The sequence below is a fragment of the Streptomyces sp. NPDC059788 genome (assembly GCF_042732265.1).
Classification (GTDB): Bacteria; Actinomycetota; Actinomycetes; order Streptomycetales; family Streptomycetaceae; genus Streptomyces.
In genome coordinates this window covers 1-57386 of the sequence record NZ_JBHWHY010000052.1, presented here as the reverse complement: position 1 = coordinate 57386, position 57386 = coordinate 1, and the positions used below count along the sequence as shown (strand labels likewise).

Annotated in this window: 50 protein-coding genes and 2 pseudogenes (1 of these 52 running past the window's edge); 37 read left to right on the top strand and 15 right to left on the bottom strand. The window is 71.2% G+C overall.

Annotation, left to right across the window (positions count from 1 at the left end; translation table 11 throughout):
• From ACFV57_RS34620 to ACFV57_RS34600, 5 genes are all read left to right on the top strand, one after another.
• A protein-coding gene (locus tag ACFV57_RS34620; RefSeq protein WP_385240408.1) for an SDR family NAD(P)-dependent oxidoreductase crosses the window boundary here: on the top strand, window positions 1-2564 show its end. Its footprint begins 3340 nt before the window's first position; only the last 2564 of its 5904 coding nucleotides appear in the window; the start codon falls outside the window, past its left edge; the stop codon is at window positions 2562-2564.
• Window positions 2561-3037, top strand: a complete 477-nt coding sequence (locus tag ACFV57_RS34615) for an acyl-CoA thioesterase (RefSeq protein WP_385240405.1) — start codon at window positions 2561-2563, stop codon at window positions 3035-3037. The genes ACFV57_RS34620 and ACFV57_RS34615 overlap by 4 nt, the downstream gene beginning before the upstream one ends.
• Window positions 3038-3041: 4 nt before the next feature.
• Window positions 3042-3590, top strand: coding sequence for a flavin reductase family protein (locus tag ACFV57_RS34610; protein WP_385240402.1), 549 nt, complete (start codon window positions 3042-3044; stop codon window positions 3588-3590).
• A gap of 146 nt (window positions 3591-3736) precedes the next feature.
• Entirely contained in the window at window positions 3737-4105 is a 369-nt protein-coding gene (locus ACFV57_RS34605) for a YciI family protein (RefSeq protein ID WP_385240400.1), read from the top strand.
• A gap of 143 nt (window positions 4106-4248) precedes the next feature.
• On the top strand, window positions 4249-5505 hold the full coding sequence (locus tag ACFV57_RS34600; RefSeq protein ID WP_385240397.1) for an RNA polymerase sigma factor: 1257 nt from the start codon (window positions 4249-4251) through the stop codon (window positions 5503-5505).
• A gap of 17 nt (window positions 5506-5522) precedes the next feature.
• On the opposite strand, the gene ACFV57_RS34595 is transcribed toward ACFV57_RS34600, so the two are convergent.
• Together ACFV57_RS34595 and ACFV57_RS34590 are read right to left on the bottom strand one after the other, a co-directional pair.
• The gene (locus ACFV57_RS34595) at window positions 5523-5891 is read right to left on the bottom strand and encodes a YciI family protein (RefSeq protein ID WP_385240394.1); all 369 of its coding nucleotides are present in this window, start codon (window positions 5889-5891) and stop codon (window positions 5523-5525) included.
• Window positions 5892-6088: 197 nt separating this feature from the next.
• On the bottom strand, window positions 6089-6880 hold the full coding sequence (locus tag ACFV57_RS34590) for a helix-turn-helix domain-containing protein (protein WP_385240391.1): 792 nt from the start codon (window positions 6878-6880) through the stop codon (window positions 6089-6091).
• Window positions 6881-7299: 419 nt separating this feature from the next.
• Here ACFV57_RS34590 and ACFV57_RS34585 point away from each other — a divergent pair, with 419 nt between their 5' ends.
• The gene (locus ACFV57_RS34585; RefSeq protein WP_385240388.1) at window positions 7300-7803 is read left to right on the top strand and encodes an SDR family NAD(P)-dependent oxidoreductase; all 504 of its coding nucleotides are present in this window, start codon (window positions 7300-7302) and stop codon (window positions 7801-7803) included.
• A 494-nt stretch (window positions 7804-8297) separates the two neighbouring features.
• On the opposite strand, the pseudogene ACFV57_RS34580 reads toward ACFV57_RS34585, so the two are convergent.
• The 3 genes and pseudogenes from ACFV57_RS34580 to ACFV57_RS34570 form a co-directional block, all read right to left on the bottom strand.
• Window positions 8298-8486 (bottom strand): annotated as a pseudogene (locus tag ACFV57_RS34580) (CorA family divalent cation transporter); the annotation flags it as partial.
• Between the two features lie 493 nt (window positions 8487-8979).
• Complete coding sequence (locus ACFV57_RS34575) at window positions 8980-10047, bottom strand: alkene reductase (protein WP_385240385.1); 1068 nt, start codon at window positions 10045-10047, stop codon at window positions 8980-8982.
• A gap of 102 nt (window positions 10048-10149) precedes the next feature.
• Window positions 10150-11928, bottom strand: coding sequence for an MFS transporter (locus tag ACFV57_RS34570; protein WP_385240382.1), 1779 nt, complete (start codon window positions 11926-11928; stop codon window positions 10150-10152).
• 127 nt (window positions 11929-12055) lie between these two features.
• On the opposite strand from ACFV57_RS34570, the gene ACFV57_RS34565 reads away from it, so the two are divergent.
• The 4 genes from ACFV57_RS34565 to ACFV57_RS34550 all read left to right on the top strand — a co-directional run bounded on the left by ACFV57_RS34565 (window position 12056) and on the right by ACFV57_RS34550 (window position 15073).
• Window positions 12056-12637, top strand: coding sequence for a helix-turn-helix domain-containing protein (locus ACFV57_RS34565; protein ID WP_385240379.1), 582 nt, complete (start codon window positions 12056-12058; stop codon window positions 12635-12637).
• A 332-nt stretch (window positions 12638-12969) separates the two neighbouring features.
• Complete coding sequence (locus ACFV57_RS34560; RefSeq protein WP_385240376.1) at window positions 12970-13950, top strand: helix-turn-helix domain-containing protein; 981 nt, start codon at window positions 12970-12972, stop codon at window positions 13948-13950.
• 158 nt (window positions 13951-14108) lie between these two features.
• A complete protein-coding gene (locus tag ACFV57_RS34555; protein WP_385240373.1) occupies window positions 14109-14594 on the top strand; it encodes a rhodanese-like domain-containing protein in 486 nt (161 codons plus the stop codon).
• Complete coding sequence (locus ACFV57_RS34550; protein WP_385240370.1) at window positions 14588-15073, top strand: GNAT family N-acetyltransferase; 486 nt, start codon at window positions 14588-14590, stop codon at window positions 15071-15073. Before ACFV57_RS34555 ends, ACFV57_RS34550 begins: the two co-directional genes overlap by 7 nt.
• A gap of 8 nt (window positions 15074-15081) precedes the next feature.
• On the opposite strand, the gene ACFV57_RS34545 is transcribed toward ACFV57_RS34550, so the two are convergent.
• The gene (locus ACFV57_RS34545) at window positions 15082-16017 is read right to left on the bottom strand and encodes a GlxA family transcriptional regulator (RefSeq protein ID WP_385240439.1); all 936 of its coding nucleotides are present in this window, start codon (window positions 16015-16017) and stop codon (window positions 15082-15084) included.
• Window positions 16018-16102: 85 nt separating this feature from the next.
• Between ACFV57_RS34545 and ACFV57_RS34540 the strand changes: the two genes are divergently transcribed.
• On the top strand, window positions 16103-16807 hold the full coding sequence (locus ACFV57_RS34540; RefSeq protein WP_385240367.1) for an alpha/beta fold hydrolase: 705 nt from the start codon (window positions 16103-16105) through the stop codon (window positions 16805-16807).
• A gap of 516 nt (window positions 16808-17323) precedes the next feature.
• Here ACFV57_RS34540 and ACFV57_RS34535 read toward each other — a convergent pair.
• Window positions 17324-18322, bottom strand: coding sequence for an isopenicillin N synthase family dioxygenase (locus ACFV57_RS34535; protein WP_385240364.1), 999 nt, complete (start codon window positions 18320-18322; stop codon window positions 17324-17326).
• Between the two features lie 179 nt (window positions 18323-18501).
• On the bottom strand, window positions 18502-19782 hold the full coding sequence (locus ACFV57_RS34530) for an acetyl-CoA carboxylase biotin carboxylase subunit family protein (protein WP_385240361.1): 1281 nt from the start codon (window positions 19780-19782) through the stop codon (window positions 18502-18504).
• 805 nt (window positions 19783-20587) lie between these two features.
• On the opposite strand from ACFV57_RS34530, the gene ACFV57_RS34525 reads away from it, so the two are divergent.
• From ACFV57_RS34525 to ACFV57_RS34485, 9 genes are all read left to right on the top strand, one after another.
• The gene (locus ACFV57_RS34525; RefSeq protein WP_385240358.1) at window positions 20588-21916 is read left to right on the top strand and encodes a Rieske 2Fe-2S domain-containing protein; all 1329 of its coding nucleotides are present in this window, start codon (window positions 20588-20590) and stop codon (window positions 21914-21916) included.
• A 532-nt stretch (window positions 21917-22448) separates the two neighbouring features.
• Window positions 22449-23183 (top strand): XRE family transcriptional regulator, encoded by a 735-nt coding sequence (locus ACFV57_RS34520; RefSeq protein ID WP_385240355.1) that lies wholly within the window; start codon window positions 22449-22451, stop codon window positions 23181-23183.
• A gap of 71 nt (window positions 23184-23254) precedes the next feature.
• Window positions 23255-24526 carry an MFS transporter gene (locus ACFV57_RS34515; protein WP_385240352.1) on the top strand — a complete coding sequence of 424 codons (1272 nt, stop codon included), beginning with the start codon at window positions 23255-23257 and terminating at the stop codon, window positions 24524-24526.
• Between the two features lie 485 nt (window positions 24527-25011).
• Window positions 25012-26262, top strand: coding sequence for an ATP-grasp domain-containing protein (locus tag ACFV57_RS34510; protein ID WP_385240349.1), 1251 nt, complete (start codon window positions 25012-25014; stop codon window positions 26260-26262).
• A gap of 156 nt (window positions 26263-26418) precedes the next feature.
• A complete protein-coding gene (locus ACFV57_RS34505; RefSeq protein WP_030680613.1) occupies window positions 26419-27093 on the top strand; it encodes a 7-cyano-7-deazaguanine synthase in 675 nt (224 codons plus the stop codon).
• Between the two features lie 102 nt (window positions 27094-27195).
• The gene (locus ACFV57_RS34500) at window positions 27196-27561 is read left to right on the top strand and encodes a 6-pyruvoyl tetrahydropterin synthase family protein (protein WP_385240346.1); all 366 of its coding nucleotides are present in this window, start codon (window positions 27196-27198) and stop codon (window positions 27559-27561) included.
• A 10-nt stretch (window positions 27562-27571) separates the two neighbouring features.
• Window positions 27572-28306 (top strand): 7-carboxy-7-deazaguanine synthase QueE, encoded by a 735-nt coding sequence (locus ACFV57_RS34495; RefSeq protein WP_385240344.1) that lies wholly within the window; start codon window positions 27572-27574, stop codon window positions 28304-28306.
• Window positions 28306-28896: a GTP cyclohydrolase I gene (gene folE, locus ACFV57_RS34490; RefSeq protein ID WP_385240341.1), complete on the top strand. Its 591-nt coding sequence runs from the start codon at window positions 28306-28308 to the stop codon at window positions 28894-28896. The genes ACFV57_RS34495 and folE overlap by 1 nt, the downstream gene beginning before the upstream one ends.
• 453 nt (window positions 28897-29349) lie before the next feature.
• Window positions 29350-29655: a hypothetical protein gene (locus ACFV57_RS34485; RefSeq protein WP_385240338.1), complete on the top strand. Its 306-nt coding sequence runs from the start codon at window positions 29350-29352 to the stop codon at window positions 29653-29655.
• A 305-nt stretch (window positions 29656-29960) separates the two neighbouring features.
• Here the strand turns inward: ACFV57_RS34485 and ACFV57_RS34480 are convergent, their stop codons facing one another.
• Complete coding sequence (locus ACFV57_RS34480; RefSeq protein ID WP_385240335.1) at window positions 29961-31121, bottom strand: magnesium and cobalt transport protein CorA; 1161 nt, start codon at window positions 31119-31121, stop codon at window positions 29961-29963.
• A 223-nt stretch (window positions 31122-31344) separates the two neighbouring features.
• On the opposite strand from ACFV57_RS34480, the gene ACFV57_RS34475 reads away from it, so the two are divergent.
• The 5 genes from ACFV57_RS34475 (at window position 31345) to ACFV57_RS34455 (ending at window position 34729) form a co-directional block, all read left to right on the top strand.
• Window positions 31345-31734, top strand: a complete 390-nt coding sequence (locus ACFV57_RS34475) for a cell division protein SepF (RefSeq protein ID WP_385240332.1) — start codon at window positions 31345-31347, stop codon at window positions 31732-31734.
• A gap of 54 nt (window positions 31735-31788) precedes the next feature.
• Window positions 31789-33327 (top strand): biotin transporter BioY, encoded by a 1539-nt coding sequence (locus tag ACFV57_RS34470; RefSeq protein ID WP_385240330.1) that lies wholly within the window; start codon window positions 31789-31791, stop codon window positions 33325-33327.
• A complete protein-coding gene (locus tag ACFV57_RS34465; protein ID WP_385240327.1) occupies window positions 33324-33677 on the top strand; it encodes a nucleotide pyrophosphohydrolase in 354 nt (117 codons plus the stop codon). Before ACFV57_RS34470 ends, ACFV57_RS34465 begins: the two co-directional genes overlap by 4 nt.
• A 133-nt stretch (window positions 33678-33810) precedes the next feature.
• The gene (locus ACFV57_RS34460) at window positions 33811-34266 is read left to right on the top strand and encodes a DUF6099 family protein (protein ID WP_385240324.1); all 456 of its coding nucleotides are present in this window, start codon (window positions 33811-33813) and stop codon (window positions 34264-34266) included.
• A 313-nt stretch (window positions 34267-34579) separates the two neighbouring features.
• A complete protein-coding gene (locus ACFV57_RS34455) occupies window positions 34580-34729 on the top strand; it encodes a hypothetical protein (protein ID WP_385240321.1) in 150 nt (49 codons plus the stop codon).
• A gap of 353 nt (window positions 34730-35082) precedes the next feature.
• Here the strand turns inward: ACFV57_RS34455 and ACFV57_RS34450 are convergent.
• Together ACFV57_RS34450 and ACFV57_RS34445 are read right to left on the bottom strand one after the other, a co-directional pair.
• A pseudogene (locus ACFV57_RS34450) lies at window positions 35083-35891 on the bottom strand (IS5 family transposase); the annotation flags it as partial.
• A gap of 56 nt (window positions 35892-35947) precedes the next feature.
• Complete coding sequence (locus ACFV57_RS34445) at window positions 35948-36742, bottom strand: SDR family oxidoreductase (RefSeq protein WP_385240318.1); 795 nt, start codon at window positions 36740-36742, stop codon at window positions 35948-35950.
• Window positions 36743-36822: 80 nt separating this feature from the next.
• On the opposite strand from ACFV57_RS34445, the gene ACFV57_RS34440 reads away from it, so the two are divergent.
• Window positions 36823-37065, top strand: coding sequence for a hypothetical protein (locus ACFV57_RS34440; RefSeq protein WP_385240315.1), 243 nt, complete (start codon window positions 36823-36825; stop codon window positions 37063-37065).
• A gap of 245 nt (window positions 37066-37310) precedes the next feature.
• Here ACFV57_RS34440 and ACFV57_RS34435 read toward each other — a convergent pair whose 3' ends face one another.
• Both ACFV57_RS34435 and ACFV57_RS34430 read right to left on the bottom strand, forming a co-directional pair.
• Window positions 37311-37751, bottom strand: a complete 441-nt coding sequence (locus ACFV57_RS34435) for a hypothetical protein (RefSeq protein WP_385240312.1) — start codon at window positions 37749-37751, stop codon at window positions 37311-37313.
• Window positions 37752-38290: 539 nt separating this feature from the next.
• The gene (locus tag ACFV57_RS34430; protein ID WP_385240309.1) at window positions 38291-38722 is read right to left on the bottom strand and encodes a MarR family winged helix-turn-helix transcriptional regulator; all 432 of its coding nucleotides are present in this window, start codon (window positions 38720-38722) and stop codon (window positions 38291-38293) included.
• 123 nt (window positions 38723-38845) lie between these two features.
• Between ACFV57_RS34430 and ACFV57_RS34425 the strand changes: the two genes are divergently transcribed.
• Both ACFV57_RS34425 and ACFV57_RS34420 read left to right on the top strand, forming a co-directional pair.
• A complete protein-coding gene (locus ACFV57_RS34425) occupies window positions 38846-39403 on the top strand; it encodes a quercetin 2,3-dioxygenase (protein WP_385240306.1) in 558 nt (185 codons plus the stop codon).
• A gap of 130 nt (window positions 39404-39533) precedes the next feature.
• Window positions 39534-40775: a PP2C family protein-serine/threonine phosphatase gene (locus tag ACFV57_RS34420; RefSeq protein WP_385240303.1), complete on the top strand. Its 1242-nt coding sequence runs from the start codon at window positions 39534-39536 to the stop codon at window positions 40773-40775.
• Between the two features lie 146 nt (window positions 40776-40921).
• Here the strand turns inward: ACFV57_RS34420 and ACFV57_RS34415 are convergent, their stop codons facing one another.
• A complete protein-coding gene (locus ACFV57_RS34415; protein WP_385240300.1) occupies window positions 40922-41845 on the bottom strand; it encodes an LLM class F420-dependent oxidoreductase in 924 nt (307 codons plus the stop codon).
• A 142-nt stretch (window positions 41846-41987) separates the two neighbouring features.
• Between ACFV57_RS34415 and ACFV57_RS34410 the strand changes: the two genes are divergently transcribed.
• A complete protein-coding gene (locus ACFV57_RS34410; RefSeq protein WP_385240298.1) occupies window positions 41988-43472 on the top strand; it encodes a 3' terminal RNA ribose 2'-O-methyltransferase Hen1 in 1485 nt (494 codons plus the stop codon).
• Window positions 43469-46066, top strand: coding sequence for a polynucleotide kinase-phosphatase (locus ACFV57_RS34405; protein WP_385240295.1), 2598 nt, complete (start codon window positions 43469-43471; stop codon window positions 46064-46066). Before ACFV57_RS34410 ends, ACFV57_RS34405 begins: the two co-directional genes overlap by 4 nt.
• Window positions 46067-46098: 32 nt before the next feature.
• Here the strand turns inward: ACFV57_RS34405 and ACFV57_RS34400 are convergent, their stop codons facing one another.
• Window positions 46099-47088, bottom strand: a complete 990-nt coding sequence (locus tag ACFV57_RS34400; RefSeq protein WP_385240292.1) for a helix-turn-helix domain-containing protein — start codon at window positions 47086-47088, stop codon at window positions 46099-46101.
• 183 nt (window positions 47089-47271) lie between these two features.
• Between ACFV57_RS34400 and ACFV57_RS34395 the strand changes: the two genes are divergently transcribed.
• From ACFV57_RS34395 to ACFV57_RS34365, 7 genes are all read left to right on the top strand, one after another.
• Window positions 47272-48681, top strand: a complete 1410-nt coding sequence (locus tag ACFV57_RS34395; RefSeq protein ID WP_385240290.1) for an MFS transporter — start codon at window positions 47272-47274, stop codon at window positions 48679-48681.
• Between the two features lie 296 nt (window positions 48682-48977).
• The gene (locus ACFV57_RS34390) at window positions 48978-49724 is read left to right on the top strand and encodes a Crp/Fnr family transcriptional regulator (protein ID WP_385240287.1); all 747 of its coding nucleotides are present in this window, start codon (window positions 48978-48980) and stop codon (window positions 49722-49724) included.
• Window positions 49725-49790: 66 nt separating this feature from the next.
• Window positions 49791-50786 carry a hypothetical protein gene (locus ACFV57_RS34385; RefSeq protein ID WP_385240284.1) on the top strand — a complete coding sequence of 332 codons (996 nt, stop codon included), beginning with the start codon at window positions 49791-49793 and terminating at the stop codon, window positions 50784-50786.
• Window positions 50783-53083, top strand: a complete 2301-nt coding sequence (locus tag ACFV57_RS34380) for a hypothetical protein (RefSeq protein WP_385240282.1) — start codon at window positions 50783-50785, stop codon at window positions 53081-53083. The genes ACFV57_RS34385 and ACFV57_RS34380 overlap by 4 nt, the downstream gene beginning before the upstream one ends.
• Window positions 53080-54549, top strand: coding sequence for a hypothetical protein (locus ACFV57_RS34375; RefSeq protein WP_385240279.1), 1470 nt, complete (start codon window positions 53080-53082; stop codon window positions 54547-54549). The genes ACFV57_RS34380 and ACFV57_RS34375 overlap by 4 nt, the downstream gene beginning before the upstream one ends.
• Window positions 54546-55109 carry a Pycsar system effector family protein gene (locus ACFV57_RS34370; RefSeq protein ID WP_385240276.1) on the top strand — a complete coding sequence of 188 codons (564 nt, stop codon included), beginning with the start codon at window positions 54546-54548 and terminating at the stop codon, window positions 55107-55109. The genes ACFV57_RS34375 and ACFV57_RS34370 overlap by 4 nt, the downstream gene beginning before the upstream one ends.
• 5 nt (window positions 55110-55114) lie before the next feature.
• Window positions 55115-57386 (top strand): VWA domain-containing protein (locus ACFV57_RS34365; protein ID WP_385240273.1); only part of this gene is annotated, 2272 nt, incomplete at its 3' end.

Sequence of the window (57386 nt, the reverse complement as noted above, 5' to 3'; positions counted from 1 at the left end):
GCACCGCGCTCGCCTCCGCCACCCGGTTCGTCGCCGTCGGCGACCGGCGCGGTCCGGCGGCTCTCGCCAAGACCCTCCACCTGGAAGCCCCGTCCATCGCGGTCACCGCCGTCACCCTGCCGGTGGCGGCCCCCGGCGCCGCCGGCCTGATCCCCCGCCTCGTCGCCGACGTCGCAGCCACGTCGGCGTTCAGCGAGGTGCACTACGACGGGGACGGCACGCGCCGCGAGCCGGTGCTGCGCGCACTGCCGCCGGCCGCGGCACCCCCCGGGCCGCTGCCGCTGGGCACCGGCGACGTCCTCCTCGTCACCGGCGGCGGCAAGGGCATCACCGCCGAGTGCGCGCTCTTTCTGGCCCGGGAGTCGGGGTGCGCGGTCGGCCTGCTGGGCCGCTCCGCACCGGAGGAGGACGGCGAACTCGCCGCCAACCTCGGGCGGATGGCCGCCGCCGGAATCCCCTTCCGCTACGTCCGCGCCGACGTCACGTCCCCCGAGGAGGTTCACCACGCCGTACGGGAGGTCCGCGCGTCCCTCGGACCCGTCACCGCCGTACTGCACGGCGCGGGCCGCAACGAACCGCGCGCGCTGACCGACCTGGACGAGACGTCGTTCCGCCGGACCCTGGCCGTCAAACTCGCCGGGCTGGAAGCGGTGCTGGCCGCCGTCGACCCGGGGGACCTGCGGCTGCTCGTGGCGTTCGGCAGCATCATCGGCCGGGCCGGCCTGCGGGGCGAGGCCGACTACGCCACGGCCAACGACTGGCTCACCGAGCTGGTCGGCCGGGTGCGGGCGGACCTTCCGAACTGCCGGTGCGTGACGCTGGAGTGGTCCGTGTGGTCCGGGGCCGGGATGGGGGAGCGGCTGGGCGTGCTCGAATCGCTCGTCCGCGAGGGCATCGATCCGGTCCCCGCCGACGAGGGCGTCGCGATGCTGCGGAGCCTGCTCGCCGACCCGGACACCCCGGATCCGGTCGTCGTCATGGGGCGCGCCGCCGGCCTGCCGACGATCACGCTCGACACGCCGGAGCTGCCCCTGCTGCGGTTCACCGACCGGGTCCGGTCGCACTACCCCGGCGTCGAACTCGTGGCCGACTCCGAGCTGTCCACCGCCACCGACCCCTACCTCGCCGACCACCTCCTGGACAAAACCCTGCTGTTCCCGGCCGTGCTCGGCATGGAGGCGATGGCGCAGGCCGGGGCGGCGCTCACCGGTCGCGCCGAGCCCCCGGTGCTGGAGGACGCGGAGTTCCTGCGCCCGGTCGCGGTGCCCCCGGACGGTGGGACGACCATCCGGGTCGCCGCGCTGGTCACCGGCCCCGACACCGTCCGAGCCGTGATCCGCAGCGCGGAGACCGACTTCCACGCCGACCACTTCCGCGCGGTGCTGCGGTACGGGGACGGGACGCCGCACGGGCACGGGAGGAACGACGCGGCGGGCGGGCCGGAACCGGCACACGCCCGGCACCGTGGAACTCCGGACGCCGACGGGGCCGCGCCCGCGCCGCTCGTCGATCCCGCCCGGGACATGTACGGCAGCGTCCTCTTCCAGGGGGCCCGGTTCCAGCGCCTGACGCGCTACCGGCACTTCGCGGCGAAGGAGTGCACCGCCGAGATCTCCACCGACGCCACCGCCCAGTGGTTCGCCGGGTTCCTCCCGCCGGACCTGGTGCTCGCCGACCCCGGCACGCGGGACGCGCTGATGCACTCCCTCCAGGCGTGTGTTCCGGACGCCACCCTGCTGCCCGTCGGCGTCGAGCGGCTGCACCTCGCCGACCCGGCCGCGGCGCGCGCTGCCGGGACCGCCGTCCTGCACGCCGCGGAGCGCTCACACGACGGTGACACCTACGTCTATGACCTCGACGTGCGCACCGCCGACGGCGCTCCACTGGAGCGCTGGGAGGGCCTGGTGCTGAAGGCCGTCCGCAAGACGGACGGCTCCGGCCCATGGCTCCCCGCACTCCTCGGCCCCTACCTGGAACGCCGGACCGAAACCCTGCTCCCGGCCCCACTGCGGGTCGCCGTCCGCCCGGACGACCACGGAGCGGAGGGCGGCACGGCGGCGCGCCGCGCCCGTACCGCCCTGGCCCTCGGCCAGGCGCTCGGCCGGCCGGCGGTGCTGCGCCACCGCCCCGACGGGCAGCCGGAGGTGGACGGCGGCCCCGCCGTCTCGGCCTCGCACGGTGCCGGCGTCACACTCGCCGTGGCCGCGGGGCCCGGGGCCCGTACCGTCGGATGCGACGTGCAGGCGGTCGAGGAACGCGGTGCGGGGGAGTGGTCCGGGCTGCTGGGCGACAGCGGCTGGACGCTGGCCCGGCTGCTCGCCGCCGAACGCGATGAGGACGTGTCGCTCGCGGCCACCCGGGTGTGGGGCGCCGTCGAGTGTCTGCGCAAGAACGGCCACGCCCGGGCGGAACTCGTCGCCGACGGCGCGCCCGCGGCGGGCGGCTGGGCGGTGCTGCGGGCCGGCGACGCCCGTATAGCCACGGTCTCCGTGCACCTGGGAGCCACCGGCACGGGGCGGCCGGCGGTGTTCGCCCTCATGTCGACGCGAGGAAACCCTCGATGAAAGGAGAGCGCGAGGTGCGGCCCTACTACGAACTGCGCCACTTGGTGGGCTTCGAGGAGACCAACCTGGTCGGCAACGTCTATTACGTCAACTACGTCCGCTGGCAGGGACGGTGCCGTGAGATGTTCCTGCGCGAGAAGGCCCCGGAGATCCTGGAGGACATCCGGGGGGACCTGAAGCTGTTCACGCTCTCGGTGGGCTGCGAGTTCTTCTCCGAGATCACGGCGTTCGACGAGCTGTCGATCCGGATGCGGCTCACCGACCTGACACAGACGCAGATCGGTTTCACCTTCGACTACCTGCGGATCGGCGGGGACGCCCCGGACGTCCTGGTGGCTCGCGGCAGCCAGCGGGTGGCCTGCGTGCGTGGCCCCAACACCGGTACCCGCCCCACCAAGGTGCCGGAAGCACTGCTCCGGGCGCTGGAACCGTACGTGGATCCGGCGCCGCAGGGCGCGGCCGGCGGGAGGTGACGGCATGGCACCCCCGCAGCCCCCGCCCGGCCGCACCCCCGGCACCGCGGCCCCCGGAGAGCGCCGGCAGCTGCGCGACGTGCTCGGTTCGTTCGCGACCGGCATCGTCGTGCTCACCGCCGGACGGACCGAGCCCCGCGGCATGACGGCCAACTCGTTCACCTCGGTCTCGCTGGACCCGCCCCTGGTGCTGGTCTGTGTGGCCCGCACCGCCGCCCTGCACGATCTGGTCCTCGACGAGGGTGGGTTCGCGGTCTCGGTCCTGTCGGCCGACCAGGAGCCGGTGGCGCGCCGGTTCGCCGATCGCGCGCGTCCGCGGGGTGCCCGGGAGTTCGAGGCCGTCGAGGCGGCACCGGGCCCCCGCACGGGCGCCCCCCTACTGTCCGGGGCGCTGGCCTGGCTGGAGTGCCGGCTCACGGCCGTCCACGACGGCGGTGACCACTCGATCATGCTCGGTACGGTGCTGGAGGCGCACAAGAGCGCGGCGGAGTCGGCGCTGCTCTTCCACCGCGGCGGCTTCCGGCGGCTGGCTCCCGTGCGGGTGCGCACCTGAGCAGGGGGCGGGCCCCGTACGCCGGTCTCCGGCCCTTCGTCACTGATCCGGCGCAGTACGGTGTCGTCGATGTCGAGAAGCTGAGCCGGGCTCCGACAGAGGGGTGAAGGGCGCGATCGAGGCGCCGTGTCACAAGGAGGTTTACCGTGAAGTTCCTGCTGATCATGCATGTGAACCCTGCCGTCTGGGAGGCGCTGCCCGAGGAGACCCGCAACGAGGTGATGTCCGGGCACGGCGACTTCATGAAGAAGGTCAAGGAATCCGGCGAGTTCGTCTGCACCCAGGCGCTCGCCGAGCCGGCACAGAGCTCGGTGGTGCGGGTACGCGACGGCGTGCCGGCCGTGACCGACGGCCCGTACGCCGAGTCGAAGGAATTCCTGGGGGGCTTCTACGTGATCGAGTGCCGGGACCGGGAGCGGGCGCACGAGATCGCCGCCATGATCCCGGACAGCCAGGTCGAGGGCCTCTGCATCGAGGTGCGTCCGGTCGCCTTCTCCGACGGCCTGCCCGAGTGATCCGGGGCGCGGCGGCCCTCGACCGGGACCACCGGCGAACGGCCGCCGCGCCTGCGGTTTTCCGTCCCTGGCGCTCTCCGGCCGCGTGTTAGCGTTGCTGGCTCCACATCGACAACCGTGTGCGCGGAGAGGACGTTCGGGGAATGGGTGCCGTCGGTGATGTCGATACCGTTCTGCGCGACTTGATTCCCCGTGTCGTCGGAGTCCTGGTACGCCGCCACGGCTACTTCGAGGAGTGCGAGGACGCCGCCCAGGACGCGCTGGTCGACGCCACCGTCCAGTGGCGCAGGGACGGCGTCCCGGCCCATCCCCTCGGCTGGCTCCTCACCGTCGCCTCCCGGCGCATGGCCGACCGGGCACGGAGCGAGGCGGCCCGGCGTACGCGGGAGGAGACCGTCGCCGCCCTCGCGCCGGCCGACACATGGGCCGTCCACGGGCCCGAGGACCAGCAGCCGGCGGACCACGACGACTCCCTCACCCTGCTCTTCCTCTGCTGCCACCCGAGCCTGTCACCGTCGTCCCAACTCGCCCTCACCCTCCGGGCCTGCGGCGGACTGACGACGGCACAGGTCGCCCAGGCGTTCTTCGTCCCCGAGGCCACCATGGCGCAACGCATCAGCCGCGCCAAGCGCCGCATCAAGGAGGCCGGGGCCCTGTTCGAGCTTCCGCCGGCCGAGGAACAGGCGAGCCGGCTGGCCGTCGTCCTCCACGTCCTCTACCTGATCTTCAACGAGGGTTACACCAGGACCTCGGGCACCGATCTGCACGACGTCGAGCTGACGACCGAGGCCGTCCGGCTCACCCGGGCGCTGCGCGCGGCGCTGCCCGACGACCCGGAGGTCACCGGGCTGCTCGCGCTGATGCTGCTGACCGACGCGCGCCGGCCGGCGCGCACGGACGCCGACGGCAACCTCATCCCCCTCGCCGAGCAGGACCGCACCCGGTGGAACCAGGGCGCCGTCAGCGAGGGCACGGCACTCATCACGGAGGCACTGGCCAAGGAGCAGCCCGTCGGTTCGTATCGCCTTCAGGCTGCCATCGCCGCCGTGCACGCCGAGGCGCCCAGCGCGGACGGGACGGACTGGCGGCAGATCGTCATCCTCTACCAGCTGCTGGAGCAGGTCGCCCCGAACCCGATGGTGCGGCTCAACCACGCGGTCGCCGCGGCCATGGCCGACGGCCCGCTGGTGGGCCTGCGCCTGCTGCGTTCCCTGGACGACGACCCGCGTATCGCCGAGCACCACCGTCTCCACGCGGTCCGCGGCCACCTGCTGGAGACGGCCGGTGACCTCGACGCCGCCCGCGCCTGCTATCGGGAGGCCGCCCGCCGCACGGCCAGCCTCCCGGAAAGGCGCTACCTGGAATCGCGCGAGGCCGCTCTTGAGGAACGCGACCGCTGACCCGCGCGGCGCCCGCGTCACATCTCGGTGCCCGCGCTCACCATGACGGGCCGTACCTCGACGGCGAAGCCCTCGAAGCGGGCGTCGGGGATCATCGCGGCCAATTCCTCGGCCCGTTCCCGCGACTCGCAGTCGACCAGGTAGTACCCGGCCGCGTGCACCGCGACGTCCGGGAGCGGCCCCGGGGCGGCCGTCGCCGTCCCGTCCTTCACCCTCACCACCGAACCCTGTGACGCATCGGCGAGGAAGTTGGTCGCGATCATCTCGCCGGCCTCCCGCACCGTTTCCTGGAGAGCGCGGTGCCCCCGCGAGATCTCGTCGCGCTCGTGTTCCGCCAGGCCGTCCCGGGCCCCCGGTTCCATATGTGTGATCAACAAATATTTCATGGCGAACCTCCTGCTACCGGGTCGTAGCCGAGCCGCTGTTCTCGACCCGGTCCGGCACGCGAGAAGGCAGGTCGGAGCGCGGACGAGCAGGCCGCGGGCGGCAGTTGGGCACCGTCGGGGCGAGGTACCCCGTGACGCCGCGGACGGGAGGCCCGGAAGGCGCCGGACAGGGGCACACCCCCGCAAGGCGCGCCCTCTCACACCGGCACGGCCTCCGGGATTCCGGTGTTCGTCCCGGGGCACACCAGCGCGAGGGGCCGCGGCGTCGCCACGAGCACCGGCACGTCGAGCCGGCTGCGGAAGGAGAGCGACAGGTCCGGCAGGCACAGCGTGGGGCCCGGTTCGAGCGCTCCGAGACGCCGGCCCCCCATGAGCCGGGCGTCCTTGTGCGTGAGCGCGTGGCGCCCGGCCGCCGTCCCGGCCGGCAGCGAAAACGCCGTCAGATGGCCCTCGGGGGTCGCCGGGACGGACAGTTCGTACGGACCGGGGGCGGTCACGAGAGTCCCGGCGAGCGGCCGCCCCTCGGGTATGGGGCCGGGAAAGAGCCCGACGAACACGGCACACCGCCGCTCGCCCGGCGGCAGCGAGACGGTGCTGCGGATGCGGCGCTGCCGCGTGGAGCGGGCCGGCGGCTCCGGGCCGCGGTGACAGGGTGCGAAGCCGCGGCAGCGGCGGTAGTTTGTCGGCGACAGGCCCACGCTGCGACTGAACCGTGTGCTGAATGTCCCCACGCTGTTGTATCCGACGGCGGTGCCGATGTCCACGACATTCCAGTCGGTCGATAAAAGGAGTTCCTTCGCCTTTTCCAGGCGAAGTGCCGAGAGGAACCGTCCTGGCGGGACACCGGTGGCCCGCAGGAAGAGGCGAGAGAAGTGGAATTTGCTGAACATGGCGGCTTCGGCCAGCATGTCCAGGGAAAGGGGTTCGCTCAGCCTGTTCTGCATGACGTCGATGGCGCGCACGATTGCCTGCTCGGTCTCGTCTCTCAACGGTTCCTCGATTCTCAGCGTCTACTGACCAAGTCATCTCTCATGCACTGTGTCGCTAGCCCGTCACACCTGCACCGACGTGCTCGTGCGACGTGACGGTGTCATATCCAAGTGCGTCAGGCATCTTCCGGATTGCGGGACCGTATGGCCTCTGACCTGCGAACGAACCGCATTGACGCGTGTTATGTGAACTGTCCGGTTTTTTTGCCGGAAGGAACGATGCCGGCTGTGTCTCTATGAGATGATCGCGGGGCGGTCACGTCGGACTGCGCTGTCGTTTTTCGGCGCGAGGATTCCGGGGCAAATGAGCAAACGGAGCCACAGAGCCGCATGATGCAAGAATTCCATCCCGTGGCCGCGTGGCAGGGAAGTAGCCGCTCTCCGAGTCGAGGAGGCGTGGGTGCGCGGAGTCACATGACGTGGATGGGAAGTGTTTTCAATTGCACCTTGAGGATAAAACGGTCGTGGTCTACGGGGTTTCGGACCCGCACGGCATGGCGCTGACGAAGGCGTTGGCGCGACGCCGCGCGCTGATCTTTCTGGCCGACTCCGTCCCGGAGAGGGCCGAGAGCGCGGCCCGCGGCATCATCGAGGCCGGCGGAGCCGCCGAATCCGCCGAGGTCGATCTCTCCGACGGCCGCGAGGTCGAGGACTACACGTCCGGCGTGGCCCAGTGGACGGGCGGGATCGACGTGGCGGTGGTCGCGGTCGGCGGCGATCGCGCGGTGATGCAGCTGACGGCGGCCCGGGTGGTCGCTTCGCACATGGCCGCCCGGGGCCGCGGCCTCATCGTGGTCACGTCCGTCCGCGCGTCGTCGGAACGGAGGCTCCGACACCTCGCCCGGATCGTCGCGCCCAGGGGGGTCACCGTGCTTCCGGTCTTCTGCGGTCGCGACGCATACCAGAGCGCTGTCCTTCCTTGAGGGGCCCCGCCTCTTCCGGGACGGCGGGGCTGTCTCCGCCGCCGCGGCGTCCGCCGACGGCGGTTGACGCCGGGCAGGCCGGCCGGGCGGTACCGGCCGAGGGCGCCGAAGAGGCGCGGATACTTCGCATTCGCAGGAGCCGCGAGCGACATCACCATTTTCGGGCGGCGGCAGTGCCGCGACACCTCTGGTCTTGCGCTACCGCTCCGGACGGGGGTGAGGACGGCGGTACGGACGCGCTCGTCCGGTGCCGTCCTCGGCCCCGGCGGACGAAGCCGGCCACAGCGGGATTCGGGCCGGACGACCGGCAGCGAGTGCCGTGCTCGCCCCGCACGGCAACGAACCGCGCTCACCGCGGGCGGCGGCCCGCAGATGTCTCAAGCTGAAGCCGGCTGAGCTGACACTCCCCGAATTCTCCCCGGCGACTTGGAGGGGGCGCCGCACGCGCTTCCACAACGATCGGCTTGCAGCGTGCTTGCGCCGGCGCCGATCGCTCAGAGCCAGTCCCGCCGTTTGAAGATGACGTACAAACTGATACACACGACCGCCATCAGGACGATGGCGAACGGGTAGCCGAACGCCCAGTGCAACTCCGGCATACGGTCGAAGTTCATGCCGTAGATGGTGCCGACGAGGGTGGGGGCGAAGAGGATGGCGGCCCAGGAGGAGATCTTTTTGATCTCCCCTTCCGGGCGGCCCTCACCTGGGCTTTTGTGGTGCTATGGCAGTCTGGCCAGGGTAAATAGATCTTTCAGGGTCTTTCATCATGGCTTGGCTTTACGCGGCCGATTCTCCCCAGGCGCTCCCCACTGGGACTTCGTTCTCCCCAGTTTCTTCCCAGAGAAGCTCATCGGTTGAATTCGTTCCCGACCGGGGATAAGGGAGTTCAGCGGCTGCGAGCTGTCACCGCCGTTTGATGTGGCGTCAGTTTATGCGGCCTCCGGCCTGCCCCCCTCCGCTGCGCTGACGGGGGTGAACAAGCTCACCGACGCGGACCGGCGGGCCCTGCCGCCGGTGTTTCGGGCCCGCGACAAGGAGGCGGTCGGCCCCACTCTGTGTGGGGCCGACCGCTGTCGGTCTTCCTCTCGCCGTCGAGCTGGGCGTGCCAGGTCGGGTGATAGTCGGCCGGTCTCCAGGGAGACGAGGGTGACTTCGTTGCCGGCCCCCCGGTCGTCGTTACATGGACGGGTAGTCGGTGTAACCGCGGTGGTCGCCGCCGTAGAACGTGTTCACGTCGGGCTGGTTCAGGGGTGCCCGGGTCTGCCAGCGCTGCACGAGGTCGGGGTTCGCGATGAAGGCGCGGCCGACGGCGACGAGGTCGGCCTGGTCGTTGTCGAGGAGGGTCTGGGCGATGGCGGCGTCGGTGACCGGGTCCCAGCCGTTGCTGACGATGCGAGGGCCGGCGAAGCGGCGGGAGAGGTCCTCGATGAGGGGCGTGGCGGGGTCTCCGATGGTGTGCAGGTAGGCCAGTCCCATGGCGGAGAGGGCGTCCACGAGCGTGCGGTAGGTGGCGGCGGTGTCGTCCGCGTTGTCCTCGATGGCGCCGTGGAGGTTGATGGCGGGGGAGATGCGGATGCCGACACGTTCGCTGCCGATGGCCTCGCAGACGGCCTGGGAGACCTCGATGACGAAGCGGGCGCGTGCCTCAGGAGTGCCGCCGTAGGCGTCGGTGCGCTGGTTGGTGTGGGGGGCGAGGAACTGGTGGAGCAGATAGCCGTTGGCGGCGTGGAGTTCGATGCCGTCGAGTCCGGCGTCGACGGCGGCCCGTGCGGCGTGGGCGTATTCGTCGATGACGGAGGGGATTTCGTCAGTGCCCAGTGCGCGGGGGGTGGGGTGGGGCTGGGGGCCGGTGGCGGTGAACATCGTGCCGGGTGCGGCGATGGCGCTGGGGGCGACGGTTTCGGCGTGGTGCTTGTTGTCGGGGTGCGAGATGCGTCCGGCGTGCATGATCTGCGCGACGATGCGCCCGCCGCGCCGGTGGACGGCGTCGGCGACAGTGCGCCAGGCGGCGGTCTGGGCGGGGGTGTGCAGGCCGGGTGAATTCATGTACCCCTGGCCTACGGTGCTGGGCTGCACGCCTTCGGTGATGATCAGTCCGGCGGTGGCTCGCTGGCCGTAGTAGGTGGCCATGAGGTCGGTCGGTACGCCGTCGGGGGTGGCGCGGTTGCGGGTCATGGGTGCCATGACGATGCGGTTGTCCAGTGTCCACTTGCCGACGGTCACCGGCTCGAAGAGGTCTGTCATGGGGCTCCTTGAAAGAATGAGGCCGCGGGCGTCGTGGCGATGGCCGGCCAGGGTGCGGTGCGGTGGGTTTTCAGAGGTGCCGGGCTGCGACCACGGTGTCGGTCACGGTGGCTTTCCGGCCGTCCGGGCCGGTCGCCTCGCGCTCGGGGGATGCCAGGCGGGCGGCGGTGAACCGATACGGTGTCGCCGCCTTCGCCGCAGCCCAGATCCAGGGCCCGTCCGGGTGGGGCGAACTGTGCGGCGGTCTCGGCGAGCACCGGGTTGGGGTCGCCCTGCCACACGATGTCCTTGCCGCGGTAGAGGTTCTCCCAGAACCGTGCCGCCTCGGCAGGGGCCTGAACTCCTCGGATGGGGGCGTTCATTGGGGGGCTTTCCGGTCAGTGGGTGGAGACGGGGGCGGTGGGCTGTGTCTGTGGGGGCCTTGGACGTTTTCACCAGGACGGTCAGGGCGAGGACGGCCGCGGCCAGGAGGGCACCGGCGACGATGAACGCGATGCGGTAGCCGTGCAGGAAGCCCTGAAGCTGCAGGGCGCGGGATGCTTCGCCGCCGGGCGGGGTGCGGGGGCCGAGGTAGTCGGTGACGGCCGCGAGGTAGAGGGTGTTCAGGAGTGCCGGGCCGAGGGCCGCGCCGATCTGCTGGCTGGTGGTGAGTGCGGCGCCGGCCACTCCGGCGTCGCGCGGATCGACGCCGGACAGCGCGACGTTGGGACCGGCCAGGAAGAACAGGCCCACGCCCACGCTCACGAGGATCTGGGCCGGCAGGACCTCCCCGGTGTAGCCGGAGACGCTGTCCAGGCGGGTGAGCCACAGCAGCCCCGCGGTGGCCAGGGCGGTGCCGGCGGCCATCAGGGGCTTGGGGCCGAAGCGGGTGACGAGGGGCGCACCGAGTGTGGTGGTGGCGATGATCCCGGCGCTGAAGGGCAGGAAGGCGATGCCGGCCTGCAGCGGGGTGTAGTGGAGGTTGACCTGGAGGAAGTACGTCATGAAGAGGTTCATGCCGAACATGCCGGCGCCGATGAGGAGGTTGGCCAGGAACGCTCCGGCACGGTTGCGTTCCATGACCACCCGCAGCGGCAGCAGAGGGTGAGCGGTGCGGCGTTCCACGAGCACGAACGCGGTCAGCAGCAGGACGGCGGCCGTCAGGAGGACCACGGTGGCGGGAGCTGTCCAGCCTCCGCCGTCGGCGGCCTGGGCGAAGCCGTAGACAAGGGCGACCAGCCCACCGGTCACCAGCACAGTGCCGGGAAGGTCGTGGTGCCGCTTTCCGGCGGCGCGGCTCTCGCGGACGAAGGGCCGGGCGGCGAGAGCGACCGTCAGGGCGATGGGAACGTTGATGTACATGCACCAGCGCCAGCCCGCGTACTCGGTGAGAACGCCGCCCAGGAGAAGCCCGACGGCTCCGCCCCCGCCCTGGAACGCGCCGAAGATCCCGAATGCCCTGGCGCGTTCCTCGGGGTCGGTGAAGGCGACGGTGACGAGGGAGAGCGCCGCGGGTGCCAGGAGCGCGGCGAAAGCACCCTGCAGGGCACGTGCGGTGAACAGAGTGCCCGGGCCGGGCGCCAGACCGCCGAGCATGGAGGCTGCCGCGAAGCCCAGCAGGCCGATGACGAGGACGCGCTTGCGTCCGGCGAAGTCGGCGATGCGCCCGCCGAGGAGCAGCAGTCCTCCGAAGGCGAGTGCGTAAGCGGTGATCATCCACTGGCGGTTCGCGTCGCCCATCGTGAGGTCGCTCTGCGCCTGCGGCAGCGCGATGTTCACGATGGACACATCCAGCACGACCATGAGGGTGGCGACAGACGCCACGATCAGCGCCACCCACCGGCGCGGATCCGGCGCATCCGCATCCGGGATGTTCCCGGCGGTGCGAACGGGTGTAGGCATCGACAGCTCTCCTGAGCTATGAGGGCGGGATTGCCTCGGTGAGCTACGAGGTGCTGCGTGGCTCACGTCGCCAGGACAGTGCGCCCAAGCCCCGAGAAGTTGCAATCCGTCATGCCGGTTCAGCAAGATGCGGTGCGTGGACGACTTCGAGAACGTGCTGGCCGGCGTCGGACCCCGACTGCGGGACCTGCGCCACCGGCACGCCATCACGCTGGCCGCGGTGGCCGAACTCACCGGGATCTCGGAAAGCACGCTCTCCCGCCTGGAGAGCGGAGGCCGCAAGCCCAAGCTGGAACTCCTGCTGCCCCTGGCCCGGGCCTACAACGTTCCGCTCGACGAGCTCGTCGGCGCTCCGGAGACGGGCGATCCCCGCCTTCATCTGCGCCCCGTCACGCGCGACGGCATGACGTACGTACCGCTGACCCGCAGGCCGGGCGGCCTGCACGCGCACAAACTCGTCCTCGGCCCCACCGATGGCGAGCCCGAGCTGCGGACGCACGAGGGCTATGAATGGATCTACGTCCTCAACGGCAGGTTCCGCCTTCGCCTCGGCGACCGCGTCCTGGTCATGGCGCCGGGGGAAGTCGCGGAATTCGACACCCACGTCCCGCACTGGCTGGGCTCCGACAACGACCAGCCGGTGGAGCTGCTGGTCATCTTCGGCAAGCAGGGCGAACGCGCCCACCTGCGCGCCCGCCCCACCTCCTGACGCCCTCGCGTCCGGGCGCAGCCCTCCCGTTACCGGCCGGAATCGGGGAGCGGCATCGCATCCGGGCCGTTCCGGCGATCCCAGGCCCCGCTTCCACACGAGCGCCTCGCATTCTGAACGAGCTGTAGAACGAGGCGGATACCGCCGACCCTGACGGCGCCCTGGCCCGCCCCCTGGAGCGTGAGTGGGCGGTGAACATCGACTCCACCTCCTGCCGGGCCCACCAGCACACGGCCGGTGCCGGGCCCCGGCCGCATCCGGCGGGCCCGGCGTGAGGGCACGGGGAGGTCTTGGCTGCTTGGCTGGATCTTGCCGGCTCTTAAGATCCAGCCATGAAGAAGACGCATGTGGTGGCTGTGCTGGCCTTCGATGCCATGGCCCCCTTCGAGCTGGGCGTGGTGGTGGAGGTCTTCGGCCTGTCCCGGCCCGAGCTGGGCGACCTGCCCTGGTACGAACTGCGGGTGTGCGCCGAGGAACCCGGCCGGGACCTGCGGGCGGTCGGCGGGTTCACGGTGCGCGCCGGGTACGGGCTCGACGCACTGGCCACGGCGGACACGGTCATCGTGCCGGGGGTGGCCGAGGCCGGGGCGGAGGTCTCGCCCGCCCTGGTGGAAGCCCTGCTGCGGGCCCACGCGCGGGGCGCGCGACTGGTGTCGATCTGCTCGGGGGCCTTCGCACTGGCGGCGACCGGCCTGTTGGACGGTCGGCGCGCCACCACCCACTGGCGCTACGCCCGCGCGCTCGCCGACCGGCACCCCGGGATCGAGGTCGACCCCGATGTGCTGTACGTCGACAACGGCGATGTCCTCACCAGCGCGGGCAGCGCGGCCGGTATCGACCTGTGCCTCTACCTGGTCCGGGCCGATCACGGTGCGGCCGTCGCCAACGCGGTGGCGCGCCGCTTCGTGGTTCCGCCGCACCGCGAGGGCGGGCAGGCCCAGTTCATCGAGGCGGCGGTGGGAGAGATCGATGCCGAGGACGACGGCGTCACGCAGAGCATGCACTGGGCGCTGCGTCATCTGCGCACACCGCTGTCCGTGCCCGCCCTGGCCCGGGCCGCGCGCATGTCGCAACGCTCGTACCTGAGGCACTTCACCCGCCGCAACGGCGTGAGCCCCATGCGCTGGGTCATCGCCCAGCGGGTGGCCGCCAGCCTGCCGCTGCTGGAGTCCGGCGAGGGCACCGTGGAGGAGATCGCCGCCGCGGTCGGCTTCGACACCGCCGCGACATACCGGCACCACTTCACCCGCCAGATGCGTACGACGCCGACGGCCTACCGCAAGACGTTCATCAGCGTCCCCGCGCGCCCGTAGGGGCCTTCCGACGGCTGGCGGCATTTTGACGGCCTCAGGCGTTTACGCCACTCGTGGGGCGGGCCCAGGGATCGGAGGATGGAGCCATCGCCGACCGGGAAAACCCGGCACGGCCCACAGAGACCGGTCCCCACCAGCAAGAACACGAGGTACTCCCGATGTCTGCCACGGCTCCTGCCGAGATCACCAGCGCGGTCCTGAGCGTGCCCGCCGCCGCCCCGGCCGAGGCCGTCGCCCACTACGCCGCCCGGCTCGCCTTCGAGGCGGACGTCTCCGATGTCCACGCCGACCTGGCATCCGGCGCACCCGGCGTCGTGGTGGTCGACACCCGCAGCGACGCCGGCTGGGACCAGGGCCACATCCCCGGCGCCCTCCACATCCCCACCCCGCGGATCGCCGACCTGGCACCGCAGCTGATCGACCCGGCCCAGACCGTGGTCACCTACTGCTGGGGCCCCGGCTGCAACGGCGCGACCCGCGCGGCGCTGGCCTTCGCCGGCCTCGGCTACCAGGTCAAGGAAATGCTCGGCGGCTTCGAGTACTGGGTACGCGAGGGCTTCGCCTACGACGCCGCCACCGGCGTCGAGCAGCGCCCCGTCGACGACCTGACCGCCCCGCGCTCGGGCGTCTCCTGCGCGTGCTGAAGGACACCGCACGGCCGGGCGGTGTGATCCGCCCGGCCACCGCGGCCGACCTGCCGGCGATAGCCGACCTGTGCGCCGCCCACGCCGCCTTCGAGCGCGCCGGACCCGTGCCCGCCGATCTCGCCGCCCGCCTGGAGCCCGCGCTGTTCTCGGCACACCCCAGAGTTTGGTGCCTCGTGGCCGACCACAGAGGCGAACTGATCGGTTACGCCACCTGCTCACGGGAGTTCTCCACCTGGCAGGCAGCCGATTACGTCCACCTGGACTGCCTGTTCGTCACCGAACCGTACCGAGGAGGAGGCTGGGGGCACGCTCTGCTCAACGCCGTGAAGGACGCGGCAGCAGCCCTCGGCGCCGCGCACATCGAGTGGCAGACACCCGACTGGAACACCGATGCCATCCGCTTCTACCACCGCGCGGGGGCCCAGGCCCGGCCCAAGGTCAGGTTCTCACTCCCCACCCGCCCAGCAGATGCCTGACCCGGGCATCAGGTCCGGCTGAAGGCGCGCCGATAGGCGCCGGGCGTGGTGCCCGGATACGTCCGGAAACGACGGCGCAGATTGACTGCCGAGACAAGCCCCACCCGGGTGGCGACAGCCTCAACCGGTAGGTCGGTCTGCTCCAGCAATACCCGCGCAGCGTCGAGGCGTTGGCGGAGCAGCCACCGTCCCGGGCTGACGCCGAGCTGTTCGGTGAAGCGCCGGGCAAGGGTCCGGCTGGAGAGCCCGGCACGTTCGGCGAGCCGGTCGAGGGTCAGCGGGGAACCGAGACGGGATGTGGCCCAGTCCAGCAGCGGCGCCAAGGATTCGTCTGCCTTCGCCGGGGCGGGCTGGGCGGCGTACTGGTGCTGGCCGCCCTCCCGGCGCGGCGGCAGGACCATGTTCCGGGCGATCTGAGCGGCGTAGGCCGCGCCGTGATCGGACCGCACCAGGTGCAGGCACAGATCGATGCCGGCGCCGGATCCGGCGCTGGTCGCCACGTCGCCGTGGTCCACGAAGAGCACGTCCGCGTCCACCTGCACCTCGGGAAAGGCGGCGGCAAGTCGGGAGGCGCTGCGCCAGTGGGTGGTGGCGCGCCGGCCGTCGAGCAGCCCGGCCTGAGCGAGGACGAAAGCACCCGTACAAATCGCGACGATCCTCGTCCCGCGCCGGTGAGCAGCCCGCAGCGCCTCGGTGACGGCCGTCGGCACCGCCGTGCCGTGCCGGGGCCAGCCGGGAATGACGACGGTGTCCGCGTCCCGCAGGGCCGACAGCCCCTCCTCGACGAACATCGCGAAGCCTGCGGTGGTCAACAGGCGGCCGGGACGCTCGGCGCAGACCCGGAAGCGGTAGCGGGACGGCACATCCTGTGAGTCGGCACCGAAGACTTCGGCGGCACAGCCGAGTTCGAAGGGCGACTGCGGCGGGGCGAGCAGAGCCACCACTCGATGAAAGGCCAAGGCGAGAAGGTACCTGATGATGTCTTTCCAGACCCGCGCCGGGAAGCCGCGCCGGAACCACGATGGCCTCATGAGCAATGTCTGCGAAACGCGAGTAGTGAGGACCACCGTTCAGGTCGACGGCGAGGCGGCCGGCTACCTGACCGTCGAGCAGGACGGGCCGCCGGTGCTGCTGCTGCACGGCACGTACTGGAGCCGGGCCTGGCTCCCGGTACTGGACGGCCTTGCCGCGGCGGGGCTGCGGCCCCTTGCGCTCGACCTCCCCGGGCTGGGGCGCTCGGGAGGCGAACTCACCCTGGAGAAGGCCGCGGCCCCCGCCCTAGCGGACTGGGTGGCGCGGTTCGCGTCCGCGCTGAAGCTCTCCGGGCCGATTGCCGTGGCGGGCCACGACATCGGCGGCGCCATCGCCCAGCATCTCCTCGTCCACGACCGGCTGGAGGTGCCGCGGCTGGCCCTGGTCAACTCGGTCACCTACGATTCCTGGCCGGTGCCCGGCGTGGCCCGGTACCGGGACCCGGTGGTCGTCGCGACAACCACCGCCGAAGATTTTCTCGCCGCCCGCCGGCAGGCTGTGGAAGCGGCGCTGGGCGGTGCCGCCACCGAGCAGCGGATCGCGGACTATCTGAATCCGTTGACCGATCCGCGGGTCCGCCGCTCCTGGATGTCCCTGGCAGGCGCAGCCGACAGCCGCTACACCCTCAGCCTGGTTCCCGCGCTGCGGCGGTCGCAGGCACCCAAGTTGCTGCTCTGGGTGTGGTCGAAGTTCATGCCGTAAATTGTGCCGACCAGCGTTGGGGCGAAGAGGATGGCGGCCCAGGAGGAGGTTTTCTTTCTGAAAAGTCCTCTTCCGGGCGGCCCCCACCAGGGCTTCTGTGTTGCGGTGTGGCAGTCTGACCAGGGCAAATGGATCTTTCAGTGTCTTTCAATGTGGCTCAGCTTTACGCAGCCGATTCTCCCCAGGCGCTCCCCACCGGGATCCCTTTTCCCCAGTTTCTCCCCAGAGAAGCTCCTCGGGTGGAGTCGTGCCCGTCCTGGACGAGGCACTCAGTGACTACTGGCTGTGACCTTCGCTCGGTGAGGCGCCGGATTAAGCGGCCTCCGGTCTGCCCTGGCCGCACACGGCTTCGGTCGCGGTGGGTGAGACGCGCAATGCCTGCCCCTGCGGGACAAGCGATGGGTGACGAGGCCCACCAGGACTCAGGCCGGGCGCGCGGGGGTGACAGGGCGCGAGCGCCCAGGGCCGATGCCGCAGCTGACGGCCGGCCGCAGGACGCCCACCGTCCGGCAGCGGTCACCAGGTGGGGTGGTGGCGGGCGATCAGTTGGGGGAACCCTCTGGTCAGGCCCTTCATGACGTTATCGCCGTAGCAGGCGAACAGGGGGTTGTCCGGGTCCACCGTCACGCCGCCCGCGGCGCTGACGTACCGGCTCGGCAGGGGCCGGACCGACGCCTCCAAACGAGGGCTGTAGAAGAACGGCATGGAGTACCGGTCGACCCCCGGGGCCGGGCGGACGACCCGGTGAACGGTGGCCTTGAGGTATCCGCGCGTGGCGACCTCCAGCAGTTCACCGAGGTTGACCACGAACGCGTCCGGCAGGACCGGGACGTCGACGAAGTGACCGTCCTCGACGGCGACCTGCAGCCCGCCTTTGTCGTCCTGCACCAGCAGGGTGAGCAGTCCGTAGTCCTTGTGGGTGCCCGCGCCGTCGCCCTTCGGGACGCTGCCCGCCGCGGCGTCCGGCCCCGGGTAGTGCAGCAGCTTGAAATGGATCTGCGGCTCCGGGGTGACCACATCATCCAGGAAGCCCTCGGGAGTCTCCAGGGACTCCAGGATGAGCCTGAGCATCCGGTGCGAGAGGCTCGTCAACCGGTCCATCCATGCCAGTACGGCCGGCCGCAGCTCCGGCAGGGCGGCCGGCCACTGGTTGGGGCCGACCAGCCACTGGTAAGCGGGCTCTCCCGGGCCGGGGCTCCGCGCCGGGCGCTCGGGGCCGATGTCCAGCTGCCGGCGCTGGTCCGGGATGCCCCGGGTGCGCTCCCGCCCCATCGCGGAGTAGCCGCGGAAGTGAGGGGAGTTGAGGACGTCGAGAGCCGCGTGCTCCGACTCCGGCAGGGAGAACAGCCGACGCGTCAGGTCGAGCAGCTCGGCGGCGCCGGTGACGCCGTGGCCGGTGAGCTGGAAGAACCCGATGTCGTGGACGGCGGCCCGCAGCCGGTTCAGGAACCCGGCGCGCGCTTTCGGACCGTGTTCGCTGTCCCGGAGATCGATCACGGGAATCGCTTCTGGCATGGAGTGCTCCTGGTTTCTCGATACGGTTGTGAACCTCACCCCTGCGTTACGGTTCCGGACCGGGCCGCACGGAGGCGGCACGCCGGGACGGGGAGAAGAGAGAAGACGGGGCGGTTACAGGGGCGTGGGAACAGCCCGCGTCGACCAGGTGTCCGGCCGACGCCGTTGTCGATGCCCCGTCAGGACAGCGGAGTGCCGTGCAGGGTCACCGCGTCGGCCGCCCGCTCCAGTGCCGCCGCGCAGTCCCGCTCCGTCTCGGCGACGGCGACGAGGAGGGCATACCGGGAGCGGGAGTCGCCCGGCGGGTACGGCCGCAGCTCCCGGCCCGGGGCCGTCAGCACCCGTACTTCCCGGATCTCGGGCGGCAGCCGGTCCTCCGCGATCCCGACGGACTCGACCCGTACCTCCCTTTCGGGATACAGGAAGCGGACCGCGGCCGTTGCGGAGGCCCCGGACGTCCGGAAGTCCGGCGTGGCGCCGACCGCCAGATCGGCCGCCATCAGGCCGATCTCCAATCCGGTGACCAGGCCGCCGAGGTACGGGACACGGCCGCCGCCGATCCGTGCGTTGATCTCCACGACCTTCGGGCCGGAGGAGGTCAGGCGCAGCTCGGTGTGGGTCACCGTGTCGGTCAGGCCGACGGCGGTGTGGGCTTTCTGGACCACTTCGAGCAGAACGTCGTCGGACAGCAGCGGGTCGTCCGCCCGGACCGTGTGGCCCACCTCCTGGAACCCGGGGGCGTAGCCGAGCTGCTTGTGCGCCACGAACAGTGCCGTGACCTGCCCGTCGCGGCAGACCGCCTCCACACTGATCTCGGGTCCGTCGAGGAACTCCTCCACCAGGGTGGGCTGTGCGTACCGGGGCACCTCGTCGAACCAGATCCTGCCCGCCTGCTGGTAGGCCCGTGCCAACTGCCGCTCGCCGCCGACATAGGTCACTCCGCAACTCGCTGAAAGCGCCCGGGGTTTGACCACCACCGGATAGCCGATCCGGGCTGCCGCCTCGCTCGCCTCGGCCAGACTCGCGACGGCTGCCGACCGGGCCTGCGGGACGCCGGCCCGGTCGAGCGCCTTCCGGCCGGCGTACTTGTCCCGGCATGCCCTCACGGCCTCGCGCGGGCTGGTACGCAGCCCTAGCGCGGTCGCCAGCTCGGCGACGGCCTCCACGCGCGTCTCCTCGTAGGTGAGCACACCCGCGAATCGCTCGGGGTGGGCCCGGACGGCGGCGGTCATCGCCGCGACGTCCAGGGTGTCCACCACACCGAACGAATCGATGTAGGGCTTTTCCCAGGCGGGAGGCGCGGGGCACAGCAAATGCAACCGGTATCCGGACGCCATGGACCGCAGTACGTAAGCGCGCCAGTGCTCGCTGCCGCTGCCTACCAGCAGCAGGAGCGGCCGCCCCGAGGAACCGGCCGAAGAGCAAGCCGCATCAGTGGTGTCGGTGTTCGATGTCGGCATGTGGGCCGGTTCCTCCGTCGTGTCATGCGTGGGGCGGCAGGCGGGGCGAGTGGTGAGGGACGGGGGCTCCTGACGCTGTCCATCCGTCGGTGGTGGGCGCATCGGCCGGTGACGGGCCGGTCGTGGGCGCCCTTGGCCCCGGTCCCATCGTGAGCGCTGTGGGCCCTGGTCCCAGGGCACTCACATCATCACGTGACCGGCGGCCGTTAACCACCCCTGCGTTTTACGCCGAATGGGCACCCACACTATTTGGTTCGGGTTCTCTTCCCGGCAGAGTTGACGGGTGAACCGAGGAAGCGCGCCGCCCTTCGCCGGAGAAACGCATCTGCGCCCACCGTTGGGGGCAGATGGCAGCAGCACACCCCGCACGGAACGCGCAAGACGAATTCGACCGTCACTTCTTCGGTGTAAAAGATGCACGTGGACAACACCGCCCGGACCGAGTGAAGATGACGAACGAACAGGGGCCGATACTTCAATGCCTGCCAGGCGCACCATTCCACTGCTTCGACAACCGTTCCTCCGCCGGCAACCGTCACACCACACCCGCCGCATCAACGCCGCGGTGCCTCCCGCCGTCGCACCACCGAAGCCGCGCCGTACGGGTCGACAGGTGCTCACTCAAGTCCACCAAGCCAGGTACCGCGTGTTCCGATATCGAGGCCGAGCGGCAGCGCTTCGGGGCTGTGCCCACTCTTGCGCGTCGGCTCTTCTTCTCCTTCCGGGGTCCGACGGTGTCGCCTTGACAGGGCGGGTGCCCGGCTGGTGCCCCCACTCCGTGCACGTCGTGAGCGAAGGAGTACCCATGCTCTCAGCGGACAAGAACCGCATCCTTTCCCAGGTCGAACGCGGTACGCGAATGGGTGAACTGCTGCGCAGATATTGGCATCCGGTGGCGCCGGTCCTGGAGCTGACCCAGCGTCGCGTCAAACCCGTACGGCTGCTGGGAGAGGACCTCGTCCTGTTCCGCAAGCCGGACGGCAGCCACGGCCTGATTTCCCGGCGCTGCCCGCACCGGGGCACCGACCTCGGTATCGGCTGGGTGGACGGTGACGTGATGCGGTGCGCATACCACGGGTGGGGATTCGACTCCGAAGGCCGTTGCACGAGCCAGCCGTTCGAAGAGGCGGGCCCGTCCGGCGGATTCCGCGGCAAAGTCGGTGTCACCGCGTACTCCACCACCACGCTCGGCGGGCTGATCTGGGCCTATCTCGGCCCCGCCCCCGCGCCGCTGCTGCCCGACTTCGAGCCGTTCACCTGGGAGCACGGCTTCGTCGAGATCATCATGACGGAACTCCCGTGCAACTGGTTCCAGTGCCACGAGAACAGCATGGACCCCGTCCATTTCGAGTGGCTGCACCAGAACGGGAACGCCGTACGCAGCGACCCGGAATCCCCCACGTATGTACCCCGGCACCTGTCGATCGACTTCCTGGAATTCGAGCACGGTTTCGTCAACGGGCGGGTGGTGGAAGTCCCCGAAGTCCGCCCGACAGGTTCCTACTCGAGCACGAACGACGTGACCGACGGCGGGATCCTCAGCCTGTGGCCCTACACCCTCGCTTCCGGGAACACCATCGAGTTCCGGGTGCCGGTGGACGAACGGCGCACCCTCAATTTCACCTGGCAGTACTCCGTGCTCCCCGACGACGTACCGCCCGGCCGGCAGGATGCCGGCGCGATTCCGTACTGGTACGGCCCGCTCACCGACCCGGCGACCGGTGACATCATCACGTCGCACACCGGGAACCAGGATTTCGCCGCGTGGATCGGTCAGGGAACGTTCGCGGACCGGACCGTCGAGCAGCTGGGGCGCGGCGACAAAGGCATCACCCTGCTACGGCGGAGGTACTTCGAAGCGATGCGGAAAGTGGCGCAGGGGGAGGACCCGCCGGGCACGGTGCGCGACCCCGCGGCCAATGTCAGCATTCAACTGCCCCTCCTCGGCAAGGCCCGCTACACACAAGGGGTACCGCGCGAGGTTTTCGAGAAGAAACTCGCTGCCCGCAAGAAGAACGGGCTCCTCGGGATCGGCGGATTCTGGACGGTGCAGGCCGGGCGGCCGAGCCACCTCCAGAAGGAGTACGACGAGATCGCGGGCGTCGTACGGAAGGCACCTGCCGGCAGCGTGTGACGCCTTTCGTGCAGGCGTCACTCATACGGACCATTCAGCTGCCCGAGTCACTCACCCGGACCATTCACCACAGTGACTCGGCCGGCGAAAGGGCACCCTCACTACCCGGGCTGAGCGGCCGTCGGAGGAGATGATGACAGCGAGGATCCCAACAGGCGGGTGCATGGCTGTATCGCCGTGGTCTCTCCGTCGGCGCGACTCATGGGGGGTTCGAACGACACGCCCCGTCGGGGAGTTGATTGATGTGAGTACATCGGGCTGTCCGGAACCACTGACGCCGCTTCGAGGTCGCTCCGCGTCACGTGTCTCCGGAGAGCGGCATCACGAGAGGACGGAGATGAATGCGGAGGCACTGCGGTCGCTCCTCACGGAGCGGCGAGCCTCAGTAGCGCCGGAATCCCATGGCCTCACGCGGCCCAGGGGAAAGGGCCGACGTGCCCCCGGTCTCGCCCAGCACCAGGTCGATCTCCTGCTCAACCGGGGCTGGGGGACCTATCAGCGTCTGGAGTCCGGCAAGTACCGGAATCCGCCCGTGGACTTTCTGCGGGACCTCGCCCTGCTGCTGCGGCTTTCCGAGGTGGAATGGGTGGCCCTGTGCCGCTACGCCGGCATCGGCGACCCGCCCAGGCCCCTCACGCCGCAGTCCGGGCAGGAGGTGCCCCAGGTGTGGCAGGAGGCTGTCGCCGGAATGACCCACGCCGCCTGTGTCATTGACGCGTCATGGAACATTCTTGCCCATAATCAGCCCTTCACCGATATTTTTCCGTACGGGAAACGCCCCACCAATACGATGCAGTGGATACTCTTCGACGGTCGGCCCCTGCTCACCGACTGGGCCACCACCTGGGCACCGCACCTCCTGCCCCTCCTGCGGGCCGATCTGGCCGCCCGCCCCGACGACAACACGCTGCGCCGGTTCGAGGCGGCCGTGCTGACGGATCCCTGCGCGGCACCCCTCTACGAGACCGCCGGTGTGGCCGTCCACCCGGACGAGGACAGGCGTCCGCTGCAGCATGCGCGGAGCGGTCCGGGCTGGGTCAAGATGTGCATGGCGCAGCCCACCACCTCACCAGGCACCCGCCTCATCATCCTGATCTTCACACCCTGCGCGGGAGGTCCGGCCCGTCCGGCGAGTGGCGTCTGCGACTCGGCCACGTCGGTGGCCGGACGGATAGCCAGGCCGCCGTGTTGCGACAGCCGGCCCCCGCGTGACGCGCCGGCCCGAGCCGCGGAGAATCTCCGCGCGATACTTTCCGCCCCCCGCTGAACCGTCGTTGCGGGCCATCACTCCCGAACGTGGTGGCTGTCCGTCTCCCCTCCGTACCAGGGATCGAGTCGATGTCTGCTGCTCCGGAAGTGTCCGCCGCCCCGGACGGCCGTGCCCCACGGCGTCTGCTCTCCAGTTACCGGGACCTGATGGCGGTCCCGGGCTTCTGGAGGAACGCGCTCGTCGGAATGATCTCCAAACTCCCGCCCAGCATGGTCACGTTGAGCCTGCTGCTGTTGGTCGGCCGGGACTACTCGTACGGCACCGCGGGCCTGATGGTGAGCGGTTCGGCGATCGGGCAGGGGGTGACGGCGCCGCTGCGCGGACGGCTGATCGACCGGTACGCGCCACGTCCGGTCCTGCTGGGCTGCCTGACCGCCTATCTGACGATGACCGCGCTGCTGCTGTTCATGGTGCGGAACGGGGGGCCCGTGCCGGTGATCCTGATCACCGCGGTCGGTCTGGGGGCCACTGCCCCGCCGGTCGCGGTCATGATGCGCTCGGTGTGGTATTCGGCGGGCGAGGGGGCGACGCTGACGACGGCCATGGCCCTGGATTCGTCCATGATGGGTGCCGCGCTGATCACCGGCCCGGTGCTGGCCGGCTGGCTGAGCCTGTCGGTGTCGCCCGTCGCCCCGTTCTTCGTCACCGCGACGCTGACGGCGCTTTCGGTCCTCCTCCTGCTGGTGGACGCCACGGCCGCGCCGCGCTCCGCCGCCGGCGCCGGGAAGCACTGGCTGGGGCCGCTGGCCGCACCCCCTTTGCGGCGGCTGCTGGCCGCGAGCGGACTGTTCGTGACCGCCGTGACCGCCGTCGACGTGCTCCTGCCGCTGTATGCCAAGGAGCACGACGCCGGCGCGTACACCGGTCTCTACCTCGGCGCACTGTCCGTCGGCAGCGTGGTGGGGAGCTTCGGTCTGGGGGCCGTACCCGACCTGCTGGCCCGTGGACCGAAGGCATTCGTCCTCCTGATCGTCTTCGTCCTCGGTACGGGAGTGCTGTGCCTGGGCACGCGGCTGTCCCCGGAGATGGTGCTGCTGCTCTGCCCGGTGGCCGGGCTGGCCATCGGTTCCACGTTCGGGACGCTGCGGACGATCGGCGGCGATCTCGCGCCGCCCGGCCGGATGACCGAGACGATGTCTTGGCTCAGCAGCCTCGATCTGGCCGGGGGTGCGGTCGGCGCCGCGGTCTTCGCGCATTTCGCAGCCGTCCGGGGAAGCGGGACGGCACTGCTCGTGGTGCCCGCGGTGGCTCTGCTGGCCGCGGTGTTCGGCTGGGGCGCGCGGACGCGTGCGGAGCCGCTGACGGCCGACGCGAACGGCTCCGGTGCCACGCGCGGCTGATAGCGCAGCTCCGGTGTCCGCGGGGTGGGCCACGAGGCGCCGGCGGTGTGTTCGTGCGTGCGCGCCGCGAACTCCCCGACCTCATGAACGGCTGCAGAAAAACCGCCCTCCACTGACCCGATAAATGGGACTAATAAGGTGGAGAAAGGCGGGGAACGATAAATACAGAGAGTTCTGTTTTATCGCTCTCCAGGAAACCTGTGCGCGGGCGCGGTAGGTGCGTCGGTAACAGCGCGGACCCGTTCGCACCGTCGGACGGCATCCCGTCCTCGCCTCCCACACTTGCCACCCGGAAGAAACCGCGTGCGGTGCGCCCCGGCCCGATGGGGCTCGCCACCTGCTGCCTCACAGCCCGCTGCGCACGCCCGCCCGGGCGCGGCGACCGCCGGATGACGTAACGAGCGTCCCACTGCCCCGCGGAGCTTGCACGCCCGGGGCTCCGGTGTCTTGTCATCGCTGTTCGAAACGACGGAGGTTGACTCCCCATGTCCAGCATCGTCGTCCTCAACCCGGTGAAGTTCGGCCTCCATTACAAACGGGCGGTCCAGGCCAGAGGACACCGGCTCATTTCACTCTACTCCTTCAGCAAGGAGTTGCTGGAAGAACGCTGGCCACGCCATGCCGATGGTGACGATGTCTCCCTCTACAGCCGGGACCTCGATGGGATGCTGAATGAACTGGAGCCGTACCGGGACGACATCCGCGCGGTGCTTTCCGGCAGCGATGCGTCCGTCGACCTCGCCGACCGTCTGGCCCACACGCTCCGCCTCCCCGGCAACTGCGTCGAACTGGCCCATGCCAGGAACCACAAGGACGCGATGCGCCGGGTGGCCGGACAGGCGGGGCTGCGCATCCCCCGGTACCGGTTGGTCACATCGATCGCGGACATCCCCGCCGCCGCGCACGAGGTCGGCTTCCCCGCCATCGTGAAACACACCTATGGGGGCGGGTCCCACGGCGCGGTGCTGCTTGCCGACGATGCGGCGCTGGCCGGCCTGGACCGCCTGGTGAAGTTCGACCACTTCCGTGAACCGGTCCGGAAGTGGCTGGTGGAACAGTACATCCGCGGCCGGGAGATCGCGGTGAACACCATGAGTTACGACGGGCAGCACCAGATCATCGACATGTGGTTCTACTCCCAGCCCGACGACTCGGACTACGACTTCCCCTACTGGAACAACGTCCAGATCAACCGCGAGGACCCGGACTGGGACCGGGTGGCCGCCTTTACGCACGAGGTTCTGGATGTCTTCGGCGTACGTATCGGCCCCGGGCACACCGAGGTGAAGTGCAACGCGGACGGCGTATACCTGATCGAGGTCGCCGCACGCCTGGCCGGCGGTCCCGTCACGGAGATGTGGCTGGCGCACAGCGACTTCAACCCCTACTACGCCGATATCGACTGCCGTACCGCCCGGCGCCCGGAAGCGCTGGGGCAGCACATCGCGTTCGACGCGGTCTTCGGCGCGATCGCCGTTCGCAACGAGGGCGCCCCGGGAGTCCTGCGGGAGATCAAAGGGCTGGACGCGTTCTCCGCGGGCCCGGGTGTCGAAAAGGTACTGGTCGCCTATGCCCCCGGTGACTGGGTCCCCACCACGGACAGTACGACCAATATCCCGCTGGGCGCGTGGGTGTCCGGTGACACCGTGGCCCAAGTCCGTGAGCGAATGCACCGCTTGCGCGATCTCGTACAACTCGATATCGACCGGGAAGCGGGCGGGCCTTCTGATGCTTGACTTCCGCAGCGACATCCTCACCGGGCCCCGCCCCGGGGTGACCGCGAGCAACCAGGTTGCTCCGCGGCGGTGCGCCCTGCCCACGCTGCTCGGCCTGCGGAAGACACCCCCGCGGGAAAGAGCGACGTACGGACACGAACGGAAAGGGAAAGGCCGATGACGTCGGCCAAGACGCTGGTCGTCCTGTCCGGCGGCATCGACTCCGTCGTGCTCGCCCACGCCTGCAAGGCCGAGGGAAGAGAAGTATCCGCCATCGCGATCGACTACGGCCAGCGCCACCGCAAGGAACTGGAGTACGCGGGACGGGCCGCCGGAAAGCTGAACATCGACCTGACCGTCGCCGATCTCGGCGGCTATTCCCGGCTGATGCGTGGCTTCTCCCTGACGGACGCCGACGTCACGGTCCCCGACGAGCATTACACCCGTACCGGAAGCGTCAATGTCGTCCCGAACCGCAACCCGGTCTTCATGACGGTCGCCTACGCCCATGCCGTACTGGCCGGAGCGCAGGAAATGTGTCTCGGGTTCCTCGCCGAGGACGCGGCCACCGCGCCGGACACCTCGCCCGCGTTTCTGACGGCGTTCAACGCGATGGAAGCCCGAGCCCTGGAAGGGCTCGCTGATCCACCACCCCGTGTGACCGCCCCGCTGCTCACCCTGCGCAAGGCCGACGTTCTGCTCCTGGGCACGGAGCTCGGCGTCGACTGGCGCGAGACTTGGACGTGCTTCAAGGGCGAGCGGTTCCACTGCGGAAGCTGCGCGTCCTGCCACGACCGCCGCAACGCGTTCGCCGAAGCGGACCTCACCGACCCGACCCGATATCAGAGGTGAACTCCGCTTCCGGCGAACCGAGAAGACCAGGAGAAGCCGAGCCCAGGCCGGCTGAAACGGCCTGACGAGTATCGAGACACCAGAACGGACGGAGCTGCACCCATGTATGCGATCACCAAGGAATTTCACTTCTCCGCAAGCCACCAGCTCGGCGCCCTGCCGGCCGGACACCAGTGCGCCAGAACGCACGGCCACAACTACCTGGTGGTTCTCGAACTCCGCTGCGACGACACGGAACTCACCGAGCCCGGTTTCGTACGCGACTACGGGGAACTCGACGAGTTCAAGAACTGGCTCGACGCGACCTTCGACCATCGACACCTCAACGACGCCGTCCCCGGAATGAACCCGTCCGCAGAGAATCTGGCCTGGTGGGTCTATCACCAGTGGGTCGAACGGCTGCCGGAACTGAGCTGTGTACGGGTATCGGAAACGCCCCGGACCTGGGCCACCTACCGTGGGAAGTAAGAACGGTGCGATGAGCCGGCAGGAGACACCACGCGGCCGGAAGATCGTCGTCAATGAAATCTTCGGCCCGACGATTCAGGGCGAGGGCCCCTCCATGGGGCGCGTCTGTTCCTTCGTCCGGCTCGGCGGCTGCAATCTGACCTGTACCTGGTGCGATACGCCGTACACCTGGGACTGGACCGGGCAGAGCAACGAGGGCACGGCGTACGATCCGAAGGCCGAATTGCACGCGATGCACGTCGCCGATGTGGCGGACCGGCTCAGGGCCATGGATGTCCGGCTGGTCGTCATCTCCGGTGGTGAACCACTCCAGCAGCAGCAGACCGTGACGCTCCTGAGTCACATGCTGAAGGAGAGTGGGGTATCCGTCGAGATCGAAACCAACGGGACCATCGCGCCATCGCCCGCATTGACGGCGACGCAAGCCCGCTTCAACGTCTCGCCCAAATTGCGGCACAGCGGCATGGGGCCGGAACGGACGGTGGTACCGGTCGCGTTGCGGGCCCTGAGCGCCACCGGTGGCGCGGCTTTCAAGTTCGTCTGCCGTGGCCCGGCTGATCTCGAAGAGGTCGACGCCATTGTCGCGCGCCACGGCCTGGAATCCGTCTGGATCATGCCGGAGGGACAGGACCAGGAGACGCTGACCCGCCATATGTCGTCGCTCGCCGACGCCGTCGTCGCCCGGCGGTGGAACATGTCGACCCGTATCCATGTGCAGGCGTGGGGGAACCGCAGGGGTGTGTGATGGTGAAAGCCGCCTGGGAAAGGCAGGAAGCGGTCGACGTATCCGTCGACGCCGCCCGGCTCGAAGAGCTGGCCCGGCAGATTCTGATCGAAATCGGGGAGGACCCCACCCGCGAAGGACTCCGCGAGACTCCGCGACGTTATGCCAAATGGTGGAAGGAGTTCGTGGAGTACGACGCCGGAAAGGTGGATACCCTGTTCGAGAGCAGTACCCTGGGCCAGACGGTCATGGTCTCGGGCATGACCGTCTGGTCGTTGTGCGAACACCACTTGCTTCCGTTCAGCTGTGACCTGACTGTGGCCTACAAGTCCGGCGGGGTACTGCTCGGACTCTCGAAGTTCGCCCGTATCGCGCACAAGCACGCACACAAATTGCAGGTACAGGAACGACTCGTGGTCGACATCGCAGACGAGATCTCCGACATCACCGGGACAAATGACTTGGCCGTGATGGGGCGGGGCGAACATCTCTGCATGACCATGCGCGGTATCCGTACGTCTTCGACGATGTCGTCATCCATTTTCCGTGGGGTGTTCGACCAGTCGGAGCGTGCCCGGGCGGAACTCTTCGCCCAGCTCGGGGTGAAGTAACCGCGGTCGGCCGCGGGGCGATGGCCGGGGGCGCGGTCCCCGCGCGTACGGGGCGGCCTCCTGTGGCCGCCGACGCCTGGCCGGCTCGGGGGCGGGCGGCCCAGCGCGGCCGGTGCTCCGTCGGGCAGGTGGCTGTTCATGCCCCGGCAGCTGGGCCCGACCGCCTCGGTGAGGTCCTCTGCGCCGGCCTCGGGCCAACCGTCAGCGACCAGTTCGACAATGAGGTTCCCGGACGAGAGAAACACGTGACATCCCGTGCGGTCGGCGGCCTCCGAGTCGAGGGCTACCGCTCCGCCGAAGGCCGGGGCGCTCAGCGCGGGCCTTCGGTGGAGCGGGTTCGGCGGGGCGCGGGTGGGTGCGGTTGCCGCGTTGCACGGACGCCGAGGGGTCTCCACATCGAGTTGCCCTGGGAAGGGCCCCGAGCCCGAGCGGGAGGCGAAGGCGTTCCCCCTGATGTTGACCACGACCTACGGTAGCGCTGTACGCGCCGACATCTTCAACGTCGAGGTCTGGAAGCCAACTCTGGCTGCGGCCGGTGTTATCCCCATGCGGGAAAAGGGCGGACGGTGGCAGTTTTCCCGGAAGGACGGCTTCCACGTCCTTCGGCATACCTATGCCTCGATTATTCTCGAAGCCGGTGAGTCCGTGGTCACGCTGGCACGTTGGCTCGGTTGTTCGAGCCCTACCATCACGCTGAGCCATTACGCCCACTTCATGCCCGAGGCCGGAGGCAAGGGGCGCAAGTCCGTTGATGTGTGACTCAACCAAGTGGCCGTAGCTGCGTAGTCAACCAGACGGCTTCGCTTCAATGGGGCCATCAAGACAAGTGCGGGTGCAGCTTTCGCTGCACCCGCTCCCTCATGCTGTTCTTCCGGTTCGGTCATCACTCTTGGTGACGTAGGGCGCTCGTCGCCGGGCTGGATGTGATCTGGTGAGTGGCGATCCACGGCTGTCTCGGCCGGAGACCGGCCGAGCTCATTCTCCCCAGCGGCCTGAAGGGGGCGCGCCGCGCGCACCCTGCTGCGGCGTTCGACCCGCAGCGCGCTTGTGCTGACGCCGATTACTCAGAGCCAATCCCGGCGCTTGAAGATGACGTACAAACCAGTACATACGACCGCCATCAGGACGATAGCGAAGGGGTAGCCGAGCACCCAGTGCAACTCCGGCATGCGATCGAAGTTCATGCCGTAGATGGTGCCGACCAGGGTGGGGGCGAAGAGGATGGCCGCCCACGACGAGATTTTCTTGATCTCCTCGTTCTGTTCGAAGCCGGCTTCCGCGAGGGCTCGCATCTCGGCGTTCTGCTGCTGGTTCACGAGGGTCGCGTTGACGGTGAGGATGTCCTGGAGGGCCTGGCGGAAGCCGTCGACGCGTTCGGTGGTGTGGGTGGCGTGGTCGGCCACGTCGCGGAGATAGCGGCGCAGTTCCTCGTCGATGCCGTACTTCTCGAAGCCCGCGGTCAGGCTTTCCAGCATGCTGTTCAGGGGGCGGGTCGCGCGCTGGAATTCGACCACTTCGCGGGAGAGTTCGTAGATGCGGCGGGAAACGCGCGGATCGCCGCCGAAGACCTCTGTCTCGATCTCGTCGATGTCGTTCTGTACGCCGGCGACGACCGGCGCGTAATCGTCCACGACGGCGTCGAGGATCGCGTAGAGGACCGCCTCGGGGCCGCGTGTGAGGAGTTCCGGGGTGCCTTCCATGCGGCGGCGTACGGCGGGCAGGTCGGGGGCGCCGCCGTGCCGTACGGTGATCACGAAATCGGGGCCGACGAAGACGTGCAGCTCGCCGAAGTCGACCTCCTCGGGATCGTCGAGGTAGCGCGCCGCGCGCAGGACGACGAAGAGGGTGTCACCGTAACGTTCCAGTTTCGGCCGTTGATGGGCCTCCAGCGCGTCTTCCACGGCCAACGGGTGAAGGTCGAATTCCGAAGCCAGGGTGACCAATTCGGAGGACGACGGCCGGTGCAGGCCGATCCAGGCCATGGAACCGGCCGTGGTACGAAGGTGCCGGAAGGTGTCGGCGAGAGTTTCGTGGGTACTGAGGCGATGGCCGTCGCGGTAAAGCGTGGCGTTGATGACACTGCCGACGGGCGCGGGGCCGGGGTCCGGCGCCTGCGGGTCGCCCGGGGCGTCGGCGGGCGAGGCTGCGGCGCCGGGCCGCTTCTTCGCGGGCTTGCGCAGTCCGCGCAGGGCACGCAGCCCGCGGCCGGGGGGATCATCGCTCATGGCGGGACCGACCTACGTAACAGATGGAGTGAACAGGAACACGGGAACTCGACGCAGGATATATGCCCAGGGTGTCGGCACTGGTCAGCGGCCATGGTGCAGGATGGAGGAGCCAGGTGACGCCATCCGTGTGTCGCACCCGAAGAGACATATATGTTTATCCCTACAATTGCGCGATGCAGATAGCGAAGTTGTCCAGTGCCCCTCCGGGAGAGGTGATTCGGTGAACGGGCCCGACGCCACCGACGAACAGTGGGAAGGGCTCGCCGAGGTCGTTCCCCTTCGCAGCGGCAGTGAATGGCCCTCGTGGCCCGATCACCGTGCCCTGCCCGAGGAGGAACCGGGCGAGGAGATACGGCGGTTCGTCGTCATCCGGGTGCAGACCTTCGCCGACGCGCGTGAGGTCGCCGAGTACCTGATGGCGCAGATCCCGGTCCTGCTCGACCTCAGCAGCGCCGACGCCGACGTGGCCAAACGCATCCTGGACTTCTCCAGCGGCGTCGTCTTCGGGCTCGCCAGCGGGATGCACCGGGTCGACACCAACGTCTTCCTGCTCGCGCCCGTCGGCACCGAGGTCGCCGAGCCGCCCGCCGGTCTCGTACCCCGATCGTAGGAAGGCGTTGCAGCCGTAACGGTTTTGCTTTCGCCGGTTGCCTAGCGTCCTCGTATGGACACAGAAAGTGTGCGCCCGGCGGTCACCGAATTACGCCTGTCCGCCTTCAAGTCGCATCGCGGCGCGACCTTCCCGCTGGGCCCGTTGACACTCCTGACCGGCGCCAGCGGCAGTGGGAAGTCCAGCGTGCTCCAGGCGTACGAGATCCTCGCCCGGCTCGGCAGCGGTGCCCGGCTCGGGCGGGCCGTCGCGGTGGCACCGGGGGGTGCGGCCGGGTGCGTACCGGTGTGGGCGCGGCCCGACAGCCAGGGGAGACGCGGGTTCCGGATCGGCTGCACGGTCGACGGACCGGTCGGTCCGGTCCGGCTCGACGTCGCCGTACAGGCCGAGCCGGAGTTGCGCATCGTCGGCGAACGGCTGACGGGCGGCGGCGAGACGCTGCTGTCGACGGCCCTGACGGACCCTGCCCGGCGTGCGGTACAGGCGGCCTGGTACACGGCCGGTTCGACACCGGTGACGCGCGCGCCGCTGCCCGACGACCGGCTGGGGACGGCTCTGCTGCCGTTGCGGGTCGCGGGCAAGACGGCCGGTCAGCGACTCGTGCTCGCGGCGGCGGAGCAGGTGGTGGTGGCGCTGCGGTCGGTGTTCGCGTGCGATCCGCGGCCGGAGGTGATGCGGGGGGCCGGGCCGGGGGGCGAAGGCTGGGCCCGGCCTGGGGGCGTGTCCGGGGCCGCGCCCGGGGGCGGGGGGGTGTCCGGGGCCGGGCGTGGGGCCGGCCGTTCTGGTGCCGGCGGTTCCGGGGGTGGGAGTGGTGGCAGTAGCGGCAGCGGCGGCGGGGGTGTGACCAGCGTCATCAGTGGTGTTGGGGCCGGTGCGCCCGATGGGTCCGGTGAGGCCGACGGGGGTGGAGGTGGAGGCGGGGGCGACATGGCTGGCGGGTCTGGTGGGGCTGGTGCGCCTGTCGATGCTTCAGGTTCCCGCGTGCGGGCCGAGGCTGGGCTGTCGGGTGGCTTCGCAGGTGCATCCGGTGGTGATGGGATGGCGGACGACGGCGGTACCTTCGGCGGTCACTGGGGTTGGTCCGCCGGGGACGGGCGGCTGCGTACGGCCTGCGACAACCTCCCCGCCGTACTGGGACGGACGAGCCGGGAATGCGCGCGCCGGCACACGGTCCTGGTCGAAGCGGTACGCGCCGGCTGCGTAGGGCCGGTCGAGGGGCTGCGGGCGGAACCTGTGGAACGTGGGGGAACCGTCGGCATACAGGCGCTGGTCGAGCGCGGCGCGCTGCCGGCGATGCCGCTGGAACAGCTCGGGGACGGTGAGCTCCGTTACGTCGCGCTCGCGCTGGTGCTCCTGACGGGCCCGGAGGTCCTGGAGATGGATCCGGCGGGTGAGGTGCTGTCCGCCCGTCAGGTGCTGGGGCTGATGGCGGACGGTTTGGACCGGTGCCTCGACGGTCGGCAGTCGCGGGCGCTGCTGGAGCTCGCCGTGCGGATGGTGGGCCGCGGCCACATCCGGCTGCTCGGGACGGTGCGGGACGCGTCGGCCGCCGAGGGGTTGCCCGAGGTGAGGGTGCTACACCTAGGAGTATGAGTGAAGATCTCCATGCATTGCAGCAGCGGCTCGCCGAGTTTGCCGCGGCCCGCGACTGGCAGCAGTACCACACCCCCAAGAATCTGGCGGCGGCGCTCAGCGTCGAAGCCTCCGAACTGGTCGAGATCTTCCAATGGTTGACGCCGGAGGAGTCGGCGAAGGTCATGAGCGACGCGGCAGCCGCCGGGCGGGTCGAGGACGAGGTCGCCGACGTGCTGGCGTACCTGCTGCAGTTCTGCGAGGTCCTGGGCATCGATGTGCTGCAGGCGCTGGCTGCGAAGATCGAACGCAACGAGACACGATTTCCCGCGAAGGGGGTCGAACGAGCCAATCGTCACTCTATGGAGTGAAGGATCTTTCCACATCGTCTTGGTTGTCCACAGATTTGCGAATTCCTCTGGCCTTTTTGGCCTTTCAAGTTCACGCTGGGTAGTGGCAGGTAGGTGCGGCGAAGCTGACAGTGGTCTGAGGGAGGGGGCGCGGATGGACGCGGTGCGCATCATCGCGGCCAGTCGGCGCGGTCTGGCACAGGCGCGGACGGTCCAGGAGATCGTCGTCGAGGCGTGGCAGGCACAGGCTCTGGCTGAGGCGGTGGGCAGTCACCTCGCGATATCCGGGCCGCATGAAGTGCGGTCCCGGGCGCGGGGACTGGGCGACGCGGGAGGGAGGACGAGTGCGGCGCTGCTGATCCCGGCGCCGAGGATCGGTGGGCCACGCGCGGCCCAGCTGTCCGAGGTACGGGACACCCAGGCGGCACTGCGCGGGCTGTCCTGGCTGCTCGGCGAGGTGTGCGAGGCGCTGGTGGGCGTGGTCTGCGCGGCGGACGAGGAAGGGATGTACTGGACCTGCGTAGAGGCGATGGACGTCGCCGACGAGTCCCGGGACCGGGTGACCGGAATACTGAAGTACCTCGCCGTACGGGACCGCGACCCCGCCTGAGGGCGCACGCTCCGGCGCGAGCTCCCCCAGGAGTTCCGGCGCGCCGCTGATGGCGGATGGTGGTGGGCTGAGGAGAGGGTGGGGCGGTTGGGCAGACGGGGTTTGGTTGGTCGCGGGTGGCCGGGTGGCCGGGTGGTGAGGTGGTGGGTGGGTTGGTTGCTCGGGTGGCTGGGTGGTTGGGCGAGGTGGGGCGATTGGGCGGTTGGTTGGCTGGGGTGAGGTGGGGCGGGTGGTGTTGGGAGGGGTGCGGGCTGGGCTTGGGTGCGTGAGGGGGCTGCTCTTGGGATGGGGCTGCAACTGGGGAGGAGTGCGTTTGGTGGTGGAGGTGGAGGTGGAGGCGTCGGTGCCCGTGATGGTGGCGGTGGTGGCGGTGGTGGTGGCGGCGGTGCCCCGTGATGGTGGCGGGGTGGTTCGGGGCGGCTCGGATGTGGCTGGGGCGGGGCTGGGCGTGGGTTGTGGGTGAGGGTTGTAGGTGGGTGGCGGGTGGCGGGTGGCGGCTGGGGATGCCGTCCTGCTGGGGGATTGCCGAGTCCGGCGCATGCCCTCCGGGGCGGGCCCTCCGGGGCGGGCCGGAGGTGGGCGCGGGTGCCGGGCTGGGTTCGGGCGGGGCTTAGGTGGGGGGACTTAGGTGGGGGCTGTGCTTGGTGGGGGTTTGAGGAGGGGCGGAGGTGGGGCGGGCGGGGGGGGGAGGGAGAGGAGGCCAGTGGCCGCAGGGTGGGAGGGGGCTGGGGTCTGTTGTGAAAGTGCTGGTCACAGCCGCTCGTTGCGGACTGCGGCCAGCACGGTCGCCTCGTAGCGGACCGGGAGCTTGTCCTACCTCGTGGCTACAGCCCGGTGCCGCTTGAGGCGGTTGATCCCGCACTCGACCGCGTGCCGCTGCTTGTAGTCGTCCTTGTCGAACTTGGGCGGCCGTCCGCCTCGCGAGCCGCGCTTGAGGCGGTTGCGGACGCGATCCGTCGGGACCGGGATCGTGGCCATGGTCCTGCGTCTGCGCAGGTAGGCGCGATTGCTGCGGGAGTCGTACGCCTTGTCGGCCCGGGCCCGGTCCGGCCGTTTGCGCGGCCTGCCGACTCCGGGCCGGCGCACCCAGATCGCTTCCAGGACCGAATCGAACTGAGGCGAATGCCCCCGCTGTCCGGCGGCGATCACCACCGATAGCGGCTTCTGACCCTGCTCGACGGCGGGCGGATCTTGCCGGTCAGGCCGCCCCGGGAGCGTCCGAGCCCGTGGTCGGCCGGCTCGACGGTGATCCCGCCGGGCGGTTCCTTCTGGAGATCCTCCTGTTCGCCGCCCCAGCCGCGTGCTGGTGGGCCCGGCAGACCGTGGAGCCGATGTTCACGTCCCAGGTGATCAGGCCCTTGGTATCCGCCTCGGCCTGCAGGTGAGTGACGCCCCGGGCCCAGGCGCCATCGCGCTGCCAGCGCCGGAACAGGTCATAGACCCGGTGGCCACGGCCCGTAGCGTTCCGGCACGTCACGCCGGGGAGCACCCGTCCGGGTCCGCCACCGTATGCCGTCTATGAGCTGCCGCCGCGTCTATACCGGCGGACGGCCCGACTTGATGCCCCGTGACAACAGCGACTCAAGTCGGGCCCACTGGCTGTTCGTCAGATCCCCACGTCCCACAGGACCTGATCATCAACGATCGAGATCAGCTTTCGCGCCGACAGGCCATAGGCGGCCTACGCGGTTGTGGCGATGCCGCCGTCGACGGGGATCACGGCGCCTGTCAGATATGCGCCTGCCCGGCTGGCGAGGAACACGGCGACACCCGCCATGTCATCGTCGCGGCCGATCCGGCGCAGTGGGGCCGACGCCGCGATCGCCTCGCCGAACTCATCGAGGGTCGCAGCCATCATCGTCGACGGGAACGGTCCCGGCGCCACGGCGTTCACGGTGACGTGCTGCGGTCCTAGTTCCTTGGCGAGCACTCTGGTGAGTTGATGCAGTGCGGCCTTGCTGCTGGAGTACGAGTAGTTGGGCCGCTGGGGGATGTGGATGGCGGCGATGCTGCCGATGTTGATGATCCGCGCGGGATCGTCGGCGGTGCCCGCCCTGCGAAGTGCGGGCAGCAGCGCCTGGACCAGCCAGAACGGCGACTTCAGGTTGAGGTCGACGACCGTGTCCCAGGCCGCGTCCGGGAACGTCGCCAGCGGCTCGTCCCACATGGCGCCCGCGTTGTTGACGAGGATGTCGAGACGCTCCGAGTCGGCGGTGACGAGATCGGACAGTCGCCGGCACTCGTCGTGGCGGGACAGGTCGGCGGGGATGGCCCGCACCTCACCGAATTTGGACAGCTGTTCCTGCGCCTGAGCGCACGCTTCCGCGTTGCGTGAGCTGATGACTACGCGGACGCCCGCCTGGAGAAGGCCACGCGCGATCATCATTCCGATGCCTCGGGTGCCACCGGTGACGAGCGCGCGCTTTCCACACAGATCGAAAAGTTCTGCATGCGTGGTGAATTGGTTGTCTGCCACTTGCCGCCTTTCCAGTTGGTTGTGCGGGGTGATGCGTCGACGCGTTGGGTGTTCGGTTCAGCTGTCTCAACGCTATGGCCTTGGAGCGCACTCCAAGCAAGCGGATCAGGGTCCCGACGGATCGCGTCCGCAACCGCCTCAAGCGCGGATCGCGAGGGGGACGGCCGCCCAAGTTCGACAAGGACGACTACAAGCAGCGGCACGCGGTCGAGTGCGGGATCAACCGCCTCAAGCGGCACCGGGCTGTAGCCACGAGGTATGACAAGCTCCCGGTCCGCTACGAGGCGACCGTGCTGGCCGCAGTCCGCAACGAGTGGCTGTGACCAGCACTTTCACAACAGGCCTAAGGCGCGTCCTGGTTGGTTGGAAGCGCGCGGCCGGTGTTGAGGGGAATTGGGGGGGCGGTATTGCTCGCGGAGTTGAGGGGGTGTGTCGGCGCTCGGTGGTGGAGGGTTGTGGTGGTTGATGAGGTGGTCCTGGGATTTAGGTGGGGTGGGGTTGCCAGGACCAGGGGGCGACGAATGGAGTTGGGGCGCGAGGGTGTGGGTGTGGAGGGTGGTTCGGGCGGTCAGTGCATGTCTACGTCGACGGAATTGTGGGCGGAGGCGGGGGTGTAGCGGGGGCTGCCGTCGAAGGTGGCGTCGTAGCCGCCGGTGAGCAGTTTGACGGCGGAGGCGGGGAGCGGGGGCAGGGGGGAGTTTTGGCACTCGGCGAAACCGTGGGTGTCTGTGGTGGCCTCGCAGAGGAAGGCCTTTTCGCCGGCGACGGTGAACTTGACCGGCAGGCCTCCCACCGGGGTGCCGTCGGCTTCGGTGAACTTCGCTCGCAGGCCGCTGGTTTGGCGTGCCAGAACGTCGAATGATCCGTAATAGGCCGCCGCGTGGAGGTGCTTGGGAGCGATGGGGTGTTCGCGTTGGTCGAGTGCGGAAGCCGCGGTGACGGTGAGGGCGCTGGCCAGGGTCAGCACTGTGGTGGAGATCGCGGCCGTACGGGTGGTGGGGCAGGGCACGTCATACCTCTTTCAGTAAGTCCTAACTCCGACTAACCGATCAACGCGTCGCCACAAGAAGGGGTGCGAAAATGGGACTGGTTGAGCCGAAAGGGTGAGGCGGGGTGGCTGGAGTGAGGTGACGTGGGGAGGGGGAGGTTGTGGGGGTGGTTGCGTGCTGGGGTGGGTGGTTCGGAAGGCCGGAGGCGGGCGGTGCGGTCGGATGATCGTCGTATGGGTATTTCTTCCGCCTGGCATTTGGCTTTTTTGGAGCCGGCCCGTAGGTAGAGCCTGGTTTGGGTGGGGGCGTCCTGTGCGCGGTCCTGGATAAGGGCAGTCGAGATCGTCGTGTTGCGTTGCTGTCCGAATGGGGCTGGGAGCAAGTGCGCGCCAGGGGTTGCGGTCGCGTTCGATATCAGTGGTGGTGACGGCCGAGAGGTGGCTGGGAAAACGATCCCGAGGGCTGAAACGGCGCCGGCTACGGCGTCGGCTTTGGCCTCGGCCCCAGCCTCGCCCTCGGTGTCGATGTCAGTTTCGGTTGGTGTGGGTTTTGTTGTGTTCTAGGACGGGAGTGGTCCCCACGGAAGCTCCAGGATCTTGCGTAGGGAGCTGACCGACTCGGGGCCGATGCGTTCGGCGAGTTGGTGTTCCAGGTCTTCGAGGAGGCGTTCGGCCTGTTGGTGGGCCTGTTCGCCTTGTGGGGTGCGGCGGATCAGTCGTTGGCGGGCCGAGGTGGGGTCGGGGGTCTGTTCCAGGAGACCGGCCGCTACGAGGGCGTGTACGGCCTGGTGGGCGGTCTGCCGGGTCACGCCCATGCGCCGGGCCAGGGTGGCGATCGTGGTGCCCTCCGCGTCCAGTACCGCGAACAGTTGGACCTGGGTCGAGGTCACCGGGTGGCCGCCGGACGCGTTCATGGCTGCCAGGAGGGAGTCCTCGAACCAGCGCCGGGCGTCGCCGAGCAGTTGGGGGAGGTGGCGATGGGGTGGGTGCACGGGGACCTCAGGGGAGGGGCGATGGGGTGGGAGTGGGTTGCGGTTGCCGGTGGAGTGTGTCAGGGTACCTGACATTTACCTCGTCAGGGTGCCTGACGTTTTGGGGTTGCTGTAGGAGGATTCGTGACTATCGAGTACGCCACGCGGTACCGCCGCTCCTCGCGGATACCCGCGGAGCCGGGCCGGCCGTACTTCATCGAGAAGGGTGAAGGGGACCGCGCCCAGCTGTTCGGCGATCTGATCACCGTCTACGCCGGGGGCGAGCAGACCGGGAACGCCTTCAACTTCTTCACCTGCGAGGGCCCCAAAGGGGATCTCATCCCGGCCCATCTGCACACCGACACATACGAGGTCTTCTACGTCACCCAGGGCGCCGTCCGGCTGTTCGTCGAGGACACCGAGGGGGACCAGCAGGAGAAGCTGCTGACCCCGGGAGACTTCGGCTTCGTCCCCATGAACTGCCCGCACGCCTACCGCATGGAGCGGCACCACAGCCAGATCGTCGGCGTCGCCGCGGGCCCCGGCGGCACCTTCGAGCGGTTCTTCGAGAACCTCGGCGTCCCCACCGAGCAGCTCGGTCTGCCGCGGGAGCCCGTCGTCCCGGACAGCGGGAAGTTCGAGACGGTTCCGGAGCGGTACGACGTGCGCTTCCTGCCCGGTCATGAGTGGCGTACGCGGTGAACGGCCGACGGCTCCGCAGCAGGCGCCCGGGGACGTCCGCAACCCGGTCGGGGGAATGACGGGTGCCGGAGGATCGCCCGGACGGCGGGGGTGCGGGCGCGGTGCGAGACTGCGGTAGGAGGTGATCACGATGGCCGGGGAAGCCTTTGCGGATGCCTACCCGGGAGCCGAGGGCCACGGGATGCTCGAAGCGCTGCTGGAGCAGGCCCAGCGCGCGGCACCGACGGACCTGCCCGACCTGGTGAACCGGCACGCCGCTGCCCTCGGCCTGCGCCACGTCGGCATCTATCTGGTCGACATCCAGCAGCGGCAGCTGTGCCCGTTGGGCGTGGGGCGGCATGCGCTGTCCGTGGACTCCTCCCTCGCCGGATGGACGTACCGCACGCTGGCCATGCGGGTGGAGGACGTGGACGCCCCGGAGGGCGGCATCCGGGTCTGGCTGCCGCTGGTCGACGGGGTGGAACGGCTTGGCGTGCTGGAAGCGCGCACCGACTCGCTGGACGGTGAGCGGCTGCGGCGCTGCCGTACGCTGGCGGCGCTGCTGGCGCCCATCATCACCTCGAAACGGGCCTACAGCGACACGTTCGTACGGCAGGCCCGTACGCAGCCGATGCAGCTGCCCGCGGAAATGGTGCGGGCCTTCCTGCCGCCGCGCACGATCGGCAACGAGCAGGCGGTGTCCACCGCGGTGCTGGAACCGGCGTACGAGCTGGGGGGCGACGCGTTCGACCACTCCATGACGCGGAGCACGCTGCACGCCGCCATCATCGACTCCATGGGCCACGACCTGGCCGCCGGACTGGCCACCTCCGTCGCCCTGGCCGGCTGCCGCAGCGGGCGGCGCGCCGGCGCGGACCTGCGCGAGACGGCGGAGACCGTCGACCAGGCGCTGTGCCAGTGGCTGCCCGACCGGTTCGCGACCGGCGTCTTCCTGCAGCTCGACCTCAGCGACGGCCGGCTGCGCTGGGTCAACTGCGGCCACCCGCCGCCGCTGCTCATCCGGCGGCACGCCGTCCTCGACCGCGCGCTGGAGCGGCCCGGTCAGCTGCCGCTGGGCCTGCCCGGAGCGCTGAGCCCCGAACCGCGTACCGTCCACGTCGCGGACCTGGAGCCGGGCGACCGGGTGCTGCTCTACACGGACGGTGTGACCGAGGCGCGGGACTCCCGCGGCGCGCTGTTCGGGCTGGACCGTTTCACGGACACGATCATCCGGGCCACGGCGGGCGGCGAGCTGGCCTTCGAGACGCTGCGCCGCCTGATCCACTTCATCGTCGACGACCAGGGCAACGAGCTGCGCGACGACGCCACGCTGCTGCTGGTGGAGTGGCTCCCGGGGCCGTGGGGGCCGGGCGGGGAGATTCCCGCCGCGTGACGGCGTGGGCCGGGCGCCCGCCCCCGGCGCCCCGCCCAACGAGGCGCCCCGCCCGACGAGGCACCCCCAACGAGGCACCCCCAACGAGGCGGCCCCCACCCGGCGCCTCCAGGACTCCGGCCCGCCCCCAGGCCCCGAACGGCCCCTCAGGCCACCTGCGGCATGACCTCCGAAGCGATCAGCTCCATCTGGTCGAGGTCGGTCAGGTCGAGCATCTGCAGGTAGGTCCGCCGGGAGCCGACGGCTGCGAAGCGGCCGAGGCGTTCGACGACCTCGGCGGGGGAGCCGGCCAGGCCGTTGGCCTTCAGCTCGTCGACCTCGCGGCCGATGGCGTCCGCGCGGCGCTTGACCTCCGCGTCGTTCCTGCCGACGCAGGCGACCAGGGCGTTGGAGTAGACGAGGTCGTCGGCGTCGCGGCCGCGCTGCTCGGCTGCCGCCCGTACCCGCTTGAACTGCTGCTCGGTGTCGTCCAACGAGGCGAAGGGGATGTTGAACTCGTCCGCGTACTCGGCGGCGAGGGCGGGGGTGCGCTTGGCGCCGTGCCCGCCGATGAGGACCGGCACCTTCGGCTGGGCCGGCTTCGGCAGCGCGGGCGAGTCCGCCAGCTGGTAGAACTTCCCGTCGAAGCCGAAGCGTTCGCCGGCGGGCGTCTTCCACAGTCCGGTGATGATGGCCAGCTGTTCCTCCAGACGGCCGAACTTCTCCTTGGGGAAGGGGATGCCGTACGCCTTGTGCTCGTCCTCGTACCAGCCGGAGCCCAGGCCGAAGTCGATCCGGCCGCCCGACATCTGGTCGACCTGGGCGACCTGGATGGCCAGCACGCCGGGGAGGCGGAAGGTACCGGCGGTCATCAGGGTGCCGAGGCGGATGCTGGTGGTCTCCCGGGCCAGGCCGGCCAGGGTGATCCAGGCGTCCGTCGGGCCGGGCAGCCCGTCGGTGTTGCCCATGTGCAGGTAGTGGTCGGAGCGGAAGAAGGCGCCGTAGTTCAGGTCTTCGGCGGCTCGTGCGACGCGGAGAAGGGTGTCGTAGGTGGCCCCCTGCTGGGGCTCGGTGAAGATCCGGAGTTCCATGCCGTCCATCTTGCCCTGTGCGCGCCGGGGGCCTGCCACAGGCACGGCCACGGGCCGGGTGCCGCCCCCCGGCCCTCGCCGCCCGCTCCCACCTGCGAAATCATTTTGTCGGGAACGTCGGTATCAGGCGATACTCGTACGCGTGTTCCTGACGATAACCACCACCGGCAGCGCCGAGCGGCCCGCGACCGACCTCGGGTTCCTGCTGCACAAGCACCCCGGCAAGGCGCAGGCGTTCTCGACGTCGCACGGCACGGCCCATGTGTTCTACCCCCAGGCGGGCGACGACCGGTGCACGGCCGCGCTGCTCCTGGAGGTGGACCCGGTCGCGCTGGTGCGGCGCGCCCGGGGCAAGGGCCGGGGCGGCGGCCCCGACTCGGCACTCGCGCAGTACGTCAACGACCGTCCGTACGCGGCCTCTTCGCTGCTGGCCGTGGCGCTGAGCACGGTCTTCGCGAGCGCGATGAAGGGGCAGTGCAAGGCGCGTCCGGAGCTGCCCGCGCGGCCGCTGCCGCTGCACGTCGCCCTGCCCGCGGTGCCGGCGCGCGGCGGTGCCGACCTGGTGCGCCGGTTGTTCGAGCCGCTGGGGTGGACGGTGCGGGCCGAGCCGGTGCCGCTGGACGCGACGTTCCCGGAGTGGGGCGACTCGCGCTACGTACGCCTCGACCTGGAGGGCGAGCACACGGTCGCCGACGCGCTGCGGCACCTGTACGTGCTGCTGCCGGTGCTGGACGACGCCAAGCACTACTGGGTCTCGCCCGACGAGGTCGACAAGCTGCTGCGGGCCGGCGAGGGCTGGCTTGCGGACCACCCCGAGCAGGAGCTGATCGCCGGCCGTTATCTCGCGCGCCGCCGGTCGCTGACGCGCGACGCGCTGGAGCGGCTGGAGCTGGCCCGGCTGGCGGAGACGGACGACGCGGACGTCGAGGAGATCGACAACGCGGTGGAGGAGTCGGCCGACACCGAGGAGCGGCCGGTGCCGCTCGCCGTGCGGCGGCGTGCCGCGATCCTCGGCGCGCTGCGGGACGTACGGGCGGCGCGGGTGCTCGATCTGGGCTGCGGTCAGGGGCAGCTGCTGGGGGAGCTGCTCAAGGAGCCGCAGTTCACCGACATCGTCGGGATGGACGTGTCGATGCGTGCGCTCCAGGAGGCGCGGCGCAGACTGCGGCTGGACCGGATGTCCGAGCGGCAGGCCGAGCGGGTGCGTCTGGCGCAGGGCTCGCTGGCGTACACCGACGCCCGGCTGAAGGGGTACGACGCGGCGGTGCTGAGCGAGGTCGTCGAGCATGTCGACCCGCCGCGGCTGTCCGCGCTGGAGTACGCGGTGTTCGGCGCGGCGCGGCCGCGCACGGTCGTCGTCACGACGCCGAACGTCGAGTACAACGTGCGCTGGGAGTCGCTGCCCGCCGGGCACGTACGGCACCGTGACCACCGTTTCGAGTGGACGCGGGCCCAGTTCCGGGCGTGGGCCGGGGAAGTGGCACAGCGGCACGGGTACGAGGTGGAGTTCCGGCCCGTGGGCCCGGACGACCCCGAGGTGGGGCCGCCGACCCAGCTCGCGCTCTTCCGCCAGGAGGAGCCCGCCCCGCCCCGTACACCCACTCACACGAAGGAGGCCCGGGCATGACCGGCTCCACCCCCGGCCGCCGCTCCCTGGGCGTGCCCGACCTGTGCCTGGTGGTGCTCGTCGGCGCCACCGGCTCCGGCAAGTCGACGTTCGCCGCTCGGCACTTCAAGCCCACCGAGGTGCTCTCCTCGGACTTCTGCCGCGGGCTGGTCAGCGACGACGAGAACGACCAGAGCGCCAGCGGCGATGCCTTCGACGTCCTGCACTACATCGCGGGCAAGCGGCTCGCGGCCGGCCGCCGGACCGTCGTCGACGCCACCAACGTGCAGCCCGAGGCGCGCGCCCAGCTGGTGAAGCTGGCCCGTGAGCACGATGTGCTGCCGGTGGCCGTCGTCCTGGACCTGCCCGAGGAGGTGTGCGCGGAACGCAACGCGGCCCGCGCCGACCGGGCCGGGCTGCCGCGCCGCGTCATCCAGCGGCACCAGCGCGAACTGCGGCGCTCGCTGCGGCACCTGGAGCGCGAGGGCTTCCGCAAGGTGCACGTGCTCAAGGGCGTGGAGCAGGTCGAAGCGGCGGAGATCGTCACCGAGCGCCGCTTCAACGACCTGCGGCACCTGACCGGGCCGTTCGACATCGTCGGCGACATCCACGGCTGCCGCTCGGAGCTGGAGACGCTGCTCGGGCGGCTGGGGTACGAGGTCGGGCACGACGCGCTCGGGCGTGCCGTGGACGCGCGGCACCCGCAGGGCCGTACCGCGGTCTTCGTCGGCGACCTGGTGGACCGCGGCCCGGACAGCCCCGGTGTGCTGCGCCTGGTGATGGGCATGGTCGCCGCCGGGCACGCGCTGTGCGTCCCGGGCAACCACGAGAACAAGCTCGGCCGCTACCTCAAGGGCCGCAAGGTGCAGCACAGCCACGGGCTCGCCGAGACCGTCGCGCAGCTGGAGCGGGAGGACGAGGCGTTCCGCGGCGAGGTCGGCGCGTTCATCGAGGGCCTGGTCAGCCACTATGTGCTGGACGGCGGGGCGCTGGTGGTCTGCCACGCCGGGCTGCCGGAGAAGTACCACGGGCGCACGTCCGGCCGGGTGCGGTCGTTCGCGCTGTACGGCGACACGACCGGCGAGACGGACGAGTTCGGGCTGCCGGTGCGCTACCCGTGGGCCGAGGAGTACCGGGGCCGGGCCGCCGTGGTCTACGGGCACACCCCGGCGCCGCGCGCGAGCTGGCTGAACAACACCATCTGCCTGGACACCGGCTGTGTCTTCGGCGGCCGGATGACGGCGCTGCGCTGGCCGGAGCGGGAACTGGTCGACGTACCGGCCGAGCGGGTCTGGTACGAGCCGGCCAAGCCGCTGGCCACCGAGGCGCCGGGCGGTGCCGACGGGCGCCCGCTGGACCTGGGCGACGTCGCCGGGCGGCGGGTCGTGGAGACCCGCCACATGGGCCGGGTAGCCGTCAAGGAGGAGAACGCGGCGGCGGCCCTGGAGGTGATGAGCCGGTTCGCGGCCGATCCGCGTCTGCTGCCGTATCTGCCGCCGACGATGGCGCCCTGCGCGACGTCGAAGGAGGACGGTTACCTGGAGCATCCGGCCGAGGCGTTCGCGTCGTACCGGGCGGACGGCGTACGGGAGGTCGTGTGCGAGGAGAAGCACATGGGTTCGCGGGCCGTGGTGCTGGTGTGCCGCGACGAGGCGGTGGCGCGGGAGCGGTTCGGCGCGGGGGAGGGTGTGAGCGGCGCGGTCTGCACGCGGACCGGACGGCCGTTCTTCGACGACCCGGCCGTCACCGAGCAGGTGCTGAAGTCCGTACGGGACGCCGTGGAAAGCGCGGGCCTGTGGGCGGAGTTGGCCGATCCGGCTGCTGACGGTTCGGGGCACTGGCTGCTGCTGGACGCGGAGCTGCTGCCGTGGTCGCTGAAGGCGTCCGGGCTGCTGCGCGGGCAGTACGCGGCGGTCGGCGCGGCGTCCGGCGCGGCCTTCCCCGGGGCGCTGGACGCGCTGGAGGCGGCTGCCGCCCGTGGCGTGGAGGTGCCGGACCTGCTGGCGCGACAGCGGGAACGGGCCGCGGACGCCGCCGCGTTCACCGAGGCGTACCGGCGCTACTGCTGGCCGGTCGACGGCCTGGACGGCGTGCGGCTGGCACCGTTCCAGATCCTGGCCGCGCCGGGCCGCAGCCTGGCCGCCGTACCGCACGACGAGCAGCTGGCCTGGCTGGACCGGCTCGTCGAACACGACGGCACGGGCCTGCTGCGGCGCACCGGCCGCCTGCTCGTCGACACGGAGGACGAAGCGTCGGTCGCGGCGGGCGTGCGGTGGTGGCTCGACCTGACCGCCGCGGGCGGCGAGGGCATGGTCGTCAAGCCGCTGGGCGCGTTGGTGCGCAAGGGCGACGGGCGGCTGGTGCAGCCGGGCGTCAAGTGCCGCGGCAGGGAATACCTGCGGATCATCTACGGTCCGGAGTACACCCGCCCGGAGAACCTGGAGCGGCTGCGCGTCCGGCACCTGGGCCACAAGCGCTCCCTGGCGCTGCGGGAGTACGCGCTCGGTCTGGAGGCGCTGGACCGCCTGGCCGAAGGCGAGCCTCTGTGGCGGGTGCACGAGGCGGTCTTCGCCGTCCTGGCGCTGGAGTCGGAGCCGGTGGACCCGCGGCTGTAGCGGTCGGCTTGCGGCGGTCGCGGCCCGGTCGGCTATGGCCGGGCCGCCGCCACCGGGTGTGTGACTGTGCGCCCGCTGCGGTAGGACCGCCGGTAGTCGATGGGCGGTACGCCGACCGCCCGTGTGAAGTGGCGGCGCAGGTTGGCCGCCGTGCCCAGGCCGCACTGTTCCGCGACGCGGTCCACCGGCAGGTCGGTGTTCTCCAGCAACTCGCGGGCGCGCGCTATGCGTTGGGTTTGCAGCCACTGCATGGGCGTCGTCCCCGTCGCCGCGTGGAAGCGGCGGACGAGGGTGCGCGCGCTGGTGTTGGCGCGGTCGGCGAGACCGGCCACGGTCAGCGGCTCGTCGAGATGCTCGCCGGCCCAGTGCAGGAGCGGCGCCAGCGAGTCGTCCGTACGGGGCGGCAGCGGCGTCTCGATGAACTGGGCCTGGCCGCCGGGGCGGTGTGCGGGGGCGACGAGCTGGCGGGCGAGGGTGTTCGCGGCCTGAGTGCCGAAGTCCTCGCGCACCAGGTGCAGGCAGACGTCGATGGCCGCGGTCGAACCGGCGCCGGTCAGTACGTCGCCGTGGTCGACGTACAGGACCGACGGATCGACGGTGACCGCGGGGTGGCGCTCGGCGAGCAGCGCCGCGTACATCCAGTGGGTGGTGGCGGTCCGCCCGTCCAGCAGGCCGGTCGCGGCGAGGGTGAAGGCGCCCGAGCACAGGGAGACGAGGCGGGCGCCGCGGGCGTGCGCGGTGCGCAGGGCCTCGGTCAGCTCCGGCGGCGGGTCGCCGTGCACATCCGCGGCGGCCGGTACGAGGACGGTGTCGGCGGTGATCAGTTCTTCGGGGCCGCAGGGGGCGTGGGTGCTGAACCAGGAGCGGGCCAGGGCGGGCGCGCCGTTCGTGCCGATCGCGCAGAGCCGCAGGTCGTACCAGTCGGCGGGGGTCTCGGGCCGGTCGGTGCCGAAGATGTGGCAGGGGATGGCCAGCTCGAAGAAGGGCAGTCCGTCGGTGACGGCGATGGCCAGGGAAGGCATGGCAGTAATGTAGCGGATGCTGTCAGTCCTGCCACTCGTGGCGGGGTGCGGGGGCCGCGATGCTTGATCCGCATGATGATTCCGCTCTCTTCCCGCCGGGGGCGCGGTGTGCCCGCCGCCCGTGCCGGCGCCCCGTGTCCGCCGGCGGACGGGACGCCCGGTCCGGCTCCCGACCGGCCCCCGGTGCCCGCCCCCGTCCGCACGTCGGCCCCTGCCTCCGCGCCCGACCCGCGCCGCTGGCTGGTGCTCGCCATCGCCTCCGCCGCGCAGTTCCTCGCCGTGCTCGACATGATCGCGGTCACCATCGCGTTCCCCGCGATCAGCCGGGACTTCGGGACCGCGTCCCCGGCCGCGCTCTCCTGGGTGCTCACCGCCTACACCGTCGTGCTCGCCGCGCTGCTCGTCCCGGGCGGGCGGCTCGCCGACGCGGTGGGCCGCCGGCGCGGTTTCCTCGTCGGCATGGTCCTCTTCGGGCTGGCGTCGGCGGCCTGCGGTGCGGCGCCCACCCTGGCCACCCTGATCGCCGCCCGGGTCGCGCAGGGCGCGGCGGCGGCCGTGCTGATCCCCACGTCGCTCTCGCTCGCGCTGCCCGCCTTCCCGGCCCGTGAGCGGGCCACCGCCGTCGGTGTCTGGACGGCGGTCAGCGCGGTCGCCGCCAGTTCCGGGCCGGTCGTCGGCGGGCTGCTGGCCGCCTCCGACTGGCGGTGGATCTTCCTGGTCAATGTGCCGGTCGTGGTCGCGGCGGTGGCCGCGGGCCTACGGTTCCTGCCGCGCGCGGCGGCGCACACCGGACGGGAGCGGTGGCAGGGGCTGGACCCGCTCGGCACGGCGCTGGTCCTGGTCTGCATCGGGGCGCTGGTGACCGCCTGCGCCATGGCTCCGCAGTGGGGCTACACCGCTCCCGGCACCCTCGGCTGCCTCGCCGCCGGGGTTCTCGCGGGCGTGCTGTGCGCCGTGCACATGCGCCGTGCCGCGGAGCCGGTGGTGCACCCGGGCCTCTTCCGTACGCCCGGCTTCACCGCCGCCACCCTCGGCCTGCTCGCCTACTTCGTCGCCTACGCGGCCACCACGCTCGGCTCCACCCTGCTGTTCACCGACGTGTGGCACTACCCGGTCCAGCAGGCGGGTCTCGCCCTCGCGCCCTGGCCGCTGACGGTGCTGGTCGTCTCGTCGGTCTCCGGGCGGCTCGTACGGGCCGTGGGGGAGCGGCCGGCGGCCCTGGCGGGGGCGCTGTGCTTCGTCGCCGTACCCGTGTGGTGGCTGGTCGCCGGCCCGGCCGACGGCTCGCACTACGCCACCGCGCACCTGCCGGGTCTGATCCTCGCGGGGATCGGCACCGGGCTCTACCAGCCGGTCATGTTCGCGGCGGCCGGGCGGCTGCCCGCGGCGCGGCTGTCGCTCGGCTCGGGGGTGCTGATGGTGTCCCGGCAGGGCGGTACGGCCCTGGGGGTGGCCGCGCTGGTCGCCGTCACCGGCGGTCAACGGCACGTGAAAGCGGCGGAGTTGACGCACGGCTGGTATCTCATCGCGGTGACGGCGGCCCTCGCGGTGGGTGCCGCCGCGGTGCTGCCCGCGCGCGGCCGGGTGGAGTGAGGCACAGGTGTTCGGTGAGGTCAAAAGGCGTGTGTGTGGGCGCAGTTGAGGTCAGAGAAAGCGTTGACGTGGCCTGATCGCAACCCTAATCTTCTGTAACTCAACCGAGCGCAGCTCGATCAATTTGCGCAAGAACCCCGCCTGTAGCGAAAGAAATCAGAGACAAGCCCATTTCTCCGCCACGCTGAGGAACCGGGTCGGGGCCCTGGGGCGACCACATGCACAGAGGCGGACCGTCCGCCGTGCCACGGGCGCCCGGGGGCCGGGGTGAGCGAACCAGCGGGGGGAGGGGGCGGATGAGTCTCTTCGAGGACGGCAGGCCCTTCTTGAGGGCGCTGCCGGCGCAGGACCGGCGGGCGCTGCTCGCGCTCGGCCGGGGCCGCAGCTACGCGCCGGGCGAGGTCGTCCTCAGGGAGCACGACACCACCACCTTCGTCGTGGCCATCGTCAACGGCTGGGCCAGCGTCTCCCTGGAGACCGAGCGGGGAGTGCGGCTGATCCTCGCACTGCGCGGCAGCGGCGAGGTCGTCGGCGATCAGGCCGCCGTCGACCACCGCCCGCGCAGCGCCACGGTCACCGCCCTCGGCCCGGTGGACGGGGTGGTCGTCCCCGGCGACCGGTTCCGCGGCTACCTCGCGGCGCGGCCCGTCGCCACCGTACTGATCATGCGTCAGTTCAGTTCCCGGCTGCGCAGTTCGGACGGTGAACGGCGGTCCCTGGCCTCGGAGAAGGTGCTCCAGCGGCTCGCCGCGCGGCTGGTGGAACTGGCCGAGCGCACCGGACACCCCGGGTCGGGAGGCGTGGACGTCGACCTGCCGCTGCCGCAGCACGACCTGGCGGCCGCCGTCGGCTCCACCCGCGAGGCGGTGGCCAAGGCACTGCGCCTGCTGCGCGAGCAGGGCGTCGTGCAGACCGGGCCCAGGCGGCTGGCCGTGCTCGACCTCGCGCTGCTGCGCCTGCTCGCCGAGGGCAGAGCGTTCGGCGGGCGCGCGGCGGGCGATCCCGCGTCCGTACGTCCGGAGGAATCCCCGCCGGCTGTGTAAACGGCTACAGCCGCACCTTCCCGCCCCGGCCATGCTGCTTCATGTCGGCACGATCCAGGAGGTCCAGTGAGCACGGAAGCCTTGCACCGACTCGTCGTCAACGGAGACGTCTGCGGATCCGGACGGCTCGGGCTGCGTGCCAAGCTGCGGATGCGCGAGGCCATGTACGACGTCTTCGAGGCGGGCTTCACCGCCGCGGGAGTCGCCGAGACCTCCTTCCGCATGGAGGACCGCGGAGACGGCGTGCTCGTCGCGCTCGCCCCCGACGTGCCGTCCGCCAAGCTGGTCGGCCCCTGGCTCGAAGGGGTCTACCAGCAGCTGCGGCAGATCAACGAGGGGCGCTCGGAGCCGCTGCGGATGCGCGTCGCCATGCACGCGGGCCCGGTCGCCCAGGACGCCAGAGGGCTGGCCGGGCGCGCCGTGGACCTAGCCTGCCGGCTGTGCGACAGCGGAACCGCCCGTCAGGTCATGCAACTGGCCGACCGGGCACCGCTGTTGTGCGTCGTGTCCGATTCGCTCTACCACGACGTCGTGGCGGAAGGCGGCACCTGCATCGAGCCCGAGCACTACGGGCGGGCGCGGGTGTCGGAGAAGGAGACGGACGAGGAGGCGTGGTTCCACGTCCCCCGGCTGCCGTTCCCGCCCCTTCCCGCCGGGACGTCCCACGAGGCACCGCCGTCCGCGGCGGTGCCGGCGCGGGACCGGCCGTGCGCGACGGGGGTGCGCGCGGCCCAGGGCCCGGCGCCGGAGCAGGGCGGCGGGGCGGGGCATGGGGGTACGGCCCCGCCGCCCGCTTCCGGCGCCGTACCGGCCGCCGGTACGGCCCCGGGGCCCGCGCCGGAACCCGCCGCGTACACCAGCAAGTACCACTTCGGCCACATCGGCGGCGGCAACCAGATCTTCGACGGCAACACCTTCGGCGGGGAGTTCACCGGCATCCGCCAGGCGGGCGCCGCACCGGAGCCGCCCGCCGCGGCCGAACCCGCCGCGGCCGAACCCGGCCCGGCCACGGACGACGACGCCCGGCGGACCGGCACCGGACCGGAAGGCGGCAGCCGGTGACCGACGTGGACGAAGCGGCCGCGCCCGCCGGCGAACCGCCACCGGAGCGGCCCGACGGCAGGGCGGGCGGCCGCGAGGACGACGCGAAGGCGGCCAAGGACGGCCGGCCCGACGGCCCCGAACAGCCCGAGGAGAAGCCGCGCCTGGACGCCCCCAGGGGCAGCCCGCTGGGCGGCGCGGGAGAGGCGGGCGGCGCCCGCACGGCCCGCGAGGCGCGCACCAACCTGCACATCGAGGGCGACAACCAGATCTACGACGGCAACACCTTCTACCAGACCCAGATCCGGGTCGGCACCGACGACGTCTTCGTCGACGGACCGGTGCCCGACGAGGAGCTGGAGCACCTGGGCCGGGTCTACTGCCGGGCCCCTGGCTACGACGCGATGAAGACCCGGCTGGAACGCACGCACCTGCTGGCGCTCTGCGGCGAGCACGGCACCGGTCGTACCTCGACGGGCCTGGCCCTCCTCCGGGACGTGGCCGCCGGGGTGTCCCGACTGGACCCGGCCACCGCGCTCGGCAGCGTCGACAGGGAGAAGTTCGACGCCGGCCGCGGCTATCTGCTCGAACTGCCCGCCGAGGACGCCGGTGCCGTACCGGCCGCGTCCGCGGAAACCGGCAAGGACGGCGGCAACGGGCGTCACGCCACCGGCCCCCGGCCCTCCGACCTGCACCTGGACCGGCTGAGCGCCCTGCTCGCCGACCGCGGCGCGTACGGCGTCCTCGTCGTGGGCGGCGGCGACTTCGCCGACCGGCTGGTGCGCGGGCGCTACGGCGTGCTGTGCGTGCCCCCGCCCGCCGACGACGTCCTCGAACGGCACGTCGCCGATCTGCTCGCCGCCGCCCCCGGGCCGCTGCTGGAACGCGCCCGCACCAACGCGGCCCGCCCCGACGTGAGGCAGGCGCTGGGCCTGGACGAACTGCGGCCGGGCGAGGCGGCGCGGCTCGCCGGGCATCTCGCCGCGCACGCCAAGGGCGAAGCCGACGACGCCCAACTGCTGCGTGAGTGCCGTGGGTTCGCGCCACGCCAGGCGCAGGAGTGGCTGGCCGGGGCCGACCGGCCCGGCACCCTGCCCGAGGCGCTGCCCGCACTGCGCGCCGCGGCGCTGCGGCTGTCGCTCGCGGTCTTCAACGGCTCGGCGGAGAGCCTGGTGACCGAGGCGGGCGAACTGCTCGCCTGGGAGCTGGCGGTCACCCTCGACCCCCAGCACGCCCCGGGCCGCCCGCTGTTCACCGCGCAGACCTCGGCCCGGCTGGCCGCCGCGCGCGCCGTACCGGACCAGGGCGAGGAGGATTTGGGTGAGGCCACCATCCCCGTACGGGTGACGCGGTTCCAGGGGCGCCGGCTGGCCACCGCCGTGCTGTTCGAGGCGTGGGACGGCTACCACAACGTACGCGGCCCGCTGACCCGCTGGCTGCGGTCCCTCTGCGACGACCAGCGGCCCCAGATGTGGGTGCGCGCCGCGATGGTCGCGGGCGAGCTGTGCGCCCGCGACTACCTGTACGGCTTCTCCGAGCTGCTGCTGCCGCTGGCCCGTGCCGACAGCCCGGTGCAGCAGATGGCCGCCGCCACCGCCCTCGCCGCGACGGCCCGCAACGAGCGGGTGCAGCCCGCCGTGCGCGGCCTGCTGCGCGACTGGGGGCGCGGCGACGACCGGTCCGCGTGCGAGACCGCGGCCTTCGCCCACGGCTACGGCGTGGCGGCGGGCTCGGTCGCCGGTTCCCTGGACGAACTGGCCCGTATCGGCTGCCGGGAGGAAGGCGGAAAACCGGCCGACGCCGCCTCGTACAGCGTCGCGCGGCTGCTGGCGGGACCCGAGCCGGACGTGGTGCTCCGGCGGCTGGCGCGCTGGCTCGGCGACCGGCAGCAGAACCGGCAGAACCTCGCGCTGGTGGTGGTGCTGCGCGCGCTGTCCACCCGGACCTCCCACCTGTGGGGGCTCCAGGACAGCCCCGTCCTGGAGTCGTACGGCTCCTGGCCGTTGGCCGCGGCGCTCGTCGCGGCCCACCCCGAGCGGGCGCCCTGGGTGGCGGACCTGGTGCACGAGACGCTCAACACGGCGCGGGCGGGTGCCGCGGCGCAGGAGGAGATGGGCCGCTGGATGCGGCGGGCGGCCAAGGACGAGCGGCAGCTCGACGTGCTCTGCGCGTTCCTGCCGCGGCTGGTGGAGGGGCGGCGGGACCGGGACCGGTTGCTGCTGCTGGTCGTCCGGCTGGAGCGGGACAGTGACGAACCGCTCGCCCCCCGGGCGGCCGCGCGGATGCGGGCGGTGCTGGAAGGAGAGGGACGACGATGACGCAAGACGGCCGAAACGGCGCGCAGCCCGGCCACGGGCCGGGAGCGGGCGTGCCGGCAGGCCACGGCCAGGGGCCCGGGGCGGCGGTGCTGGGGCCGCTGGTGCAGGAGTACGAGTCGACCGGCCGCTTCCGGCGGCCCAGTATGCAGGTGGCCGCGGTCCTGCGGTACGACAACGGCGGCTACAGCGTGATGTGGCCGGACCGCCGCGAGGACGTCAACAAGCCGCTGTTCAGAGGGCCGTTCCGGGTCATGGAGGTGCGCATGGGCTGGCACCTGACCGAGTTCCGCACCGAACTGCCCGCGGCGGGCGACGCGGAGTCCTTCCGCGCGTCGGTGGAGGTGCGCTGGCGCGTCGTGGACGCCTACGCGGCGGTCTGCGCCAACGTCTGGAACCTTGCCGAGCACTTCTCCCCGGTCCTGCTCAAGGCCCTGCGCGGGGTGACCAGGCGCTACCGCATCAGCGAGGCGGAACGGGCCGACCGGGCGGTGGAGGGCGAACTGGCGGAGCTGCGGCTCGGCGACGAATTCGGCCTGGAGACCGACGTGTTCGTACGGATCGACCTGAGCGAACGCGGGATCAGCGCGGAGCGGCAGCGCACCGACATCGACCACGAGGGCGACATCGCGCGCCGGCAGCACGCGGAAGAGCTGAAGAAGGAACGGCGGGAACAGGAATTGACCCGGATGAAGGCCGCCGAGCTCCAGGAGGTGCTCAGCGGCAGCGACGACAGCCGGATCGCGTGGTTCATGGCGCGCGACAAGGCGCACGCCTGGGACATCCACCAGGCCATCCTCAAGGAGCGCCGGGAGGAGCGGGCCCTGTCGATCGAGACGGTGTTCCGGTTCGTCGACGGCGGCCTGATCGAGCGCCACGACCTCAACGACCAGACCCTGGCCGCCATCGACTTCCTGCGGTCGACGACGAGCGGAGTGGTGGGACGGGCGGCCGACTCCTTCCTGGAGCGGCCGCACCGCCGTGAGCTGGAGGACGGCGAACACCGCGCCGGACGCGAACGGTCCGGCGGACGGCAGCGGATGGACTGGGCGCGGGAACCCGATCCGGACGACGGGTCCGCGCGTGACCACGGGTCAGACCGCGAGCCCGCCCACGACGACCGCGATCACGAACCGGAGCCCGGACGTGCCCGGCCCGGACGCGACGGCGGATACGACGACGGGCACGACGGACCGTACGACGACGACCCGTACGCCGGGAACGACCGCGGCCGCGTCTACGAGCCCGACCGCGTCCAGCCCGCCGCCGAACGCGACGACTACCGCAGCGACCGGAGCGGCGACTTCCGCGACGGCCGCAACGGCGACCGGTACGACGACCGGTACGAGGACCGGTACGACTCCGGCCACGACGCCCTCCGCGACGCCCGCCGGGACGACGCCCGCGACGACCACCGGGACGGCCGCGCGCCGCGCCGGGCCCGGGGACTGGAATGGGGAGAGGAATGACCACCAGCGCTCCGCCCGCCCCCGCACCCGCGCCCGCGACCGCCCGCGGCACCGGGACCTGCCGTTGCGCCGGCGCCGGACCGGCCCCCGGCACGGGCCCCGACTTCGTGGCCGAGCGCCTGCTGAAGGTCGTACGCGAAGAGATCAGCCGCGCCGACACCAAGGCGTCCTTCATGATGACCTGCGCCACGGCGGCGCTGGTCCTGCTCTTCGGCCGGGACGGCCAGCTCCTGGCGCTGCCCGCCGGGCGCGCCGCCCTGCTACTCGCCGGCACCGTGCTGTGGACGCTGGGCATCGCCATGTTCGTGGCGGCGGTGCTGCCCCGCACCCGCACCTCCGGGGACAGCCACCTGACCTTCTTCCCCCTGCTGACCGGCGGAGCGTCCGCCGAGGTCCTGCTGCCCCGGGTCGCCCTCGCGGGACGGGACACCGGGCTGTGGGCCGTCGAACAGGCCTGCGCCCTCGGCCGCATCCTCGGCGCCAAGTACCGCTGGCTGCGCTGGGGCGTCGGCTGCCTGGCCGCCGGCGGCTGCTGCGCACTGGCCGGAGGACTGTGGTGAACGCGATGCACAGAACCGGACAGGCGGCCCCGCGCACCCGGCGGGGGTCGCGCCGCGCCGTCGTCGCGGCCCTCACCGCGCTCTGCGCGGCCGTGCCGCTCGGCCCGCCGCCCGCGTGGGCGGTCCCCACGCCCACCGCCCCCGCCGGGGGCCCCGCCCCCGTCGACTTCTCCGTCGTCGTGGACGCCTCGGCCAGCATCGGCAAGGAGGCGCTGGCCCGGGAGGCCGAAGCCGCCGCGCTGATCGGCCAGGGCGAGATCTCCGACCGGTCCCGGGCCGGCGTCATCGGCTTCGGCAGCGCCGAGAAGGAGGGGCAGCAGCCCGTACGGGAAGTCTGCCCGCCCACCGTCGTCGACGCCGCCGGACGGCAGCGCATCAGCGACTGCGCCCGCCGCCTCACCGACCGTGAGAACACCGGCCTCGGCCCCGGCACGGACTTCCCCGCCGCGCTCACCCAGGCCCTGACCCGGCTGCGCGAGAGCGGCACGGAAGGCACGCCCAAGGTCGTCTTCCTGCTCACCGACGGCAAGCTGAACGTCGAGGACAGCCCCGCCTACGGAGCCGACAAGGCGGCCCGGCAGCAGGAGGGCGAGAAGCGGCTGCGCGAGGTCCTCGACCAGGCCCGCCGCGAACACGTACAGATCTGGCCGCTGGGCTTCGGCAAGGGCATCGACAAGAAGGCCCTCCAGCAGATGGCCGACGGCGGCTACCGCAACGGCTGCGCCGACCTGCCCGGCTCCCGGCCCCGGCCGGAGGTCGTCGACGGCGCCGCGGACGTGGACCAGGCGCTCCAGAACACCTTCGCCGCCGCCCGCTGCGCCCGCGTCGAGCAGGGCACCAGCAGCAAGCCGCCGGGCGAACTGACGGTGACCATCCCGCCGATCGCCACCGACGGCTCGATCACCGTCACCAAGCGCGACCCGCGGGTGACCGCCACCTACTTCGACCCCAAGGGCCGCGAAGTGCCCCTCCAGGGCGATTTCGACGGTTCCCGCTTCGAGGCCAGCGGTCAGGACGGGCCGGTCGAGGCCCTGCGGGTCAAGGACCCGCTGCCGGGCCAGTGGCGGGTGAAGCTGTCCGCGCCGGAGGGGCACCGGGACCAGCCCGCGACCGTACGGGCCATCTGGCAGGGCGTGCTGCACTCGTCGGTCACCCTGGAGCCGTCCGCGCCCCGGCCCGGCGAGAACGTCGTCGTACGGATGCGTCTGCAGACCCGCCGCGGCGTCGTGATCACCGATCCCGGACAGCTCGCCGGGGTACGGGCCGGCGCCCAGCTGTCCGGTGACGGCTTCGAGCCGGTGGACGTGACGCTGCGCGACGACGGCAAGGGCCCCGACGCACGGGCCGACGACGTCCTGTACGGGGCCCAGGTCACGGTGCCGAAGACGGCCACCGGCGCACTGCGGCTGGCCGGCGCGATCGCGGCGCCCGGCGTCACCGGCGACCGGCGGCCCTACGACACCCGGGTGTCCGCCGGCCCCGCGGCCCTGGTGGCCGGGGTGACGCTGGAGAGCCACGGCGTGCACCCCGGCGGCACCGTCGGCGGCAAACTGGTCGCCCGCAACAACGACAGCCGCCCGCACACGCTGCGGCTGGGCCTGGCCGACCAGTCCACGGACGCCGCGCTGCGCATCAGCCCGGCCACCGTCACCGTCGCGCCCGGCGCCCAGCAGCCGGTGCCCTTCACCGTGTCCTTCGGCTCCGGCGCCCCGCCGGGCGACGCCGGCGGCCGGATCACCGTCACCGACCGGACGGACGGCGGCCGCGAGGTCGGCTCCGCCTTCCTCACCGTCACCGTCACCCCCGCGCCCACCTGGTGGGACCGGTGGTGGTGGGCGGTCGTCGGCGGCGCCGGGCTGCTGCTCGCCGTGGCCGCCGTCGTCACGATCCGGATCTGGTACGGCGGTCAGCAGAACTCGTTGCAGGGCCTCGTCATCGAACTGCGCCGGGAGGGGCGCAGCCTGGGCAAGCTGGAGGTCCGCGGCGCCCGCACGAAGACGTTCTGCTTCGCGGTGGACAACCCGTCCTCCGAGCGGCCCGGCCTGCGCCGCCGCGACGCGCGCGCGGCGCAGGCGTACCGGCTCCAGCGCAAGGGTGACGGGCTGCGGCTGCGCGTCCCCAAGGGCGACGACCAGGCCGTGCCGCGCGGCGCGCCCGTCCGGCTCGACCACGGCCTGGAACTGTTCGTGCGCGGCGGGCGCGGGCCGGGCCGGGAGCGTGCGGGCCAGGGGCGCCGGCCGGGCACGGTGAACGGCCGGCCGGGCGCCCGCACCGGCC

Bases quoted from the DNA above. Each gene is read 5' to 3' on its own strand.
- ACFV57_RS34485 (WP_385240338.1), top strand. From the start codon at position 29,350: ATGTTGACCACGACCTACGGTAGCGCTGTACGCGCCGACATCTTCAAC.
- ACFV57_RS34415 (WP_385240300.1), bottom strand. From the start codon at position 41,845: ATGGAACTCCGGATCTTCACCGAGCCCCAGCAGGGGGCCACCTACGAC.
- ACFV57_RS34505 (WP_030680613.1), top strand. From the start codon at position 26,419: ATGACGTCGGCCAAGACGCTGGTCGTCCTGTCCGGCGGCATCGACTCC.
- ACFV57_RS34370 (WP_385240276.1), top strand. From the start codon at position 54,546: ATGACCACCAGCGCTCCGCCCGCCCCCGCACCCGCGCCCGCGACCGCC.
- ACFV57_RS34470 (WP_385240330.1), top strand. From the start codon at position 31,789: ATGGACACAGAAAGTGTGCGCCCGGCGGTCACCGAATTACGCCTGTCC.
- ACFV57_RS34570 (WP_385240382.1), bottom strand. From the start codon at position 11,928: ATGCCTACACCCGTTCGCACCGCCGGGAACATCCCGGATGCGGATGCG.
- folE (WP_385240341.1), top strand. From the start codon at position 28,306: ATGGTGAAAGCCGCCTGGGAAAGGCAGGAAGCGGTCGACGTATCCGTC.
- ACFV57_RS34600 (WP_385240397.1), top strand. From the start codon at position 4,249: ATGGGTGCCGTCGGTGATGTCGATACCGTTCTGCGCGACTTGATTCCC.
- ACFV57_RS34405 (WP_385240295.1), top strand. From the start codon at position 43,469: ATGACCGGCTCCACCCCCGGCCGCCGCTCCCTGGGCGTGCCCGACCTG.
- ACFV57_RS34565 (WP_385240379.1), top strand. From the start codon at position 12,056: ATGCGGTGCGTGGACGACTTCGAGAACGTGCTGGCCGGCGTCGGACCC.
- ACFV57_RS34525 (WP_385240358.1), top strand. From the start codon at position 20,588: ATGCTCTCAGCGGACAAGAACCGCATCCTTTCCCAGGTCGAACGCGGT.
- ACFV57_RS34465 (WP_385240327.1), top strand. From the start codon at position 33,324: ATGAGTGAAGATCTCCATGCATTGCAGCAGCGGCTCGCCGAGTTTGCC.
- ACFV57_RS34530 (WP_385240361.1), bottom strand. From the start codon at position 19,782: ATGCCGACATCGAACACCGACACCACTGATGCGGCTTGCTCTTCGGCC.
- ACFV57_RS34480 (WP_385240335.1), bottom strand. From the start codon at position 31,121: ATGAGCGATGATCCCCCCGGCCGCGGGCTGCGTGCCCTGCGCGGACTG.
- ACFV57_RS34615 (WP_385240405.1), top strand. From the start codon at position 2,561: ATGAAAGGAGAGCGCGAGGTGCGGCCCTACTACGAACTGCGCCACTTG.
- ACFV57_RS34515 (WP_385240352.1), top strand. From the start codon at position 23,255: ATGTCTGCTGCTCCGGAAGTGTCCGCCGCCCCGGACGGCCGTGCCCCA.
- ACFV57_RS34510 (WP_385240349.1), top strand. From the start codon at position 25,012: ATGTCCAGCATCGTCGTCCTCAACCCGGTGAAGTTCGGCCTCCATTAC.
- ACFV57_RS34495 (WP_385240344.1), top strand. From the start codon at position 27,572: ATGAGCCGGCAGGAGACACCACGCGGCCGGAAGATCGTCGTCAATGAA.
- ACFV57_RS34540 (WP_385240367.1), top strand. From the start codon at position 16,103: ATGAGCAATGTCTGCGAAACGCGAGTAGTGAGGACCACCGTTCAGGTC.
- ACFV57_RS34555 (WP_385240373.1), top strand. From the start codon at position 14,109: ATGTCTGCCACGGCTCCTGCCGAGATCACCAGCGCGGTCCTGAGCGTG.
- ACFV57_RS34575 (WP_385240385.1), bottom strand. From the start codon at position 10,047: ATGACAGACCTCTTCGAGCCGGTGACCGTCGGCAAGTGGACACTGGAC.
- ACFV57_RS34560 (WP_385240376.1), top strand. From the start codon at position 12,970: ATGAAGAAGACGCATGTGGTGGCTGTGCTGGCCTTCGATGCCATGGCC.
- ACFV57_RS34535 (WP_385240364.1), bottom strand. From the start codon at position 18,322: ATGCCAGAAGCGATTCCCGTGATCGATCTCCGGGACAGCGAACACGGT.
- ACFV57_RS34595 (WP_385240394.1), bottom strand. From the start codon at position 5,891: ATGAAATATTTGTTGATCACACATATGGAACCGGGGGCCCGGGACGGC.
- ACFV57_RS34400 (WP_385240292.1), bottom strand. From the start codon at position 47,088: ATGCCTTCCCTGGCCATCGCCGTCACCGACGGACTGCCCTTCTTCGAG.
- ACFV57_RS34390 (WP_385240287.1), top strand. From the start codon at position 48,978: ATGAGTCTCTTCGAGGACGGCAGGCCCTTCTTGAGGGCGCTGCCGGCG.
- ACFV57_RS34460 (WP_385240324.1), top strand. From the start codon at position 33,811: ATGGACGCGGTGCGCATCATCGCGGCCAGTCGGCGCGGTCTGGCACAG.
- ACFV57_RS34375 (WP_385240279.1), top strand. From the start codon at position 53,080: ATGACGCAAGACGGCCGAAACGGCGCGCAGCCCGGCCACGGGCCGGGA.
- ACFV57_RS34420 (WP_385240303.1), top strand. From the start codon at position 39,534: ATGGCCGGGGAAGCCTTTGCGGATGCCTACCCGGGAGCCGAGGGCCAC.
- ACFV57_RS34610 (WP_385240402.1), top strand. From the start codon at position 3,042: ATGGCACCCCCGCAGCCCCCGCCCGGCCGCACCCCCGGCACCGCGGCC.
- ACFV57_RS34500 (WP_385240346.1), top strand. From the start codon at position 27,196: ATGTATGCGATCACCAAGGAATTTCACTTCTCCGCAAGCCACCAGCTC.